We start from the raw sequence: 57,671 nt of genomic DNA on the forward strand, positions 1-57,671 counted from the left end.
CATTTCAATAGCATTGTCCACAAACTTCAGGTCTTCTTCAATATAAAGACCTCTTGTAGCTAGACATCTAGCTATATATTCCGTTAATCCGTATTTGCTAGCAAGCTTTTCACTTTCTAGTAGCAAATCCGTACCAGCTTCAACCTTTCCAATCCGAAAGTATATATTTGCCAAATTACACTTAGACTTTATTTGGACGATTACGTAATCACTGAGTAACTCAATTGAATCTTCAAGTAAAATGCTCGCTTCGTGAAAATGCTCTTGCCTAATCCGATGTAACGCTACCGCTCGTTTAATGAGTCCTTGAGTTTCGTTCGTTCTCTCTTCTCCAGCAACGAGTATTTTCTGGTAATAGTGTTCAGCCTTATCAAATAAATAGAGTTCGGAATAGATTGCTCCAGTAAATAACCAACTGAAGATCATTCGGTGTGACATGTTCTGCGATTCGTATAAAGTGAGTGCTTTATCAAAGTAAGCAAGTGCAACTGTAAATTGATTAATTCGATAGTAGGTTTCTCCAACCCGGTGATAGAACTCACCTTTCTCTTCAGTTCGAACCCCATCAAGGTGATTTCCGGCCATTTCAAAAAAATTAATCGCTTGTTTGTAGCGTCCATTGTGAAATTCATAGTGACCTTCCATATATGCATAAAGGTATTGAAGCACCTGATCAGTTTCACGAATAGAATCCTGAAATACCCCCGTTTGCTGGGAAGGGGCTTGTAGTGACGCTTCGGTCATGACCCGATACCGGAAGTCGATCAACCGGTAGTAGGTTTTCGTCTTTTCATCGGTGCTCATATGCTGCATGAGAAAGTCGGCTTCTTCTTTTTGCTTGTGTGCCAGCGGCATATCCAATTCAACCATTGCCATATACCAATTACTGAGAACTTTCTGAAAATCAACAATTGTGCTTGCCTCCACCATTCCTCCTCCTTCAAAATCGGCCTCAATTACCATTTCTAGACAAATTTCGAGATTCCTCCAACTTTTTTAAAATTTTTCGTTTATTCTGTCGTTATATCAAATAAAGTAGGATAGAACTATAAAAAATATCAAAATCTATTCGAATATAAAGACGATAAGACTATAAAAAGAAAGGGGTTGTGACTTTTGTTCTGTGAAAATTGTGGGTCAAGTTTAGAAACAGGTGTAAAGTTTTGTGCAGAATGTGGCACACGAATACATAACAATGTGTCGAAACCGTCTATTAAGTTTTCAAGGCCATCCAAGAAGCAGACCGTCATACTCGCTAGCGCGACCGTTGTCGTAGGCGTAGGTGCGGGCTCCGTCTATATTCTCAATGAGCTTCACTCTGTGGACCGTGCGGTCGCTGAATTTCAGGAGCTGTTGCACGAGCAAGATAGTGCCGCATTGGCATCAGCGGTCAAAAGTGAAGGGTTTGGCGAAGCGGAGGCAGAAGGGATGATTCAGCTGTTGGCTGCCGACCCGGACCTTGCTTTCATCACCGATACGGCATTGGAGGACTATGTTGAATTTTACGATGCGGACACGGCGTATGCAGAAAGTTCGACCGGTCTATTCACGATTGAACGAGAAGAGGGAATGTTGTTCACCACATACTCGTTTGACGTGCCGAAGCTTACCTTTGAAGTTTCGGGAGATGCCGGCACCTTTGCTGATGTAAAAATTGGAGAAACTGTGAGCGGGACGCTTGACGAAGATGGATTCTTCTTCACGGAAGTGTATCCGGGTCTCTATGACGTGAACCTCGTATATCCGTCCGAGTATACCGAACTCGCCGTCTCAGACGTCGCTCAAGTGAGCGAAAGTGGAGGTCAACTCGTTATGCACTTTGGTGCCTCTCACCTCGTCATCCACGACGATTGGTCAACAACGGTGCCAAGTCAGCTAATCATTAACGGTGAACAAACGCCGTACACCGTGTCGGATAGTTTCTCAGCAGGGATGTTTCCTTTGGATGGAAGTGTCACGGTAGCAGCAACCTATGATTTCCCGTGGGGCACTGCCGAAACAGAGAGCGTGTCCGTGACAGACATGCACGTCATAGATCTTCCACCGATCACGTCCGCCATTGACGACGCCCAGTTTGAAGAACTCGGCACCTTGCTTCATAACTTTCACTTAGAGTCGCGCGACGTCGTCGAATCGGAGGACCAACATTTGTTCACCGTCCCGATGCGCAACGAGCTCTTTAATGATCGGTATTTTCTCAATAAGTTCAGTGGATGGGCAGACGATGACCCATTGCCGTTCACCGTCACGTGGGTGTCTCCGGAGTCGGTTGACGTTTCACGGGTGAACGATGAGTTGACCGTGCGGGCGAGTGCCTTGTTCGGACAGGCTGAGACGGAGGACGCCGACTTGATTCCTGACGAGTATGCCGTGTTTGACGTCACATTTGTATATGACGACGACTGGACGATCCTGAACTTCTCGCTCGACCGTCACCGTTCCTACTTGTATGAAGAATCCGCCACATTTATTGAAGCCTAAGGAGATGATCCGATGAACTGTCCAGCTTGTAACCACAACGTCAATCCCGCCGCCAAATTCTGTACCCAATGCGGTCAGCCGCTCACCGACGCCGTGCCTGTCGCAGCCGCAGCGCCGCCAGTGACCGACGCCTTAAAGGCGCACACAAGCGGTTATATCCAATCCGTCCGTGACGCCATCATCCGCCCAAGTGCATTTGAACACGTGTCAGAAAGCAGATTCTACTTCGCTCTCATCAATATGCTACTATTCAGCTTGCTCGTACCCGTGGCCATGACGGTACTCATTAATCGAATCGCCTTTCTCCCCGTCGCCACGTTCCCGATCGTCAGCCGCATCTTTCTCGGGATTCTCATCATTCAGGCGCTGGCGCTCGGCGTCATTTGGATCGTCAACCGCGTGCAAGGTTCAACGGTCAACATTAAGACCATCGTGAGCGGCTACGGCATGTTTATTAGCATCAGTGTCGCCAGCGTCGTTGTCGCTCTTCTGATGAGCATAGTCGGAGTGCCAACGTTAACGTATTTGTTTATCGTGTTAGGCTTGCTCGTCGTCAATCTCGGCATCATCTTAACCGGCTACGCCTACCAAAAACAAATTGAACGCCCACGGTTTGATCCCTTGTACGGCGTCCTCGCCGTACAGATCAGCATCATCCTCGGCGTCTATTGGATCGTTGAGAGTGCAGTAGCGGATGTTGTGGGCACTTTTGGGATGTTCTTATGAGAAAACAGATGATGATTGTTGGTACGCTTCTACTCACCGTAGCTTGTAGTGACGCTGAACCCGAAATGACAGCTTCCCAAGAGATCGTAGAAGACAAACCCATTGAAATAGAAGAAGAACAAATAGAGAAAGAAGATGAAGAAGAACACGCGGATGAAATCGATATAGAAACTGAAGATAAAGCAGTTCAAAAGTTAGGGCAAGATGAGGTTCGTACGGCCATAGACGAGTATCACTTCGGTCAGAACCAGGAACGTGAATTGCACCTGTTATATGCAGAGGAGCTGGAGTTGGAAGGACTAAATCAACCTCATCTGCTCGTCTATTCATCTCCAGGACAAATGGATTCGTTAGATCTCTTCAACGTCGTTTATTCCGTAAATGAAGTGGAAGTGATTGCGTTCGAAGAAGACGAAGTGATTCAAATCTATTCATCGAATAACCAACGAGACGTATCCCCTTTAGATGATCATTTCATCGTCAACAACGATGTTTTACTATACACAGATGTCTTGCAAAGTGACGCGTATCACATTGTTGAAGTATACACAGCCTTCTCATCCACAGGTGCTATGAGTCACACAGCGTATCTTTATGGCATTCATGAGTATGATTCAAGTACTCAAACGTTCGTGTATCAACAATACGCACACACGTTTAACGACTGCCATGACACGTACACAACTGAGTGTGGACCAGACCGAGAGATGGAAGATGAATGGTCTGGAAATGAGCAGTATCAGTATTTAAACGATGTGTTTGTGAATGAAGGTGCTGAGCTCCACGAGAACTTACTAAAAGACGTCGATTCAGATAAAGAAGTCCTCAACCTTTCATACTATGTCGATGAGAACATTCAAACAGATTTTGGCGTAGGTTTCCCTATCGATTCCATCGATAATGTTGACCAATTAGATATGGACTATTTCACAGGCGGGGCCTTCCTGTATGGCGATCATTTGGATGCTAATTATTTTTATAATGAAGTGAGTGAAACAATTAATGGATATATGATCGCTGATCCGAGCATTTCAATATTTGGGGCGCATATTGGCATGAACCTAGATGAATTAAACGAACATTTTCCTCGAAATGCTCGTTCAGAAACATTCGATTCAGAGACTTCCGGATATATTTATGGATATAACCTGCCAGACTTGAAGGTGACTTTTTGGGCTGATGAATATGACGGTCCAGCGACGATGGCGACAATTATTTATCTCCCAGACCGATAAATTTTTATTTATCTATTAAACAACAAAGCCACACAGCCGATATAAAAAACAGGCACACAAGGACGTGGCCTGATACTTAAAACTCAAGGAGGAATTACACATGATTATCAACAACAACATGTCAGCAATGAACGCGCACCGTCAAATGGGTGTGAACCAGAACAGTATGCAATCTTCAATGGAGAAACTATCTTCAGGACAACGCATTAACCGTGCAGGCGACGATGCAGCGGGCCTTTCAATCTCAGAGAAAATGAGAGCACAAATCCGTGGATTGGATCAAGCAAGCCGTAACGCACAAGATGGAATCTCTCTCATTCAAACAGCTGAAGGTGCATTGGATGAGACGCATAGCATTCTTCAACGTATGCGCGAACTCGCAGTTCAAGCATCAAACGATACAAATGACGCACCAGACCGCGAGGCTATTGGAAATGAGCTCGCTGAGCTTGGTAAAGAATTAGAAAGAATTATGGAAAATACAGAGTTTAACGAGAAGTCACTACTTAACGGTGAAGCTGGAGAAATTAATTTCCAAGTAGGGGCAAACAATGGTCAGGTTATGACTGTTGACTTTGGTACAGAAGGCATTGACCTTACGAGCATCGTTGGTGCTGTTGGTGAACTAGGTGCAGAGAGCGTGGCAACTCACGAAGCAGCTACTGCATTAATTGAGACTCTTAATGATCAGATACAGCTAGTCTCTGACGGTCGTTCTATGCTAGGTGCATATCAAAACCGCCTTGAGCATACAATTAACAACTTGGACAACGCTTCTGAAAACCTACAAGCTGCAGAATCTCGTATCCGCGACGTAGACATGGCGCGTGAGATGATGGAGTTCACAAAGAACAATATCCTTTCTCAAGCTTCTCAATCTATGCTTGCGCAAGCGAACCAGTTGCCTCAAAGCGTACTTCAGTTATTACAATAATAGGTTCTTACAGCAACTCTTCATTTGAAGAGTTGCTGTGTTATGCATTATTAATGAGAAAAGGGAGTCAGTATTCACTGGCTCTTTTTTCTCATTGATGATTAGAACAAGGAGTGAGTAGTATGCAGCAACTTTCAGATAAAGTTATAACGCAAACGGTTAATATACTAGAAACAATTAATGAGTCTTTAAATATGTATCAACAAGCCTATCAAGATGAAGATATTCAGAAAATGATTGAATATTTAAATGTTACAGTTGAAGGCTGGAATGCGATTGAACCTAGTGTACGACAATTAAACACAATGGGTAAAGAGATAGAAAGGATACAATCAGACCTTCGAGGCATTGTTGAGTTTGCAGAAAATGGGAATATGATTAATGCATATCAAATTATCCAGTTTTCTCTTAATCATGAACTAGCTAATGTGAAAAATGGCCTCTATCAATACATAAGCTCAAATAAAGAAGAACTATTAGTAGGGGTGTACCTTCCTAACAACAATCCTCTTAAAGTTATGCCAGAGAATAGAATAAAAGCTCTCGTTGCAGAAGCCAAAAAAACGAATACAAAACTTATATTTTTTTCAGATGAAGACATTTTACTTGAACACAAGCAGGTCCATGCTTCTGTATGGAACATGGATTCAGAGCAAAAAGAAACGACACCGTTCCCAGACGTAATTGATAATATTGGGATGAGGGAATCACAAAGTGAAATTGAGAATGTGTTAAGGGATCAAGTCCCATTTATAAAGTTTGGCATAGGTAATAAATTGTTTTTGCCTATGGAATTAGTGAAAAGGAAATCTCCCTTTGCAAAGTATTTTATTCCATTTAAGTTAATAAATAATGAAGAAGTGGCGATAAACTTTATTTATGTGCAGAAAAAAGTAGTTATTAAGCCTATCGCAGGCAGACAAGGACAATCCATATATTTCGTCGATAAAATCAATAAACATTTTGTAGTTAAAGAACATAAGAAAAAGTATTCATTAATGGAAGAGCAGTTAAAAGATTTTATTGGGAAATTATTATTGGAAGGTAATTATATTGTACAAAAATATGTGAAAGCTCAAACAAAAAAGAAGTCCCCATTTGATATTCGCGCTCACGTACAGAAAAATGGTCACGGTAATTGGGTGTTAACAAAAATATATCCAAGAATAGGAAATAAAAAAAGCATACTTAGTAACATCAGTCGTGGTGGTCATACAGAGGAATTGTCGAATTTCCTTAGAAAAGAATTTATTAGCAATGCACATAATCTCGAGAATGAGTTAATAAATCTATCACTCAATCTGACGTCACATATTGATCAAATCTACCGATCAGCAATTGACGAGTTGGGGTTAGATTTAACAATAGATGCCAATAAAAGAATTTGGGTACACGAAGTTAACCTCGCTCCACAGACGACTTACCATGAAGAAGAGAGAGCAGTGAACACAATTGCTTACTCTCGATTTATTGCAAAGAATGGTATTGTTTTTAATTAAGTAATTTAGAATAAGTGGTCTGGTATGCTTATCAAAAATAGGAGTAGGGCATCCCCTACTCCTCCATCAACACCGGATACCAGCACACATTCAAATCCCCGTCGCCGAGATCAATCACGTAGAAATCTTCCTCCATCTGCCTCTCCTCCTTGCCCTCAGTGTTGCCAACATACCAGACTTTTAATCTATGAAACTTCATGTTTAGGAAAGAAAGAAGAAGGGTATACAGAAACACTCGGTTGTGGAGGGGATGACGAATTGACCCGTTCGTTCTATACGGTTTTCTTTTATTTTATAATGATTACAGGAGTGATGGTCGTTTCCGTGTTCCTCATGTACATCGTTCTTTTAGGGTATAACTACATCCGCTGAGTGGCTCCGGCCGCCGGCTTTTTTTGTCGAGCGAAAGCGCAAGGCCTGGCGTTCTTGCCCACCGGCAAGGCCTAACAACATGTCGTCCCCGCTGGGGCCGAAACGAAACCGGGCTGGGTTCGGCCCGGCCCGCGCCAATCTGCTCTCTATTTCAGGCTTTCTGCGCACAAGTTTGCCCTTTTAACGATATATCAGCCAAGTACAGAACTTACTATGGGAGAATCTTGCGCCTTTATGGCGCAATTTAATGTTTTAGAGCCGAAGTTTCACCTGTAATCGCACCATACAACGTTCTATGAGCTGATTTGATAATGTCAAGAAACTGCGCGCATGCAAGGTGAGTAGCCTCTGGCTCTATGGATAGATGATGGCGCCTAGTTGAAGGGGTGTCGCTCCAAGGCCAGTCCTGAATGTGCACGCAACCCCAACCCCTCTCTATACTGGAGAGAGTAGAAGAATTGCAATCATCTGCAAGGTCATCCAATACCTTAATGGACATGAACGCCTTACTTATGCCCACCACATCTCGGTCGGTTTCTCTTGGAAACGTATGCGTTTTAGAAATTCTAAGGCGCGAGCAAGCCCTTCCTCTATAGAAGCATATTGGTCTTCGTGTTCAATTGATAATACACCAGTATAATTTACCATTGAAAGGGCACTGAGCATATTTTTCCACATGCTCTCACTCATTCCATACCCTACGGTTCGAAAGGTCCACGCACGCTCCAGTCCTCTACGATAATCCTTTGTGTCCAGCACGCCATTCACATTAATATTTGAACGATCGAGGTACGTATCTTTTGCATGAAAATGAAAGATGGCTTGCTCTGAACCTAAGTATTTTATGGCTACTACGGGATCAATGCCTTGCCAGATTAAATGACTAGGGTCAAAATTGGCGCCGATGTTCGTGCTGCCTGTGCGTTTTCTTAGTTCCATAAGCGTCTCCGGATTGTAGACAGCAAAGCCGGGGTGCATTTCAAGCGCAATCTTTACTCCATAATCTTCAGCGAACTTGGCTTGTTTCTTCCAATATGGAACGATGGAGTGTTCCCATTGCCATTCACGAATTTCAGCATACTCTGCAGGCCAAGCGCACGTAATCCAATTTGGGTGACGCGCGTTTTCGTGATCACCGGGACATCCGGAGAAGCAGTTGACTACTGATATTCCTAACTTTTTAGCTAGTAGTATTGTCTTTTCCAAGATCTCGTGGTGGGTGCTGGCAATAGTGGAATCAGGATGAATAGGGTTGCCTTGGCAGCTGAGTCCACTGATCTCTATATTGGCATCACGCAACTTGTTAAGAAATTGTTCGCGTGCAGTCTCACTATTTAATAACTCATCTACTTGACAATGAGCATCTCCTGGGAAGTTGCCAGTCCCTAGTTCGATTGCTTCAATTCCAAGGTTGCTTACTTTCTCAATCATTTCAGGGGTTGTGAGATTTTGAAAAAGGACGGTAAACAGACCGATTTTCATTTACGTTCCTCCTCATCATTTACGCGAACCCATTGTTCTTCTTCATGACTTCGCTTTATAGCCTCAACAATTTTCATAACGTGATGACCTTGTTCAAAAGTGGCATATTCTTTTTTTACTGTTGTGTCGTTAACCGATGAGTAAAAATTATCGAATAAGTTCTTCAGAGCATCTGGCCAACCTTCTTGATGTCCGCCTGGATAGTGAGCGAGATGTTGTGCCGGAGTGTTCAACAAAGATGCATCCTTAAGTAGCTCTGCGTTGGTTTCATTACGTTTACCAATCCATAAGCGATTCGGTTTTTCTTGATTCCAGTAATACGAAGCGTCTGTTAAGGATAGCTCCATATCAAAATGATTCTTTCTTCCCGCAGTGACTTGAGAAATAACAAAGCTCGCTTTAAGTCCACTAGCAAATCGTAAAAGGATTAATCCAGCATCTTCGGTGGTGATTGGAATCATCTTTGAACCGTCGTAACGTTCTGGATGGACTGTGCTTAGGTCAGCGAATACACTGATAATTTGATCTCCTGTAATGTGTTGCACGGTGTCAATCCAGTGGGAACCAATATCTGCAACCGCCCGTGATGAACCGTTTATGGAGACGTCGGAACGCCAATTGTAGTCACCTTCATAAAGCATCCAGTCTTGCATATAGCTGCCCCGAATCAGATGAGGTGCACCGTGTTCTTGATGATGTACCATATCTTTCATCTGCATCGTTAAAGGGTAGAATCGGTAGTTAAAGCAAACTGCATTTGCGCATTTCATTTCTTGTGCAAGGTCGACAAGTTTCTGGGATTCGGATGTTGAAATTCCAAGCGGTTTTTCAGAGATTATAAATTTGCGCTGTTCTAAGGCATATTCATTAATAGGGTAATGCATATGATTAGATGTACAATTATGAATTGCATCAATTTTATCATGAGCAATTAATTCATATGGATCAGTAAAGGCATATACAATGTTATGTGTATTTGCAAAATGTTCAGCTCGGCTCAGCGTTTTAGACTGAACTGCTACTACTTCGACATAAGGCAAGCGTTTTAGCGCATCAACATGCGCGTTTGCCGAAAACCCCGTACCGATAATACCGACTCTCACTCGATCCACGCCCTTTCTGTAAACGTTTACAAAAAAGTGTATAATATTTATTTTTAATTTTCAACATTTTTAATTGAAACCGTTGACATTATTGAGTGTGTTCTTTTATACTGACTGCAACCAATAGTAAAAGTAGATATCATTTATGTAAACCATTACATCAATAAGGGGCAAGATGATGACCACAATACGAGAGGTTGCAAAAGAGGCGGGCGTGTCTGTTGCAACAGTATCAAGGGTTATGCGAGAAACAGACAAGGTTTCTAAAGAGAAGCGTGAGCGTGTACTGGAAGCCATCGACCGACTAAACTATCAGCCGAACATGATTGCCCGCTTTTTGCGTACGTCCAAAACGAGAACGGTTTTGGTAGTGGTTCCAGACATTACGAATCCTTTCTTCTCAAATGTTTTAACGGGCATTCAAAACTACGCGAATCAAACCGGGTATCATGTCTTGTTGTTTAATGCAGTAAATATTCGCAACCAGAACCATGAATTGATGGAGATGTTAGGCCAAAAGCAAGTTGATGGAATTATCATGTTAACGTCTCAAGTTGAAAAGAACCTACTGGAAAAAATGAACGAAGCCTACAACCTTGTGCTTGCCTGTGAATATATAGATGGAATTGACGTTCCAACTGTTGCAATTGATAACATTAGCAGCTCACGAAAAATGACGAATCATCTCATTCAAATTGGGTATAGAAAAATCGCTCACATTAGTGGCGAGTTGGATATCGTACTGAGTGTTGATCGCTTAAAAGGCTATAAGCAAGCGTTGTACGAAGCGAGCATGGACGTCCCGAATGCATACATACAAGAAGGGGATTTTTCTTACGAAGCAGGCTATAATTTAACCCTAAAGTTATTATCACTGGAAGAACCGCCAGATGCCATCTTTGCAGCTAGTGATGAAATGGCAATGGGTGCCGTTCAAGCAGCACAGTCAAAAGGTATACAAATACCAGAAGATATCGCTATTGTGGGGTTTGATGATATAAAAATGGCTTCTATTTTCTCACCGGCTCTAACCACAATTGCTCAGCCGACGTTAAACATTGGCTCAAAAGCAATGGAACTTGCTATTAAACGAATGGAGGGGGAGGTTATAACTAAAAGTCAGTACATTTTAAATGATCATTTGATTGTTCGTAAATCCTGTGGTTACCATGTGTGAATTAGCTTAGTTGGTTGTAATCGATTACAAGAAAAAATGAAAGCGCTTACTAATGTAAAGGGAGAATTTTCATGATGAAGAAGCCTATTGCCATTCAGCTATACACGTTAAGAAATGAGTTTAACAATGATCTTGAACGACAACTATCAGCAGTTGGAAAAATGGGGTTTGACGGTGTTGAATTTGCAGGAGGTTACTGGGGTCATGACGTTAACGAAACGAAGAGACAGCTCTCGGATTTTGGATTAAGGGTAGCGGGTAGCCATGTTCCTTTCGACAAACTTAAGAACGAGATTGATAAGGTCATCGAAGATCAGAACACTTTGGGAAGCGCTCATATTATATGTCCAATTTTGCCTGAACAATATCGCAATTCCGTTGATGGGTATAAAGAAGCTGCTTCATATCTAAGTCAATTTGGTGAGAAATGCTCTAGTCACGATATTCAATTTAGTTACCATAACCACGCATTCGAGCTTGAAGTGATTGATAATACGTACCCTTTGGAAATCTTATTTGATGAAACAAGTCCACGACACGTGAAAGCGGAACTCGATGTATATTGGCTGAAGAAAGCAGGCGAGGAGCCGCTGGAGTGGTTGAAGAAATATAACAATCGTACACCATTAATCCATCTAAAAGATATGACTGCAAGCGATGGGGCTTTTGCCCCTTTAGGGACTGGTGGGGTGAACTTGGAGTCAATTATTGAATATGGGGAGCATGAAATGAATGCATTATCTTGGTGGGTTTTTGAGCAAGATCACTCAGAGCAACCGATTGCGGATGTAGAAAAAAGTATTAATTACCTGAAAGGAGAACGAAAATGAACAAAAAATTGACGCTAGGTCTAGGGTTTTTGATCCTTTGCTCTGCATGTGCACCTTCAGCCATTGACGAAGCACCAAATGAAGATGTTGATACGGATGGAACATCTACTCCAGATTCCGATGGGAACGATGGTGGAGAAGTAGTTCTGAATTTTTGGCATATTGATCCCGGTGAAAAAGGGGCTGTTTATGAACGGGCGGTAGAACGGTTTGAGGAAAATCATCCGAATGCCCAAGTAAATGTACTGAGAATTCCGAATGATGATTACAAGCAACGGATGGTCGTTGCTATGTCTGGTGGGGATCCCTGATGTTTTTCATAGTTGGGGAGGAAGCTGGTTAAATGAGTTTGTTGAGGCAGGCAGTGTTATGTCCCTTGATCAAACGGATGTTGATTTTGACCAGTATTTGGATGTCGCTCTTGACAATGCCACATTCGAAGAAGAAATCTATGGTGTGCCTTTAGGCGTTTCCCTCACGTTATTTTTTTATAACACCGGAATTTTTGAAGAATTAGGGTTGGATACTCCAAAAGACTATGACGAGTTCATGACTGTCGTTGAAACGTTAAGAGATAATGATTATTATCCATTGGCTTTAGCAAATCAAACGGGGTGGACAGGCGCTTATTATCAGGAGTATCTTGTGAATCGCTTAGCAGGTGAGGGATTATATGATGATGCATTGCAGCGTGAGGGCGCAGGTTTTGATGACGAGAATTATGTAAGGGCCAATGAGAAAATCCAAGACCTCGTCGACATGGATGCTTTTAATCCAGGATTTAATGGCATTCCATATGATGCGGGCCAAGGCAGACAATTAATGTACTCAGAACAGGCAGCCATGATGTTAATTACCACATCTTTTCTGAATAACGTAAGAGATGAGGCACCGCAATATGAAGATGATCTCGGAGTATTTCCTTTTCCAACCATTGAGGGTGGGGAAGGTGACGGATCGAACCTCCTGGGATCCGGAGCTCCGGTTTGGTCAGTGTACGAAGATACAGAACACGAGGAGTTAGCCATCGAGCTTATTAAAGAATTGAGCAACGAAGAGACATCCATAGATTATATGGATTCCACAGCGAGTATGTCAGCTTATGAAGGACTACAGTCAGATGACGCATTTGTACAACAATTTATTGATCTTCTCCAAGATGCCAATTATTTAGGCATGCCTTATGATCAAACGATGCCGCCAAGTGTTGCTCAAGTACATTTAGATGCTGCGCAAGAAGTGTTGGGGAATACGTTAACACCTGAAGAAGCAGCTGATTTAGTCGAGGAAGCAGCTCAAAATAGTTTGGATTAGTAGGCCCAATATATCATAGAGAGCACCAAGCTCTCTATGATATATGGTTTGCGAATAGGAGGGAGAAACTTGATTAGTTCAAAGAAAAAGAGAATGAATGCATGGACCATACTCCTTTTTATCCTTCCGGCATTACTTGTCTATGTTGTGTACGTGGTCTACCCGATTATTACCACGTTTAACTACAGCCTCTTTGATTGGAGCGGTTTGAGTGCTGATACGACGTTTGTCGGTTTAGGAAATTATATATCACTGTATATGGACCGAATATTTTGGCTCGCCTTGCAAAATAATGTATTAATTGTGATGGCTTCCGTACTATTGCAAATTCCACTAGGGTTAATTATGGCACTCATCCTTTCAAGCTCAATAAAGGGACGACGTTTTTTCAATGTAATGTTCTTTTTGCCATATTTAATGTCCACCGTTGCCATTGGCCTCCTTTGGATTTACATGTTCGATCCAGTGAACGGACCAGTTAATCAAATTCTCATGTGGTTAGGATTTTCCCCAGTTTCGTGGCTCGCCGATCCTGCAATTGCCATCTATGCCGTTTTATTTGTGATCATATGGCAATTCTCGCCATTTTACATGATTTTGTTTCGCGCAGCCATTGTTGGGATTCCTGACGAATTGTACGAGGCAGCCGATATTGACGGTGCAAACTCAAAAAATAAATTCTTCTACGTTACGTTGCCTACATTAATTCCGACGATTGTCACATCATCCATCCTCGCCATCGTAGGTTCTTTAAAAGCTTTTGATATTTTCTACATTATGACAGGTGGAGGACCTGGTCATGCCACAGAAATACTCGGTACATATATGTACAAACAAGGCTTTATCAACTTTAGCATGGGGTATGCAAGTGCGATCGCCTTTACGATGTTCGTTATCGCTTTTGTCTGCGTAGTAATCATTCAAACGTTAGAGTACTTGCGCAGAAAGAGAGGGATCTTATCATGAAAAATAAACGTGGAAAACAAATTCTTGTTTATATCGTTGCCTGTATTTTCTTAGTATTTACTGCGTATCCATTTATTTATATGATCTCAACATCATTAAAAACGATGGATGACTTTTTTGCTAACCCTTTTCGAATGATACCTGGCGAATTTACGCTCGATCATTATTTCTCCGTTTTTGAGATGGGTTTGGCTCAATATTTCTTAAACTCAGTAATGATTACGGTAGCGGCTGTTTTCATTGTCGTCATCATCGCCTCGCTTGCTAGTTATCCTTTAAGTCGTATGTCTTTCAGACTCAATCGGCCGTTGTTTCTCTTCTTTATTGCAGGTATGATGCTTCCCATTCATGCGACGTTAATTCCGATATTTGTTCTGTCACAAGACTTAGGGATTTATGATACGTTACTTGCATTATTGGGGCCTTATGTGGCGTTTAGTTTACCGATTTCAATCTTTATTTTAACGCAATTCATGCAAGACATTCCTAAAGAATTGGAAGAAGCCGCAGTGATTGACGGAGCTAATCACTTCGCAACTTTTCGGAGAGTAATTTTTCCTGTCATCAAGCCAGCTGTATCCACCGTTGTCATTTACAATTTTGTGTTTCTTTGGACCGAGTTTATATTCGCGTTAATTCTCATCACATCGCCATCACAAATGACGTTACCTTTAGGTTTACAAAACTTTTATGGGGAGTTCTCCATTAATATTCCAGGATTAATGGCAGCATTGACTCTGGCAAGTCTACCTGTCATCCTCATGTTCTTATTTGCACAAGAACGTGTTGTCAAAGGGTTAACAGGTGGGGCATTAAAAGGATAATTAAAGAAAAGGAGAATCAAAATATGGAAAAATGCAAAGTTGGAATTGTCGGATGTGGAAACATCAGTGAAATATATTTAAAGAATCTAACGGTTAGTGAAGTGATTGAAGTTGTTGCAGTAGCTGACTTGCAAAATGAATTGGCTGAGAAGAGAGCCGCTCAATTTCAAATTCCAAATGTGCACACTTTAGACACTATTCTCCATGATGAAGAGATTGAGCTCATCGTAAATCTTACACCTCCGTCGGCCCATGCAGAGATTGGATTGAAGGCATTACATGCAGGAAAACATATCTATTCAGAGAAACCTCTCGGATTAACAGTAGAAGAAGGTGAATCATTGATCAGAACTGCAAAAGAACGCAACCTCCGGGTTGGATGTGCACCAGATACGTTCTTAGGAGAAGGAATTCAAACCGTTAAATCCTTGATAGATCAAGGAGTCATAGGCAACCCTGTAGCAGTCAATGCGTTTATGCTTGGAAAAGGCCCTGAAAAATGGCACCCAAACCCGGAATTTTTCTATCAGCCAGGTGGAGGGCCGCTTTTCGACATGGGGCCATATTATTTAACGACAATGATCTATCTGCTTGGAGACGTGGATCGAGTGAGCGCATCGGCGGGGATTTCCTTTAAAGAGCGGAAAATTGGCAGCGGTTCGTTAAAAGGACAGAAGATAATGGTCAATACACCAACGCATATTGCGGGAACATTGAATTTCAAAAGCGGTGCGATTGGTACTCTTGTTACTAGCTTTGACATTCAGGCTTCAACATTGCCCCGCATTGAAGTGTATGGTTCAGAAGGTACGATTGTTGTACCGGATCCGAATCGCTTCGCAGGCACAATTCGCTATAATCAAGGTGATGAATGGGAAGAGGTGCGTACGCAAGCTGAAGAAACGACCAATTTGCGTGGAGTTGGCGTAGAAGATCTGGTTCTTTCGATTATAGAAGGTGCACCTCACCAAGCTTCTGGTGAGATGGGGATGCAAGTGCTTCAAGTGATGGCAGGATTGTTAGAGGCTGCTAAAGAAGAGAAAACCGTTTCTATACGTAAGAGAATAAACAGCATAGTGTAGGATGTAACCGCAGCTGGAAAGGAGCTGCGGTTTTTGCGCAAAATTGTTTTGACAAAAAAAGAATCTTGCTTTATTCTGTGATATATCAGATATTATATTTCATAAAACCAACTGGGGATGATGACATGACAGAACGAAATGAAGCATTTTTCTCGGTCGATCCAAACTTGGTTAAATCTTTGCGAGAGCTTGTCGTGGAGAAGATTCGAGAGGGAATTGTAAGCGGATACTTTGAAGAGGGAGAACACTTAAAGGAGCGAGAGATTTCAAGCATGATGGGCATTAGTACGACGCCGGTAAAAGAAGCGTTTCGTATCCTTGAAAATGAAGGCATGCTCGTAACGGTTCCTCGAAAAGGCACGTTCGTCTCTGAGTACGCATCTACGTCGATTGAGGAAATCTTGCTGTTGCGAGCGTCGGTGGAGTCTCTTTGCGCACGTCTGGCTGCGCTGAAGATGACGGATGAGGAATTAAATGAGCTTGAGCAACAGATGCTCATTATTGAAGGCCTTCATAATAAAGGGGATTCAGAAGCGTTAATTGAGCAGAACTCTATCTTCCACCAACAAATTATTGATGGAGCTCGCAATGTGATGATGCACAATATATTGGGTAATCTGCGAAATATTGATAAAGCGTTTCGAAAACGAGCATTAAAGATTGAAGTCGAGCGTGAGGTTGGTTTCCAAGAACATTACGCTGTGTTTGAAGCGATTCGTGCGCGAGATCCGGAACGAGCAGAAGCCACCATGAAGGCGCATATTCTACGAACGAAAGATAACATTCTTGCTGCTGAGCAGCATCGGAGTGAAAAAGGATGAACGTACTTGTACCACAAACCATCCACCCTGATGGCATTGACTATTTAGAGCGTCATGGGCTAGAGGTGACTGTTCTTCCTCAGGATACTCCGGCACAAGTAGCCAAGCACATTGTCTCCGCGGATGGGGTGCTCATACGGACAACGCCATTGCCTAAAGACATTCTACAGAAGGCACCTCGTCTAAAGGTTATAGCAAGACATGGCATCGGGCTAGATGAAATTGACCAAGCGTACTGCGTTGAGAAGGCATCGGTGTTTACAATACGCCTCGTGCGAATGTGAATTCTGTCGCTGAACATGTTACCGCGTTTATTCTCTCGCTTGCACATCGAATTCCAGAAGCGGTTCATGCCTTGCGAAGAGATGACTATGCGAGCCGCAATCGCCTCATTGGGATGGAGGTGGCTGGGAAGACACTTGGATTAATTGGGTTTGGGAACATTGCGCAGGATGTGGCGAAGAAATGCGGTACGGGGCTTGGAATGAAGGTCGTCGCTTATGATCCTCAAAAAGAGACGTTTCCCGATGGTGTTGAACACGTTCATACGCTCGATGCGCTTGCGAGGCGGTCTGCTTTTGTATCGGTTCATGTCCCGTTACTTCCGACGACAAGAAACATGATTGACCGCACGTTCTTCGATGCGATGCAGCCGGCAAGCTATTTTATTAATGCAGCGAGAGGCGGAATTGTAGATGAAACGGCACTGATCGAAGCGATAACTTCTGGGAAGCTTGCAGCGCGGCACTCGATTGTTATGCCGAAGAGCCGATGCCGGTTTCTTTTCCACTAAAAGGTTTGGACAATGTTTTATTAACGCCTCACATGGCCGCTCACACGGAGGATAGTATGCGAGCGATGGCAGTAGGGGCAGCGGAGGCAATTGTCCGCGAATTAATTTCTGAAAAGGGTGAGGATTCATGACATTAGCGAGTAAGCTGGAGACGATTTCCGGCATTCCGATTACACCGTTTCGGCAGTCCGATGGGGGAATTGATTGGAATCATTATGAGGAGACGTTGAACCGTATTGTTGAACAGGGCATTGAAATTGTAGTTCCTTGTGGCAATACGAGCGAATTCTATGCGTTATCGCTTGACGAGGCGAAAGAAGAGATTCGACGTACGGTGGAAATTGTGAATGGTCGCGCGCTTGTAATGGCAGGTATTGGGTATGCGGTGCCGACAGCTATTGAACTTGGGAATTATGCGAAGGATGCAGGTGCCGATATGGTCATGATTCATATGCCGGTGCATCCGTATGTGACGTCTGGCGGTGTGAAAGCATATTTTCAAGATATTATTGAGGCCATTGATTTTCCGACTGTCGTGTATTTTAAAGACCCGGAAGTCTCTGATCAAGTACTCGTTGAGCTTGCACCATTGGAGCATTTTATCGGTGTGAAATATGCGGTGAACAATTTGCCTCGTTTTGCGAAAGTTGTTCGATCAGTACCGAAAGAGCACGGGGTGACATGGATCTGTGGGACTGCGGAGAAATGGGCGCCATTCTACTGGAATGCTGGAGCGAAAGGATTTACGTCAGGGCTAGTGAATATATTGCCAGGCAAGGCACTTGAGATGTTGGAGGCACTTCGACGTGGCGATGAGTCATTGACGTGGAAGTTGTGGGAAGAGATTCTTCCTTTTGAAGATTTACGTGCAAAGTACAACCAAGGAAACAATGTGGTTGTCATTAAAGAAGCGATGGAAATGATCGGTCAAAATGCCGGGGTAACAAGAGCACCGGTCGACCAGCTAAATGACGAGGACAAACGGCTCGTTGAAGAAATGCTTCAAAATTGGAACTTGTTACAACCAACGAAAGGGTGAGGACGATGACGGTAAAAACAGATGTTGTTTATGGAAACTATATTGCAGGCAAATGGCAAGAAGAGCAAGGAGAAGCAATTGCAAGCATCAACCCGTCCGACATGCATGAGGTCGTCGGGTATGTTCAGAACTCGAGCTCTGACACGGTCAATCAAGCTGTACGTGCAGCGGAGGCAGCTGCACGTGCGTGGCGAAAGCTCTCTGGTGCCGAACGAGGAAACTACTTATACCGTGTGGCAAATGTACTTGAAGAACGGTTGGAGGATATTGCTGAGACGTTGGCAAGAGAAATGGGGAAGACGCTGCCGGAGTCAAAAGGGGAGACGCTCGCGGAGTTGCCATTCTTCGATATTATGCTGGTGAGGGGATGCGGTCAGAGGGTGACGTGATTCCTTCTACAGATGCGGATGCACTTATGTTCTCAACACGCACGCCACTTGGCGTCGTGGGTGTGATTACGCCTTGGAATTTCCCGGTAGCGATTCCAGTATGGAAAATTGCTCCTGCGCTCATTTATGGGAATACGGTCGTGTTTAAACCAGCCACTGAAGCAGCGGTAACGGCTGCGAAAGTGATGGATTGTTTTGATGCGGCAGGACTGCAACGGGTGTCATCAATTTTGTGACCGGAGCAGGTCGGGTCATTGGCAATGCATCGTGGATCATGAAGCGGTACACGCTGTGACCTTTACTGGGTCTGAAGGGACGGGCCGTACGATTGGACGAGCAGCCGCCGCACGCGGTGCAAAATATCAACTAGAAATGGGTGGCAAAAATCCAGTCATTGTTGCTGAGGACGCCGATCTTGAACTGGCAGTGGAGGCGACAATTAGCGGTGCGTTTCGCTCCACGGGTCAAAAGTGTACCGCGACGAGCCGAGTAATTGTTGCAGAAGCCGTATATGAAGCGTTTCAACATCGTCTATTACAGAAAACCGAGGCAATTCAAATCGGCAATGCTGTAGAAGATGGGGTGTGGATGGGGCCATCGGCAAGTGAAGCACAGCTGAATACAGTGCTTGATTACATTCAAGTCGGAAAAGATGAAGGTGCCAGATTGCTGTTGGGCGGAAATCGCTTAACGGAAGGTGCATATGCGTCTGGATACTTTGTTGAACCGACCATTTTTACAGATGTACAGCCGGAGATGCGCATTGCTCAAGAGGAGATCTTTGGTCCAGTCATTACACTAATCAGAGCGAAAGACCTTTCTCATGCGCTAGAGGTTGCCAACGATAATCGGTACGGTCTCAGTGCATCAATCTTTACGACGAACATTCAGAAGATGCTCACGTTTATTGATGATATGGATGCAGGACTCGTCCGTGTAAATGCCGAGAGTGCAGGCGTTGAATTGCAAGCACCATTCGGAGGAATGAAGGCATCCAGCTCACATTCGAGGGAACAAGGGCAAGCAGCAAAAGAATTCTATACATCGATTAAAACTGTATTTGTAAAGGGGTCATGACGATGAGAATTACGGATGTAAAACTTACAGCGATTGGTATCCCTCGTTTAACAGGATTTGTGAACAAGCATGTGATCGTACAGATTTTTACAGATGAAGGGGTGGAGGGTATTGGTGAGATGTCCGATTTCTCCCATCTTCCAAAGTACTCCGTCGATATCGTGGATTTGGAACGGACGTTAAAACAGATCCTCATTGGAAGTAATCCCTTTGACATTTCTCCAATTAACGTTGAGTTAAATGGGAATTTCCCTGAAGCGATGTATTACTATGAAAAAGGCAGTTTCATCCGCAACGGCGTGGATACGGCTTTATATGATGTGTGTGCAAAAGCGATGAACGTATCGGTTTCTGATCTTTTAGGTGGGCGTATTCGAGAGAAGATGAAAGTTTGCTTTCCGATATTCAGACACCGCTTTATGGATGAGGTAGAGGAGAATATTGCGTTAGTTAGAAAGCAATACGAAAAAGGGTTTGATGTGTTCAGGCTTTACGTTGGTAAGAATGTCGATGCTGACGAGGCTTTTCTCGATCGCGTGTACAAAGAGTTTGATGGCAATGTACGTATTAAGTCATTTGATTTTAGCCATCTTCTTGATTGGAAAGATGCACTGCGAATTACTCGCAGGCTATCTAAATATCCAGTCGATCTTATTGAGAGTCCAGCGTTTCGTAACGATTTTGAAGGATTGCGTCATTTCCGGTTGCAATGCGAGCTTCCGGTGAGTGAACATGTATGGAGCTTACGTCAGCAATACGAAATGATTAAACAAGATTCTGTCGATATTTTTAACATTGCCCCTGTGTTTATTGGAGGAATGACATCTGCTAGAAAAGCAGCTGATGCAGCTGGTGTAGCGGGGAAAAGTGTACTCATCGGCACAACTCAAGAATTGTCAATTGGCACGACAGCGATGTCTTATTTCGGCTCAACGCTGGACAATTTAAACTACATTTCAGATCCGACAGGACCAGAGCTATACGTTGGTGATGTTGTAAAGACGAAAGTTCATTATGAAAACGGTTACCTTCATTTGCCGGATCGCTCTACAGTCGGTCTAGGGATGGAACTTGATTGGGATCAAATTGAGCAATATCGTGTGGAAACATTAAGTTGGGACGATGTTTCTGTACATCAACTCCAAGATCGTACCGGTCAAACACGTGTATAAACGGAGGAGGGATTGACGTCATGCCATCGTCTTCACGTAAGTTGGTTTTCATAACTTTAATGCTCATCACGCTCATTCTTACTGGATGCACCAGTGAGAATGAGGCGGCAGTATCTGAAGCAGCGATTGAAAGTTATCCAAGTCAAACCATTGAACTGTATGTACCGGCTTCACCAGGAGGACAATCTGATGCTGGAGCAAGAGTACTTGCCCGTCACATGGGAAAATACATGGACAGTGATTTCGTTATTGTTAATCAAGATGCTGCGGGTGGTGCACTCGCATTTGAAAATGTATTCCGTGCTCCTAGTGATGGCTACAAATTACTGTATTATCACCAAGCTCTTCATACGAGTTACGCGGTAGGCCAACTTGATTATCCTGCACTTGATATGCAACCAATTGGAACATTTGCCGGCATTAACCAAGTGTTTGTCACCCGAGCAGATGCGCCGTGGGATTCACTGAATGAACTTGTTGAAGTGGCGAGACAGGAACCGTATGGCGTGCTTTATGGCGGACAAATTGGAGGAACGACGCATTTTATGGGCGAGCAGCTCAGTCAAGTTACAGACGTTGATATTAAAGTGCTCGACGTTGGTGGAGAGTCCGATCGCATGACAGCACTACTCGGTGGACAGATTGATTTTGTATCGACGGGTATTGGGAATGCGATCAATTATGTGAACTCAGGAGACTTTAAAGCACTTGCCGTGCTCTCGGAAGAACGTGACCCTCTTGCACCTGACGTGCCGACAGCACTCGAGCAAGGGTACGACGTACAATTTCCGATCGTTCACACACTGTATGGTCCTTCTGGATTGCCAGATGAAATTGTCGAGCAATGGAACGAAGCTACCGCCCTACTTGCAGAAGATGAAGAGTACATCGAGGATCTTGCGACTACCTTCCAAAATCATGTGCTTATGGATCATGTTGAAGCGGCCACGTATAACGAAGAAGAGCTAAAAAAAGCAGAGGACATAGCAGAACAGTTATTTACCGATGACTAAGGTAAGGGGGATTGGAATGACAAAAAAAGACCGTTGGATTGGCCTTGGTGTACTCGGTGTTGGCATTTATATGATATTGGAAACGCTTACAATGAATTATATGAATCTTATGGATGACCCAGGTCCTGTCTTGCTGCCACGAGTCGTCGGAAGTGCTCTTGCACTTTGCGGGGCAGGACTAGTAATTGGAGGAATCAAAGCGACACCTAAAGAAGAGAAGACACCCGAAAAGAAAGCAATGGAAAGAAAGATGTTCACAGTTTTTGGTGCTTTAGTTGTTTATGCAGTCGCATTTCCCATTCTAGGCTACTTGCTTAGTACCTTTCTCTTTTTAGTCGGTACAATGCTTTATTTAGCGAACAAAAGAACAGGTGCACACACGATCAAAGTGGGTGTTGCATCAGCAGCACTTACTTTTGCATTATATTGGATATTCACGGAATACTTAGATGTTATTTTACCAAGTGGATGGTTCGTATAGGAGGTGTAGGGAATGGATGTATTATTGCAAAGTATGAGTAGTATGTTTACGCCGATGGTTATTGTTCTCATGATTCTGGGTGTGTTTATCGGTCTCATCTTCGGCACGGTTCCAGGATTAACATCAACGATGGGCATGGCCTTGTTTGTTCCATTTACGTTTACACTCGAACCGGTTCAAGGGATCAGTTTCCTAATTTGTCTTCATCTTGGTGGCGTTTCAGGTGGGCTTGTTGCCTCCACCTTGCTAGGTATTCCCGGTACACCATCGTCCATTGCGACAACATTTGACGCGTACCCAATGGCGAAAAACGGTCAGCCCGTTCGTGCACTTGGTATTGGTGTCATTGCATCTTTAGTTGGGGGAATTCTAAGCTTTATTGCTCTAGCGACGATTTCTCCTATTATTTCAAGGTTTGCCGTACAAATGGGTCCTTTTGAATTTTTCGCACTCATCTTCTTTGCTTTATCTTTACTCGCTGTGCTAGCGCAAGGCAGTATGCTAAAAGGCATCACTGCGGGATTTATTGGACTGGCGATTGGTATGGTCGGTTTTGCCCCTGTTGATGGCCTTGAAAGATATACATTTGGTGTTTTAGAGCTTAAAGGTGGCATCGCTTTACTGCCTCTTATTATGGGACTATTTGCGATTGCACAAATCCTATCAGAAATTCGCGCTGGAGATAAGAGACAGGAAATGAACTTTAAGGTAAAAGGCATCGGCATAAAGATGGCGGAATTTTTCGCGAATAAATGGAACCTGTTGCGCTCTTCGGTGATTGGAATTGCCTTTGGGATTTTACCTGGCCTTGGAAGTGGGACGAGTAACCTTGTTGCTTATGCTCAGACAAAACAAGCTGCGAAGGACAAAGAGAAATTTGGAAAAGGGGCTCCAGAAGGTATCTATGCCTCGGAGTCGGCGAACACAGCAGCGGTTGGTGGATCTTTGATTCCGATGCTTACCCTTGGTATCCCTGGAGACACTGTAACTGCAATATTACTCGGTGGATTTATGATCCACGGTATTCAGCCTGGACCTTTGTTTTTCGCTGAAAATCGAGATATTGTAAATGTTGTATTTATTGCATTCTTTGTAGCCATTTTCCTTGTGCTACTTTTCCAGTTATTCGCCATGAGGTTCTTCACCCGTGTTCTAATGGTTCCAAAAGAATATCTCTTTCCTGTCATTCTCGTCTTATGTTTTATCGGGGCGTTTGCAACGAATTCATCCTCATTTGATATTGGTGTGATGCTTTTCTTCGGAGTGATTGGGTACATACTGCTACGAAGTGGTTTCCCAATAGCTCCGCTCATATTAGGGTTTATTTTAGGTCCTTTGCTAGAGACTTATTTACGCAGGGCTCTCATGTCGACTGGGGAAGTGACAGAATTCTTTACACGTCCGTTCTCGGCAATATTTATTTTGATTGGCATTGCTTGTGCGGTGTACACACTCGTAAATGAAATTCGTTCCAAGAGAAGTAAGCAAGCATCTAGTGTTGGTATGTAAATAACAAGGCCATGAACATCTGATCATGGCCTTGTTAAATAATGGACCGTCATTCCTTCACAAAATCAACGGCAAAGGTTGCGCTTGCCCCCATGAAGCGATGCAGCCGATCGTTTCGGTGAGTGATAGCTGGTCGGTGTTAAAGTTGAACGTAATCACGCACGGTTCAAAGCCGTCATATTGGACGGTGTAGGTCAGCAGTATCGACACCTCGTTCGACGGTACCGCCATCGCTCGTACCGATTGCAGCCACGCCGCCCATTGACAGTACGGTTTCAAATTCAAACGATGTGTCAGTCACGTTCCAAATATTCATGTTCCCGAAATTGCTCACCCATGTCCCTTCAATTGTCGGAGGGGCGGCTTCAAACTGGTCTTCAACGGCTTCCTCTGCGCTAGTATCCGTATCAGAAAAAATGCTCGTCGGTATATCATGCATCACTGGCTCAGCGCCTTCTGTGTATCCATAAATTCCGCGCTCGGCACTTACGGCGACGAAAATTGTCTCGCCCGCGTCTTCGAACTCACCAAGCACTTCGGCATCGGATGGTTTTTAGCAATATAGTTTTCAAATTCTTCCAGACTCACTGAAATTGATCCCAAATCTTCCTCATAATTATACCCTGCAAATACCCACGCATCATCCTGAGCTTCGAACATGAGAATGGCCTTTCCTGGCGCAACGGGACCCGTGCCAAACGTATAGTAGGATACCGACAACTCTTCCTCATTTACATCATGCACGTCGGTCGCAATGAGCGCCTCAGCACGGTCCAACCCTTGGTGCCCGTGGGCGAACGCCTCCTCAAAGCGGCCAACTTCTACCCAATCCGTATACGTCTCATCCAAAAAGTAAGGCTGTATTTCCTCGTCCAAAACGTCGTAATCAATCGGCTCCAACGTGCCTTCTAAGTAAGGATCTATCCAATTGTGCTCTTCTGCGAGAGCGTACAGTTCGGTAACTAAACGATCATACACGTCGAGTGCATCATCCATATGTTCTTCCGGGGTACGTTCAACTGGCTCTTCTTCGACTTCTTCAACCTCGAGTTTTTCGACCGCACTTGCGGTATCTTCTTCGAGCTCAGCATCAACCGAACAACCGGCAAGCACGAGTGAAGCTGTGAAAATGGCGACGATTCCACAAGAGTTTCTTCGTAGTTGTTTTTTCATAGATGTTCTCCCTACATTTGAATAATATGTATCATGAATATGACATAATACCCACATATATGCAACAATACATAAAAAAGACACGCCGAAGCGTGCCTAATCTTTGAGTAATGCCCAAACCAATGAGCCTACCCAGCCAAGAAACGTCCATCCTGCTAATAGATTCAAAACAAGAATCGCAATCTTGTTCTGCTTGTTTCTTGCAAAAGCAATAATAGTCGGTACGAAATAGACCGCAACCCCTACGAGGGCACCGATCGCAAGTAATAGGAATAGAAAAATTTCCATCGTGTCACTCCTTCACTTATTATTTCGGCGGAAAGAAAAGGATTTCCAGCCCAAATCTCGAAATGAATAAATGAAGAACAGGTCGGAACGTTTTGTCGAAAAAGGAATCTTTTTGCAACCTTTTGTCAGGAGTCTTGAAAACTACGATAAATTTCTCATTCCATTTCCTAGTAATTTTCAGTATGATATTCCATAAGGAAACCATAGAAAAAGTTTAAAAGATTCCTTTGTGGTTTCTTTTGACAAATATGAACGATAAAAGGAGAGCTGATTGATGCTAATCGCAGCCGATCTAGGAAACTCAGAAACAAAGGTATACATGGATGACGTCTTTATGAAACAGCCGTCAGTTATTAAACGACTTTTCTCTAAACCAGAAAACCAAGAACAAGATGTTGAGAAATCGATGATGAACCTCGACGAAGAATTACTCGTCAACGTTTCTTCCACGTCGATTCGACATGACGGACTGTTCATGATCGGCAAGCGCGCAAGCCGCTCGTCTGATGTCGAGAACATGAACATTAAACTCGGCAACAAGTACAAGCATGACTTACCGATCGTCGTGCTGCTCGGCATGGTCGCAAGCCACGAAGTGACGAACCACTACAACGAGAAGAACGAATTGCCATCCTTCCTTGAGGTGAACGCCAAACTATCAACGGCAATCCCTGCAAGTGAGCATACGAACGAGAAAGCAGACAAGCTTCGCTCGAGATTGAGTGACCATAAGCATAACGTCACGCTTCACGTTGGCGAGCAACAAGTCAACCTCGTCGTATCTTTTGACGAAGTAAATGTGACGCAAGAAGGGATTCCAGCGCTGTATGCACTAAGAGGAGCAAATAGCGATATTTTAAGTGACTACGCGAGTCTGTATAGCTACAATGGTTCTCAAGAGAAACTAGACAAGTTCCCGAAAAAGCTTGCTGAGAAAAATATCGTCCACGTCGATATTGGGGATGGTACCACTGAATTTAATTATACAGAAAAACTAAATCCAGTCCTTGATTTGAGTGACGGTCAGCGTTTTGGTGTCGGTCATGCGACGCAAGAGGCGATTCGTCTTTTGAAGGCGGAAGTTGGCGGATATTTGGAGTTAAATCGTCAGCAGTTCATGGACATTCACCGCGACCGCAACAATACGCTCCATAAAGATGCGGTGCAGAAGCTCCGCGAAGCGAAGTATACGCAGTCTCGGTTGTTGCTTGAGGCGGTTCAGGAGAAAGTGTTGCAAACGGCGGGTCGTGTGAATTACATCATGGTATATGGTGGCGGCAGCATTCAGTTTAAGCAAGAGTTGTACGAAGATCTCGTTGATTTTGCTGAAGATGCGAAGCTTGAAGTCATTTGGGTGCCGGAGCAATTTGCGATTAACATGAACGTTGATGGTTTGAAGATTCTCAACGAAAAAGTACTCTATGTATAGGATGTGATTCCGGATGAGAAACAGTTATACATGGAAGCTGAACAAAGAAGAGAACGCTGAAAAGATCAATGAGTGGCTAGATTCCCAGAAGAACATCCGCGACTCGTTGTCCTTTGCCGTGCAGCTCATGCAGCAGCACCTCGGCAACGTTGACATTCGCAGCTTTGAGAACGCCAATGAATTGATGAGGCTCTTCCAAGAAGCCCAAAGTGCCCAACCGCAAGCCGAAAAAGAAACCGCCGCTGCGAGTGACTCCGCTCGTCCCGACCGCCGCCACATCCCGTCGCCATTCGAAGAAGAAGACGACGATTGGGCCGGCGTCATCGACAAAGGCGCCTTATTCGGAAGAAAATAATCATCAGACGCCCCGCACACGTTGCGGGGCGTTTTTGTGCGTGGCGGGGTGCGGTTGAATCTGCGCGCAAGTTTCGGGAAAAGAGCGCTAATACCGTTGAAACGCGCCAACTAGATCGCACAACGCGTCAACTGGAGCGCAGAATGGCCTGTGCGCGCGCCCTGGCGTCGCGCAACGCTCTCGGCTGAAGAATTGAGGGTTCTTGATGTATGCAAAGATCTTTGTAGCATTGAGAAGGAAACGTATAAAAGCAATTAAAGTTATGCTCGCGAAAAAATTATCATAGTTTCATAGATTTTAATGACCACTATAGGTCATTGGTTTTTTGCGATCTATATAATTTGAACTAAAGAATTTCTTCACAAACCAATGCTAGACCAACCGTTAAAGGCTAAAATTCATCGACTTTGAGGTCGATCTTTATTGTTTACAATAGACGTAGCAAGGATGGGGATCTACTGCTATTGACCTCCAAAGTGTACGGATCGAGTTGAAATGCCAATATTGAGAGACACCAGTTCAGTAACGTCGCTAATTCACTACTTTTGCTTGGAACGAAAGGCGGATGCTTACACTCCACAGTATAAGTGCAACATCGGCGGCCAGAATACGCCCGCCGTGTTTTCTATGCACTCCAGAGTATAAGTGCGACATCACGTTTCTGCCTCCTGGCTACGGTGTGTGGAAAGAAGTCCAAATGCTCCATATATCCATATTTGTGACATTTGAGAAAGAAAATCATGATTTTACACGTGAATGCGCACATAAACGTAGTCAACTGTCACAAATATCGCGATTTGTGACAGTTGACTACTGAAAGTGCCCTGTTTGAGGTTGGATTGTCACATACGTGACCGGCCATCACATGTTTGTGCCAGGCAGTGCGCCTTGGTTACAACTTTTTACCCTTCGGCAAACGTTGTTCTTGTTGCCCGCAACCCTTGCAGTGACGAGCAACAATCGGCAACGAGATGAATTTCAACAGACACTATGCAAGCACTCACCCGCAAAGACCCCTCTCGGTCATCCGATTCAGTGAATTTCTTTAGTTCAACTTATATAGGTGGTCTTTGGGTTTTGCAACTTATGCTTAGTTATTTTAAGTGCAGAGACAATGAAACGCCATGCATACGCATACGTTGTGTCTTACTAAAGAATTTATTTATCAATCAATTATAAATTGATCTTAAATTATAATTGTAATAAAATTTATAATGTGAGGGTATACTAAAAGGAAGAATTAGTATGGTTACGGCGGTGAATTTAGTGGAACGTAAAATTACAAATGTTGGTAAGTTGGATGGAGTAACATTGCCTCAAGAAGTATTAAAACACATGAATGCGAAACGTGGTGACCGTTTGTCGTTTCAATTAAATGATGATGGATCGATTACTCTTTCGAAAAAGGCATCATTAGAACACTTAGACTTTGTTGATGATGAAGACTTTGTGGAAGGTTTAAATAAGGCGTTAAATCAATACGAAGATGGTTACAAAGAGCTAGTGGATCGATAGGATGTCGACTAAGTATTTAACAGCCAAGGAAGTCATCTATTTGAACGCGGTGCAAGTAAAGAAGTTTTCAACAGGTGAATCAATCAAGGTTCTCTACCCGGATTTACTTGATTCAGCACTGAGTAGGCCAAAGCAATCTGTGTTGGGTGAGGATGATTATAAAAGTATCTATGCTAAGGCAGCGGCACTCTATCAGAGTATCGCTCAAAATCATTGTTTTGCCTCTGCAAACAAAAGGACTTCTCACTTGGCTACCTTCATGTTTCTGTACAAGAATGGGTATGAGTTAAAGACAAGTAATCAAGAAATGGTTGATTTCACATTGAAAATTGTACACCATGACGTGAATCTTGATGAGATTATTGATTGGATTAAAATGAACTCAATACGATTTATAAAATAACGATTGGTATGTCAGAATAAAAGGTAGTGAATGAAATGAATGAAGTTTTAGCCAAAGCAACGAATTTAAAAGAAGTGTTAGACCAAAAACGGCCAATGAATGTGAACACGTTACATTCGTTACAAAAAGATTATATCCTTCGCAGCACCTATCACAGCAATGCAATTGAAGGAAACACGTTAACGCTAAATGAGACGAAAGCGATATTAGAGGATGGCATCACCATTGGTGGGGGAAAATCCCTGAGAGAACACTTAGAGGTCATTAACCATCGAGATGCGATTCTGTATATGGAGAGTATCACAAACAATCAAATCTCGGAGCGAGACATTCGGAATCTTCATGCGATTATCTTGCGAGGCATTCATGAAAGTGCGGGTTCCTATCGGAGTGAAGAGGTTTTGATTCAAGGCGCTTCGCATAAAGTCACACCTTCTTATTTAATCAAAGAACACATAAGCGATTTATTAGATTGGTATGAAACATCGATCGCCCATTCTGAACACCCCATTGTAAGAGCAGCCAAGTTACACAGCAAGTTCGTAAATGTGCATCCCTTTTTGGATGGAAATGGACGCACAGGGCGTTTGATTATGAATTTAGAATTAGTGCGCTGCGGGTATTTGCCAATTATTATCGAAGTCGAAGCGCGACAAGATACTATGATGCGTTAGATGTAGCAGGTGCTAAAGCTGATTTCAGCAAAATTATTGACTATATTACGAAGCGAGAAGTTAGAGCTTTAGAAATTTACCTTAACTATACTAAGCAAAGGATGTAAGGAAACTGAGAGTGGCTTATTACTCCCACCAGTGGTTGCACACTGATAGGCAATATTAGAGGGAAAGGGTTTCACCAAAGACGGTGGTGTACTTATCCTCTATTTCTAGAACGAAATGTAGTTACCACAACTTTAGGCGGTGGGGTGACTACTTTTTTCTGTTTTCGTCATTATTTTGGTTTCTTGAGATCGTATATACTAAAGCTTCAACAGCTAGAGCTAAGAACAATGCTTCATACAGACCTGAAAAAGAAGATGTAAACCACCGCCCAAATGAAAATACTTCCTTGTGTTCTATTATAGTTCATGTATACAAGTCTCGATCGACCAGTTGGTCTTTTGGTTCGGCAACTGCAATCATTTTCGCAGTAATGTAACCCTCGACCATCTCTTCTTTATACAAAAATTGTAGGATCTGCTTGGTTACAACGGTATGTAGGCTCACGTCTTTGGTGAACCACCTCCCGCTGGCTTCCCCCCCCATCCCCGCCCAACAATTAACTCAAGTTTGACTCGATCAACTCAGATGTGAATTGCCAAGCGGAAGAACGGATGGATATCGTTGATGTTCTTGGCTTGGCATCTTTCTTGCACGTTCTTAATGTATGGAGGTGTCGATGTGAAGCGTTGCAGGTTGTGGCTATCAAAGGAAGAGGTTGATCGTGATCGACTGCGAGGGAAGATGGTGATCATTATTGATGCGTTGCTTGCGACGACGACGCTGATTACGATGATGGAGCGCGGGGCTAAACGTATGTACCCGGTTGATTCACTAGAGGAGGCCGATCAAGTCCGAACGTCGCTAGCTCCTTCGATTCACGCAATCCGTGGTGGGGAACAAGGTGGGTTTCGTGTGAACGGATTTGAGCTCGGTCATCTCCCGACAGAATATCCCGAAGATGTGGTCGCGGATGCACACATTATTTTTTTATCAACGAATGGTACGAAAGCAATTCGTAGGACGGACGCGGCATCCAAGCGGTTGCTGTGCAGTTTCCGGAATGTGCATAAGGTGGCGGAGTATGTGCAGGCGGTGAACCCGGAAGAGGTGGTGATCGTTTGTTCTGGTGCGAGCGGTCATTTCTCAATGGAGGATTATTTGTGTGCTGCCCGGTTTCTCGAGCTGTTAGACCTTGAAAATGTGAAGCTAGATGATGCGAGTATTCTTGCGACGCACACTCGTTATACCGATCGGGAGATTGCCGCACTCGTTTCGAAGAGTCGCATCGGTCGTTCGATGGTGAGAGGAAATCTTCAGGAGCTGCTCGATTTCGTGCTCGGCTTTCGGACGCAGTCGCTTCTCGTTGAAGTAACGAATGAGGGGACGTTATCTGTTTTAGAAGAGGGAGGAATTGTACATGAGTGCGCAGAATGAGACTATTGCGGTTCGCCCGGGAGAAGGGTTGGACGTGTCGGCGTTATCCAACTTTCTTACAGGTGCATTCGACAAATTTCCGGCGGATGAACCGCTCGTAGTGAAGCAGTTTCCGGCAGGGGCTTCAAACCTTACGTACTTGCTTGAGTGCGGTTCGTTTGAAGCAGTGCTCAGGCGACCGCCGTTCGGCCCATTGCCAGCAAAAGGTCACGATATGAAACGTGAATATCAATTCTTGAAAGCGCTATCACCAGTCTTTTCTTATGCACCTAAACCATTTGTTATAGGGGAAGACACAGAGGTGATGGATGCGACCTTTTATGTGATGGAACGAAAGCGCGGCGTTGTCGTCGACAAGAGAACATCAGGTGTCCAGCCAACGGCGGAACAAGCGCGGAACATATCGGAAATGTTTGTACGGCTGTTAGCGGATTTGCATCGGGTTGATCCAACTTCAGCTGGTTTGGATGCTTTCGGCCGTCCGGAAGGCTTTATGGAACGTCAAGTGAAGAGTTGGATCCAACGGTTTGAGCGAGTGAAAGCCGAGGATGAACCGGGATATGAGAGGCTGAAGGAATGGATGCTCGCAAACATCGTAACGAGCAGTGAAGCGACGGTCATTCACAATGATTTAAAGCTGAACAATTTGCTCTTTTCTACGGATTTGAGTGGCATCGAGGCTGTCGTTGATTGGGAAATGGCGACCGTGGGTGACCCGTTATTTGACCTTGGGGTAGCGCTTAGTTACTGGACAGAGGCGGGGGACTCGCCTCGGTTGCAAAATGGGTTTAAGTCGGTGACGACGAATGAAGGGTTTTTCACACGAAATCAATTCATTGAGCGATACGAGCAGTTAACAGGCAGAAATTGCGATGATATTTTATTTTATCAAGTGTTTGCGTACTTTAAGCTAGCAGTTATCGTTCAGCAAATCTACTATCGTTGGAAAGTGGGTCAAACCGAGGATGAGCGATTTAAGATGTACGGTCCGATGGCAGGTGAGCTGATCAAGCAAGCGGTCTACATGATGGAAGGGGAGAAGAAGCTTGAATTTTGAGTATAGTGACAACGTCCAACAGCTGCAAAGCGATGTGCGGACATTCATTGAACACTACGTGTTACCAAATGAAAAGGTGTATGCCAATCAGCTAAACGAGGCTTCGTCTCGGTGGTTGGTACCGCCGGTCATTGAAGAATTGAAGAAAGAAGCACAATCAGCACGGCTTTGGAATTTGTTTCTTCCTGAATCTGAATACGGTGCGGGCCTTACGAATGTTGAATATGCGCCGTTATGCGAAGAGATGGGCGAACGAGTATCGGGCCAGAAGTGTTTAATTGTTCGGCACCGGACACAGGCAACATGGAGACGCTTGTCCGTTATGGAAATGAAACGCAAAAGGAGCAGTGGCTCCAACCGCTCTTAGCGGGTGAGATTCGTTCAGCATTTGCGATGACTGAACCCGACGTGGCGTCCTCGGATGCGACGAACATTGAGACGCGTATGGAGCGCGTTGGTGAAGAGTATGTGATCAACGGGCGGAAATGGTGGACGTCTGGCATTATGGATCCGCGCTGTGATGTCCTTATCGTGATGGGGAAAACCGATCCGTTCGGTCCGACGTACACGTCACAGTCGATGATTTTAGTTCCGAGGAATACACCGGGCATTACCGTTCAGCGACATCTGCCGGTGTTTGGTTACGACGATGCTCCCCACGGACACGGGGAAGTGACGTTTGACAATGTGCGCGTGCCTAAAGAGAACATGCTTTGGGATGTGGGCAAAGGATTTGCGATTGCCCAAGGTCGTCTCGGACCCGGTCGAATTCATCATTGCATGCGTCTCATCGGTTTGGCGGAACGGTCGTTGGAATATATGTGCGATCGTGTGTATGCGAGGTCTCCGTTTGGAAAGCCACTCGCAGAGCAAGGTGTCGTACAAGAGTGGATTGCTGATTCACGAATAGAGATTGAACAGGCTCGATTGCTCACACTAAAAGCGGCGCACATGATGGATACGGTCGGAAACAAACAAGGGAAAAAAGAGATTAGCATGATCAAGGTCGTTGCACCGAACATGGCACTGCGTGTTATTGATCGGGCAATTCAAACGCACGGGGGTGCAGGTGTGAGCGATGACTTCCCGCTGGCAAAAGCGTGGGCAGGAGCAAGAACGCTTCGTTTAGCGGATGGTCCTGATGAAGTGCATCGACGTGCCATTGCCCGGCAAGAATTAAAGCCATATCGCGTGAAGGAGGAGGCAGCAAAATGAGTGTGATGAATTTGTTTGACCTTAAAGGAAAAGTGGCGATTATTACTGGTGGTGGTCGTGGACTTGGTGAAGGAATGGCAGAAGCATTATCTGAAGCTGGTGCAACGGTTGTACTTTGTTCTCGCAAGGTAGAAGCTTGCGAAGAAGTGAAAAAACGAATCGAAGAAAAGGGCGGGAAAGCAAAGGCGCACGCTTTAGACGTCACCGACGCGGAACAAGTGGAGCGTGTCGTCGCGGCTGTTCAGGAAGAGTACGGGCACATCGATATTCTCGTCAATAACAGCGGCACATCTTGGGTGGCTATCCCCCTGAAGAAATGCCGATTGATAAGTTCCAAAAGGTTGTAAACGTCAATTTAGTCGGTGCGTTCATCATGACACAAGCAGTTGGAAAACGAATGATCGCCGCTGGGACGAAAGGGCGAATTGTAAACATTGCCTCAATTGCAGGTTTTCGTGGCTCGAAGCCTGAAGTGATGCAGGCGATTGGGTATAACAGCAGCAAAGGCGGATTAATTACGATGACGAAAGACTTCGCTGTTAACTGGGGCAAATACGGCATTACCGTCAACGGCATCGCCCCTGGGTTTATTCCGACGAAGATGACGAAAGACGTGATCGCGCCAATTGAAGACAAAATGATTGCAAACGTACCGGTCGGCCGTCTCGGTCAAATCCAAGATATGCAAGGGGCTGTCTTATATTTGGCATCCGACGCCGCCTCATTCATGACGGGCCAGATGTTGATACTTGACGGTGGTGTCCTCTCACAATAAAGGGTTACCATGCAAAAAAAGGCGGCGTTGTTCACGACAACCGCCGCCTAAGCTCGATTTAACAAACCTCTTTCCTCCCCTCTGATTTCTAAAATGTGCAGGAATTCCATGTGTAAAGGGAGTAAAATACATAGACGGGGAGGCGATCAATGATGAAGACAAACCATTACATAGTCGTTATTTTGGCGATGATTTTGACAGGGTGCGGGATGGGTGGTGCGGAGAGTGGGCCAGCGGAGCCTGATGTGGAGATTACCGCTTCGGTTGAAGATCAGACGTATACGCTTGAAGACACGCTCGCGATCCACACCCGAGTAGAGAACGTTTCAGATGAGCCAATTGAATATACGAGCGGCAGTTGTGATCATCACCCGACGTTAGAGATGGGGGACCTGGGGTATTTTTTCGAAGGTGATTACGGGGAAGAAGGCATGCCGGTCTGTACGATGGAGCTCCGCTATCTCGAATTGGCGAGTGGGGAAGTACTGGAACATACATACACATTTAACGGCCGACGATTTTTAGATGATCCGCGGATTTATCAAGACGATGAGCTATCATTTACTGTTGCATTTAACGACGAATCGATTCGTGAACTGATTGACTTGGATATCAAACCGACCGATTTGGACCGGGTATCACTCACACGTACCTTTCAAATGATTGAAGAGCATGAAACCTTTCAAGCGTACCTTGGCGAACACGACCTATCTGCTCCCGCTGAGGAAAACTTGACGGTCGCAAACGAACAGTATGACCATACCCACGTTGTTTATGAGCTTCAGTTGGATGAACAGACTTCATTTATCATCCGTGTAAACGCTGACGAAAATGAGATTCACCACATTTCATATGAACATTCTGATGGGGAAACCGTTTCATTTGGCGACGTGTACACGACAACATTGACGAAAGAAATGGAGAACACGTATATGTCGAAAGGAGATGAACGCTTGACTGCGCTCGTAGAGCTTTACGAAGACGCACAAGACGAATGGGAAGAGTTCATTGATGAATACGATGCAAAAGCGGACCAAGGAATGGTGAGCGTATCCGCTGTGAATTACGTTAAGATGTCCCAAGATGAGCGCGTGCAACACATCCAGTCGATGGAGCACTCAGGCTTAGTCGTACCTTATACAGAGGGGGATGAATGAGGTGGAGCGTTGCTTTGCTCATGTTGTGACCGATATGAACGGTGAAATTGTCCAAGCGAACGACGTGTTCTATGAATGGTTCGACGTTGCTGAGCCTTCTGTGAGAGGCGAACTCCTGTTGCACTTATATGCTACCCGGTCGCGTGAACAACCTGTCCAGTTCGATGGCACACGCTATCGCACTTTGACGTTTCTTAAAGACGAGGACGGTCTGTTTTCTCACCTTATATTTCAAGATGATTTGTTCTTTGATTTGTACAATGTGGTGGAGCGGTCGTATGATGGCATTTCTATGACGGATGTGCACGGGGTGACGAAGCTGGTGAATGGTGCGGTGGAACGATATACCGGCATTCCGCGTGAGTATTTTCTCGGGAAAAGTGCGGATCGCTTGGTGACGCGAGGGTTCTTGCAGGAATCGGTCACGGCAAAAGTGCTGGCTGAGCGCAAGCCGGTTACGGTTTTTCAAGGTGGGACGAATGATCAACAAATTGTGATGACAGGCTCGCCGCTGTTTAATGACACGGGTGAGATTCAGCAGGTGGTCATTAATTTTCGCGATATTAGTGAGTTGGTGTATTTGTACCAGCAACATTTGCAAGAGAAGCAAGTGAATGATTATAGTGGCGAACGTGCGGAGCATCAAGATGTAGAAATGCAGCAAATTTCATCGATGGTGAAACGTGTCGCGAATGTGGATGCGACGGTGTTGTTTATGGGAGAGACTGGCGTTGGAAAAGATGTGTTTGCAACGGAACTTTATGAAAGAAGCCGCCGTTCTGAACATGGTGATTTCATTAAGGTGAATTGTGGAGCGATTCCGATGGACCTTTTGGAGTCTGAACTGTTTGGCTATGAAGATGGTGCATTTTCAGGGGCGAAGCGTAAAGGGAAGCCAGGCATGTTTGAGTTGGCAGACAAGGGCGTGTTATTTCTAGATGAAGTAGGGGAGTTGCCGAGCACGTTACAAGTGAAGTTGTTGCGTGTGTTGCAAGATGGAGAAATTCGTAGATTGGTGGTACGAAAACGAAGTTTGTAGATGTGCGCATTGTCTCGGCAACGAACCAGAATTTACGAGAGATGGTGAAAGACGGTACGTTTCGAGAAGATTTATATTACCGGCTAAATGTGTTGCCGATTAAGATTCCACCGCTTAGGGAGCGAAAGAATGATATTGATTGGTTCGCTCAACATTTTATGGATCAATACAGCCGGAAATATCGGGTAGAAAAAACGTATTCAGAAGACTTCAAGATATGGATGCGAGCGTACCATTGGCCGGGCAATATACGTGAATTGGCGAATCTGATTCAGCGCCTCGTCATTACGGTGCCAGACATGATGATCGATGTTCGTCATTTGCCAGCGGACTACGCTAAGCCTGTTCAAGATGGCGGGGATAACTTATTAAAGAGAGCGGCGGAAAATGCAGAGCGGGAGTTGCTAGAAAGGACGTTCGCGGAGCATAAGACGACGTATGAGGTCGCCCGCGCTTTAAATTCTAGTCAGGCTACGGTGGCGCGTAAAATGAAAAACTACGGGATTAACGTATAACAAGACGTACCTACACGACGATGGGTGCGTTTTTGTTTTGCACGCTTCATCATTCCCTGCAACTCATACTTGGATTCGCATAACTCATATTTGAATTGGTACGTTGGCGGGATGTCCGAACCGCGGGAGTTTCAGGTTGGCATGAGTGTTGCAATATAAAAAGTAAGCGCTTACAAATGATGATTGGAGGTTTTTGTATGGGAAATGAGTTTGTGTACGAAGACATCACGATTCCTGAGATGTCAATGCCTGAGCTTTTGCATGAAAGCGTGGCGAAGCATAATGGAAAACCGGCGATGACCTTTGCCGGAGTCGAGACGACGTATTCAGAGCTGCTGGACCGGGTCCAGCGTGTCGCAAAAGGGTTAAAAAATCGAGGTGTATCCCGCGGTGACCACGTCGCGCTCATGTTGCCGAACTGCCCACAATATCCAATCAGTTATTATGCGACGTTGTATCTCGGTGCTGTCGTTGTGCAAGTAAACCCGATGTATCAGCCCGATGAGTTGCAACACGTGCTTTCCGATGCGGACGTGAAATTGCTCATCGTTCTCGACGATTTACAGCCAGTGTATGAAGCGATTAAAAGTGAGACTGGAGTAAAAGAAGTAATTTCTGTGTCACTGACAACAGCTTCTTCCTTTGATGAGTTGACCCAAGAGGAACCGATAGAAGACGGCCCGGTCATAATTAACCCGAAACAGGATGCCGCGGTTATTCAATATACTGGTGGGACGACAGGGCGTTCAAAGGGTGCTGTCCTCACCCACTTCAACATCGTTGCCAATACGTTGCAATCTTCTGCCACTCAAACCGTTCAACAAAATGTAGGGAACGAAAAGGTTTTGACTGTGATCCCGCTCTTTCACGTCTACGGCATGACGAGTGCGATGAGTCTGACGTTCTATCGCGGCGCTAACATGCTCTTACTTCCGCGTTTCGATGTAGAGCAAGTCGTGGCCATGATCGAGACCGAGAAACCGACGAGTTTTCCAGGCGTGCCGACGATGTATATGGCATTGCTTCAGTATTATCAAAGGAAACCGTTTGATCTCTCTTCCTTATCGGTGTTTACGAGTGGCTCGGCGCCGCTGCCGGTTGAGGTGATCAAGAAAGTGAATGGATTAACGACATCGCCGGTGCTAGAAGGGTTTGGTTTATCAGAGGCGTCGCCAGTTACGCATCGAAATCCGCTGGACGGGATGCAAAAGACGGGGAGTATCGGGGTGCCGATTCCGAATACGAAATCGAAAATCGTTGACATCGCTACGGGTGCGGTTGACTTGCCGGCGGGTGAGGTCGGAGAGCTTGTTATTGCGGGTCCACAGATTATGAAGGAGTATTATAAACTGCCTGACGAGACGAGGAATGCGATTCGTGATGGCTGGTTGTATACCGGGGACTTAGCGAAGATGGACGAGGATGGCTATTTCTTCATTGTCGGTCGTAAGAAAGAGATGATTATTGCGAGTGGTTTTAATGTGTATCCGATTGAGGTGGAGGGTGTGATTTACAAGATTCCGGGTGTGCAGGAAGCGGCTGTGATTGGTGTGCTGATGCATACCGGGGCGAGACGGTGAAGGCTTTTGTTGTTAAGGATAAGGATGCGTTGCTTCGTGAGGAAGATATTGAATCGTATTGCAAAGAGAAGCTTGCGTCGTATAAAGTTCCAAAGGCGATTGAATTTCTAGAAGAGCTCCCGAAAACGGCCGTCGGCAAAATATTGAAGCGGGAATTGGTCCGCACAGAAAAGACGAAATAGTGAGGTGAGCGAATGGATGTTTTAGCTCAGCAACTGTTTAATGGACTAACGGTTGGAAGCGTTTACAGTTTGGTCGCACTTGGATTGACGCTTGTTTACGGCATTCTGCACATTCCAAACTTCGCTCACGGGGCATTGTATATGGTTGGCGGATACGTAACGCTCATGGCCATGGCGTTGTTAGGCATGCCGTATTTCGTCGCGATGGCGGTCTCGATCGTCGTCGTTGGAGCGATTGCGATGTTGATGGAGCGAATCGTCTTTCATCCACTCAGGCATTCCCCACCGATTCATGACAAGATTGCAGCCATCGGGATTTTATTATTTTTGGAGGCGCTCGTACAGTTCATATGGGGCGCTGAGTACCGGGCGATGTCGACGCCGTTTGCTGACACGGTTTCATTTTTAGGCATTACCGTGACGTGGCAGCGGGTGATGATTATCGTTGCGGCTGTCATTGCGATGCTATTGCTACAACTCTTCTTAAAGAAAACGATGGTCGGTTCAGCTATTGTTGCGATGTCGCAAAACCGTGAGGGCGCCTTTCTTGTTGGCATCAATGCAAATCGGGTAGCGATGCTTACGTTCTTCATTTCCGGAGCACTAGCTGCGATCGCTGCATCGATTGCTTCACCGATCAACCTCGTATATCCGGGGATGGGGCATCTCGTTATATTGAAAGCCTTTGTCATTATTATCATTGGTGGAATGGGGAGTGTGCCTGGGGCCATTGTTGACGGATATATTTTAGGCTTTTCAGAAAGTCTCGGGGCGACGTTCATATCGAGCGCATACAGTGATCTAATTGCCTTCTTGCTGCTCGTCATTATTTTGACGATCAGACCTCAAGGGTTATTTGTGAAAAAGGGGGCGCATTAAATGAAGACCGCACTGAAGAAACAGCGATTGCCTCTTTTCTTTCTAGGTGTTGCGTTGCTTTTCCCTTTATTTACAGATAATCAATATTTCATTTATGTGGTAGGGCTTTCGTTCATTTATGCAATTGCTGTGTTTGGGCTGAACTTAATTGGAGGTTATACTGGGCAACTGTCGCTTGCCCATGCTGGATTTTTCGCGATTGGGGCCTATTCACTCGGGTTGCTCACTGTTGATGGAGGCGTTCCGTATTGGCTCGCTTTTCTACTCGCTCTAATCATTACGACGGTTGCAGGTACCCTTGTCGCTCATCGCTCTGCGCACGAAAGAACATTTTTTCGCGATTTATACGCTCTGTGTTGGTTATATTATTTACCTCTTTATTTATGAATGGGATGCGCTCACGGGTGGGGTGCGTGGCTTAATCGGCATAGAAGGGTTTGCTCCGATTGGCATGCTCACCTTTAACAGCAGTACGTCGTCGTACTATCTCGTGCTCGTCTTTCTCGTTCTGACCGTCTTATTCATGAAGTTCTTAACCGAATCGATTGTCGGTCGGACGTATGTGGCGATCCGTAATTCTGAGGAATTGGCGCAAACGATTGGTATTAATACGATGAAGCAAAAGTTAATTTCCTTCGTGTTGTCTACATTTCTAGCGGGACTTGCCGGGGCGCTATATGCTTCATTCACACGTTTTATCGGACCCGATATTTCGTACACGATGATGATGTTTGACATGCTTACATTTGCGCTCGTAGGCGGGCTCGGTACGTTATTCGGTCCAGTCGTTGGTACGCTCTTAATCGTAATTTTGACGCAATCACTTCAATTTATGGAAGATTATCGGATGCTCATTTTCGGTCCGTTACTCGTTATGATTGTGATCTTCTATCCGCGTGGTCTTGTCGGTGGCTATCTCGTATGGAAGGCGAAGCGCGCGTATAAAAAGCGGCAACACGAGTTCGAGGAAAAAGGTTCCACATATGAGGGGGGAGATTAATGCTCATTGAAACGAGTGGACTGACAAAACAGTTTGGAGGGCTCACAGCTGTTAATGATGTGAACGTACGTATTGAAAAAGGGAAGATCACTGCCATCATCGGACCGAATGGCGCAGGGAAGTCAACATTATTCAACGTCATTAGCGGTTATCATGCAGCGACCGGAGGCACGATCCGATTCAACGGGGAGGACATTACGAAAAAGCGCCCGTACTCAATTGCCAAGCTCGGCGTCGCAAGAACGTTTCAAACGACCCATCTGTTTGAGACGGCATCGGTACTGGACAATGTCATTGTCGGTCACCGCCTGCGCACGAGTTCAACGGTATTTGATGCGATATTTCAGACACGAAGGCTCAAGCGTGAAGAAGAGAAGTGTCGCCAAACCGCTGAAGAAGTGTTGGACTTTGTTGAGCTGTCGGGGCAAGCCGACCGCCTCGTCCAAGATATTTCTCAAGAAGCCAAAAAGCGGGTTGCTGTTGCACTTGCACTTGCGACGGATCCAGAAATTGTGTTTCTGGATGAGCCAGCGGCTGGCATCAATCCTGATGAGACAGATGGTCTCGCGATGTTAATCCGAAAAATGGTCGATCGTGGGCTGACTGTCTGTCTAATTGAACATAAAATGCAGATGATTATGGGGCTTGCCGATCATATCGTTGTGCTAAACTACGGCAAAAAAATTGCGGAAGGGACGCCAGAAGAAATTCAGAATAATGAAACGGTCATTGAGGCGTACTTGGGAGGAGGTGCGTCTCATGCTGAAGCTACGTGATGTGTCGGTGCGTTACGGCATGTATGAAGCCCTCGCTGACGTTTCGCTTTCCGTAGCTAAAGGAGAGCTCGTTGTGTTGCTTGGCGCAAATGGGGCGGGAAAGAGTACGATTTTCAGAACCATTAGTGGTTTGAATAAGCCGACGCAAGGAGAGGTGACGCTTCACGAGAAATCGATTGGTGGTCGTTCGGCGAGTCGCCTCGTGAAGATGGGCATTGGGCACTGTCCAGAAGGAAGAAAGCTCTTTCCACAAATGAGTGTGTTTGAAAATCTAAAAATGGGTGCATACGCCGTTCGCAGAAACAAGAAAGCAACGAGCGATGTGCTCGCACAAGTGTATGAGCTCTTTCCAATCCTAAAAGAAAAACAAAAAGAGAACGCAGGATCTCTTAGCGGTGGACAGCAGCAAATGCTTGCGATTGGACGGTCACTCATGTCCCGGCCAAAAGTAGTGTTATTTGATGAACCGTCGATCGGACTTGCGCCATTAATTACAAAACAAGTGTTTGACGTGATTGAAGAGATCAACAAACAAGGAACGACGGTGTTGCTTGCTGAGCAGAATGCGAATGCCGCACTTCGGATTGCCGACCGTGGTTATGTCATTGAGAATGGTCGAATTGTGATTGAAGGCACTCGGGAACAGTTGCTGGAAAATGATGAAGTTCGAAAAGCCTATATTGGTGCGTAATTAAACGTTAAGGGGGCTGTTCAAAATGAAAAAAATCATGATGAGTGTAGGAGTGACAACGCTGTTGATTGCAAGTGCATGTGACGCTGACGAGACGATTGTATCTAATGGTGGTGAGGGTGATACGCCAGAAGCGGATGTAAACCCAGACGAGGAAGTGGAGCCTGAGGAAGTTATAGAAGCACAAGGAACCGAAGTGGTCAACATCGGCTACTCTGGACCTTTGTCAGGTGCGGCTGCTTTTTATGGAGATAACACATTGAGTGGGTTGTCGGTCGCTGTGAATGAGGTGAACAAAGCAGGAGGGTTTGAAGTAGGCGGGGAAATGTACTCGTTTAACCTCGTCAGCCTCGATGATCAATATTTACCGAACGAAGCGGGTGTGAATGCACGACGGTTATCGCAAGAGTACGACACACCAATTGTTTATATTCCACATAGTGGTGGGATTTACGCCTCACAAGTATTTAATGAAGATGAACAGTTCATGATTGGCGCTTACTCGAGTGAACCAGACCTTACTGACCAAGGAAATGATCTGACGTGGCGGATTCCCCCGACCTATGATCTCTACGCTCGACCCTTCTCTGAATATGCGATGGAGCGGTTTGGGAACCAGCTGGCAATGCTGCCCCCAAGTACCCAGTATGGAATGGACTGGGCAGAGGAGTTGGGACCGTTATGGGAAGAGATGGGCGGGGAAATCGTTTATGACGGTAGCATTGATTTCAGCCGCGAAACAGACTTCTTTACAACGATCACGAATGCGTTGAGTGATGATCCTGATGTGTTATTTGTTGGAGGATCTTCGGAGCCAACCGCTCAAGTAATGCAGCAAGCGAGAGAGCTCGGTTTTGAAGGTGGATTTATCGTCATGGACCAAGCAAAAATTGATGAAATTGAGCGAATTATTGGAGAGGGAAGTGAAGAAGTCATTGAAGGTGCAGTTGGCGTTCCTCCGCTCATCTACGACGTTCATGACGGCAATCAAATTTTCATCGACGATTATCAAGAGGAAATCGGAAGAGAGCCTGGTTCTGAGGCAGGTTATCATTATCTTTCGATCATGATTCTTAAAGAAGCGATGATTGCTGCAGGAACGGTTGAAGATGCCACCGAAATCATGGCTTCACTTAATGACGGGTTAAATAACGTACCGTCAGAACAGCTCGTTTATCGTGTAACCGACATTGACGAGCTCGGTGGAATGAATACAGAGTTACGTTTCTCATATGTAGAAGATGGAGAGATTCTTATTGTCGATCCTGAATAGTTACTTCAGAGGCTTTTAGATAGAAAAAGGGGAGATGAGTATGGAGAAACACAGTCCATTTTACGAACAGCTCGGTTTTCGTAGTGGGGTTTGTGATCCTGAAGGCGTCTATATGGAATTGACCATCAGTAATGAACATCTAAATAGAAATGGCTCACTACATGGAGCATACATGCCACGATGCTAGACAACGTTTTTGGCGCGACCATCCATCACTTAACGGGCTGCAAAAACGTGACGGTCACGTTGAACATTCACTATCTATCTCCGGTAAACAGCGGAACGATAACGGCTCGTTGTCAAGTGCTGCACATGGGTTACAAACTAGCAGCACTTGATGGCTTTATCCATGACGAAGATGGAAACCAAATTGCGAAGGGTAGCGGCACATTTAAGCTGCTAAGGGAGGGTGCAAATGTCTGAAGTTGTAATCGTTTCGGCCGGTCGCACGGCAATCGGTAAAAAAGGTGGTACGCTTTCCGAACTCGAACCTGCCGTGTACGGAGGCGCAGTCATTCAAGAAGCGCTCAATCGTGCAAGAGTAGAAGGGGAGGATGTTGATGACGTCATCTTTGGGAACTGTTTAAGCGGCGGTGGAAACCAAGCCCGTGTTTCAGCGCTAGAAGCGGGGCTTCCTTATACCGTTCCTGGATTAACGATTGATCGTCAATGCGGATCAGGCATTAACAGTGTGACACTCGCTGCGGAACGAATTGCTAGCGGGCACGGTGAGATCGTTGTAGCCGGTGGCACGGAAAGTATGTCATTGCGACCGCACTTGCTCAATGTTCACGGCCGTGAACCGACATTCTTTAAGCCGCGCCTCGCGCCAGAGGAAATCGGAAACCCACCGATGGGAATTACTGCAGAAAACTTAGCATTGAAGTATCGGATCAGCCGAGCAGAACAAGATGAGTTCGCGATCCGAAGCCAAGAGCGGATGGGTGAAGCACAGAAAAAAGGACGTTTCGACAGTCAAATCATAGCCATTGATGATTTCAGCGTTGATGAACATCCGCGACCAGACGTGACGCTAGCTAAGTTGTCGACGTTGCCTCCTGTCTTTAAAAAAGAGGGAACCGTGACGGCAGGCAACAGCTCAGGTGTGAATGACGGGGCGTCAGCACTCGTATTGATGAGCGGAAAGGAGGCTCGCCGTCGTGGCCTTAAGCCGATGGCTACCGTCAAAAATTGGGCGGTTGCTGGCGTTGATCCGAACATTATGGGCATCGGCCCAGTGCCCGCTGTCCAAAAAGTGTTGAAGCGTTCCGGAGAGACGCTCGTCAACATAGATCTCATAGAATGCAATGAAGCTTTCGCAGCCCAGACACTTGCTGTTGACCGCGAACTGGAGTTTGATCACGCCAAGCTGAACGTGAACGGCGGAGCGATTGCTCATGGACACCCAATTGCCGCAACGGAGGAATGCTTATCACGAAAATGGTCTATGAGTTGGAACGAAGAGAAGCGCGTCAAGGCTGATTACGGCATGCATTGGCGGCGGTCAAGGTATTGCTTTGCTCGTCGAAAGACAATAAAAATAAGGAGTGGGTACAGATGGATTTACGCCTGACGGAAGAACAGCGGATGGTGCAGTCAACGATTCGTAGGTTTGTGGAGAAAGAGCTCATGCCGCTAGAGAATGACGTTTTGAGAAACGAATTAGAAGGAAAACCAAGCCTTTCTGTTGAAAAGGTTAACGAGCTGCAGAAAAAAGCGAAAGATGCAGGATTTTGGGGAATTAATACGCCAGCCGAGTACGGCGGGGCAGACCTCGGGCAAATGATGCTCGCAATCGTCTTAATGGAAGTATCAAAGACGTTTGTGCCGTTTAGTTTCGGTGGATCAGCAGATATCATTTTGTATCGCGCCAACGATGCGCAAAAGGAGAAGTACTTACTCCCAACAATCGCAGGGGACAAAAAATCGTGTTTTGCTATAACCGAACCTGGTGCAGGATCTGATACTCAAAACATTAAGATGACGGCGTTCAAAGACGGAGATGAGTGGGTACTAAACGGTGAAAAGACGTTCATTACCGGCGGAAACGAGGCAGACTTCGTCATGGTAATTGCTATCACCGATCGCGAGTTGCACGAGCGTACCGGTCGCGAAGGGGTGACGTGCTTTATTGCAGATCGCTCGATGGGTTGGACGTCCGAATACATCCACACGATGGGTGAATGGGGGCCGGCCTCTCTTTTCTTTGATGATGTGCGTGTACCTGAGGAGAATATTCTTGGTGATATTCATAAAGGGTACGACCTTGGGCTCGAGTGGATTGGTTTTGCCCGCTGGATCGTAGGAGCAAGAGCCGTCGGTTCGGCGGAGCGATTGCTGAACATGGCCATTGATTACGCGAAAGAACGAGAAACTTTTGGCCGACCGATCGCTGATCGCCAAGCCATTCAATGGCAAATCGCTGATTCTGCAGTTGAACTAGAAGCAGCGCGCTGGCTCGTTCTGAACGCCGCATTTAGCTTGGATAACGGTGAAGATAACCGACACCTTGCGTCAATGGCGAAGCTATACGGTGCAACGAAAGGTAACGACATTATCGACCGTGTCTTACAAATTCACGGTGGAATGGGGTATACGAAAGAGCTGCCGATTGAACGTTGGTACCGAGAAGCAAGGCTATGGAGAATTTATGACGGGACAGACGAGATTCAGCGGCTCATTATCAGTAGAAACTTGCTCAAAGGTCACGTGAAACTCGGACAATTTATTTAATTCATTCATGTATCAAACAATTCAAATATGCATCGATGACCCGCTCAGCTTGCCCCACGACGAGACATACAAACTGGCACTATTCTTGCATTATGTAACGGTGAAACGGAGGAATTGACATGGGAAACTTAACGGGAAGAACCGCACTCATCACGGGTGGCAGCCACGGCATCGGACTCGCCATCGCCAAGCGCTTTGCCGATGACGGGGCTAATGTGGCCATTATCGACATTAACGAAGACCATCTGTCCACCGCGAGCGCCTACTTTGCTGACAAAGGCCAAGCAGCGAAGACACTGCAAGCCGATGTGACCGATAAACAACAAGTGGAAGCGGCAGTGAAAGAAATCGTTGAAAGCTATGGCCAATTGGACATCCTGGTGAACAATGCCGGGGTAATCCGCGATAACATGTTCTTTAAGATGTCGGAAGATGACTGGGATATGGTGATGAACGTTCATTTGAAAGGGGCGTTTCTTGCGACAAAAGCGGCCCAGAAATACATGGTCGAACAGAAGTATGGCCGAATCGTCAACATTTCGTCCACATCCGCACTCGGAAATCGTGGTCAAGCGAACTATTCTACCGCGAAGGCTGGTTTACAAGGGTTCACGAAGACGTTGGCGATTGAGCTAGGCAAATTCAACATTACGGCAAATGCAATTGCCCCAAACTTTATCGAAACGAACATGACGCGGGCGACGGCAGAGCGAATTGGCGTTGATTTTGACGACTTCGTGCAAGCGAGAGCGAAAGAGATCCCGGTTGCCCGTAGCGGCAAGCCTGAAGACATTGCGAACACAGCAGCGTTCTTTGCCGATGAAAGGTCATCGTTTGTGAGCGGGCAAGTGATCTATGTGGCAGGCGGACCGAAGGCGTAAAGGAGGGATCGAATGTTTGAACAGTCGATTGGAAAACGATCTGAACAGGTGAAGAACACGGTCGAGCGCGGAGCAGTGAAGAAGTTTGCAGAGGCGATTGGTGACTTGCACCCGCTCTACATCGACGAGGCATATGGTCAGCGTTCTCGCTTCGGTGAAAACATCGCACCGCCAACGTTTCCCCGCGTATTCGCGTATGGCGCGATCGAAGGGCTGGTGCTCCCGCCAAAGGGCTTAATTCACGGTGAACAAAGGTATCACTATACACGCCCTCTTCTTGTAGGAGAAGACGTCTACTGTTTTCTCGAAGTGAAGAATTATGAAGAAAAAGCGGCAAAAGTGGCAGATGGGCATTCTTACGCTCGGTGGCCATGGGCTTGATGATGCGGGTGAAGCGATTTTTACTTCCGAGCAAGTGATTATTATTTCGGCGGCGGTCAGGAGGATGATGCGTGTATGACGATGCGCACAATGCAGCCGGGCGAGGAGCTGAAATCGGTGACGCTTCCGCCGGTATCGCGACTGGATTTAATTAAGTATGCGGGTGCTTCAGGTGATTTTAATCCGATTCATACGATTGATGAGGAGGCGGAGAATGCGGGATTGCCAGGCATTATCGCCCACGGGATGTGGACGATGGGCAACTTGACGCAGTTGTTTACCCCGTATCTTGAGGACGGTCTCGTCACTGACTACCACATCCGGTTTCGCGGCATGGTATTTCTAGACGACGTACTAACGCTCACTGCCACGTTGACTGAGCGAGACGGGACGCATTTGACGTTTGATATTGGCACAGTAAAAACGAATGGAGACACCGTTCTTGCTGGGCAGGCGGTCTATGAACTTTATGAATGAGGGTAAGGGTCCGGTTCGGTGAACCGGGCTTTTTTTGTGCGGAAAAAAGGAGATCTTCTTTACTTCTCGAATGTTCCAGCAACTGGAGGTGAGGATATGGGAGACATGACGCTTTTGCTCGTTTTTTGCCTAGTGCCTGTCATGCTATCTTTTGTGCTTGGCGGCTATTGGCTCAAGCATGAACGTTTTCCGTGGGAAAAAAGTAGGAGGTGAATGCGTTGATCTATGTAGGAGTAGCGATTGTGTTCGTGATCATGATTGTTACAGGTGTGAACTCGTACTTGCAGTCTAAAGGTCTCACGTCATTTTATGTTGCCGCTCGGAGTGGACGCTGGTATTTGCTAACGGGATCGTTATTTGCCTCAGGGGTGAGCGGGGCGACGTTTCTTGCATGATGGCCTGGTTTTATGATTTTGGGGCAGGAACGATGTGGATTCCAGCAGGTATTGCGTGGAGTTATTTCGTTCTTTGCTTCTTAGTCGGTCCGAAATTACGACGTTTCGGTGAGTTAACGATTTCTGATTACCTCGCGGCACGGTTTGATAGCCCGTTGCTCCGTCCGGTATTTTCCATCATCGTCTCGGTCTGGATGGTCATCCTGCTCGGGTCCTTATACGTGCAAGGCGGCCTGTTGTTCGGAGAGATGTTTGGCTTTACGTATGCACAAAGCACGCTTATGACCGCAGCGATTGTCGTCATCTTTACCGTGTTTGGCGGGATGGTCATCATCTTAAAGACCGACTTTATTGGAACGTTTATTATCATCGGTTCCCTCCTCGTGACGATGCCGTTTCTCATCTCCGCAAGTGACGGCTGGTCGTCGGTCGTCACGACCATTCAAAGTGAATCCCCCGACTATTTCACTTCCAGCGGTGAACTGTCCGCAATGATGGCTTTTTCATGGTTTTTTATTTGGTTGTTCGGATACTTAGGCAATCCTGGGTATTTGACCCGATTCTACTCAGCTGTGAATGAACGAGAAATCATTAAAGCGGGGATTGCCGTTGCTGTCATCTATTTGCCTGCCCTCACCCTATTTTTCATTTCGGCAATGTATGCGCGCACACTATTTCCTAACATTGCCGACCCAGAAATGCTCTGGATTGCATACACGTATGAGTATGCGCCACCGATCATCATCGGCATCGCGATGGCCGGTATGTTCATGGCCGTCCTCACCTCCGCCACCTCTTGGCTGCTCGCCGGTGCGTCTAGTTTAGGTCGAGACATTTACCAAAAAATGATTCATCGGCACGTTTCTGAAGCTCGGATGCTCGTCGTGACGAAGCTGATCGTTCTAGGCTTAGCGGCGTTATCTGTACCCATTGGAATTGCTCGTCCCGGATATATCATGGAAATGATGAATCTCGCCTATTTGATTGCCGGAAGCGCCGGTGGGCTCGTCATTTTACTCAGCATGTTCTACCGGAATATGACGCGAGCGGGCGCTTGGGCAGGCATTCTCTCTGGTGGGGTCATCGCCATCGGTGCCACGGCTTTGCAATATGTTGGTGTTTGGCCGGAAGAGGTCGATCCGATGATTCCGACGGTTGCAACTGCATTTCTCATTATTCTGTTCGTTAGCCGATTTACGCGTCCAAACGATAAAATGCTCGAGGTATATGACCGGATGAATCAGCGTTCAAGTGCAGGGATTTCGAATGATATGTCGAATAAGCAAGACGAGGTGATATGAGATGAAGAGCTTTCATGATATTGAATATGTCGGAATTGATGTTGAGCACGTGAATGTGCGCACGAAAGAAATTACAGACGCTTTTAATGACGCGGAATCTTTTGAGCGACAAGTAGAGCTATTTGACAAGATGACTGTATTGAAAAGCGATGTGTATACACAAGGAACCTTGGCGATGATTCGTCATTCGATGGATACGACAGATGTTTTCTATAAAAAGGAAAAAGCGATTCTAGATGAGCAGATGCCGCAATTGGGCGAGGCGTTTAATCTGTTTTCACGGGCGCTCGTAGATGCGAAGTTCCGTCCGCAGCTGGAAGAGAAGTATGGCCCGCAATTGTTCCGGTTAAAGGATTTGGAGTTGCGTACGTTCTCCCCGGAGATTGTCGGGGAGTTGCAAGAAGAAAATCGGTTAACGACGGCATATTCGCAGCTAATTGCGTCTGCTAAGATTCGTTTTGATGGAAAGGAATATACGCTGGCGCAGCTGCAACCGTTCGAGCAGGATCCAGACCGAAGTGTGCGCGAACGGGCGGTGAAGGCGCGCACGTCTTTCATGCATGAAAATGAAGCGGAACTAGATCGTATTTACGATGAGTTGGTGGCGGTGCGGACAAAGATAGCTAAGCAACTTGGGTTTGATAATTTTACCTCGCTTGCGTATGCACGAATGAGTCGAACAGATTATGGTCCGGATGAAGTAATTCAGTTTAGGAAACAGGTGAGAGATCATATTGTGCCGCTTGCATCGAAGTTATGGGAAGAGCAGCGACAGCGCATCGGTGTGGATTCGCTCATGTATTATGACGAAGGGTTTCAGTTTACTGACGGTAATCCGAAGCCAAAGGGCGATGATGATTGGGTGCTCGAGCAAGGGCGCGACATGTATGATGAATTGTCCGCCGAAACGAAAGATTTCTACCGGCTAATGCTAGACCAAAATCTGATGGACGTGCAGAGCCGCGATGGGAAGGAAAGCGGCGGGTACTGCACATTTTTGCCGAATGAAAACGTGCCGTTCGTCTTTGCTAATTTTAACGGAACGGCAGGAGATGTTGGCGTGCTAACCCATGAAATTGGACATGCTCTCCAAAACTATGAAAGCCGCGACCTCGGCGTCATGGAATACTTAGTGCCAACGATGGAAGCCGCTGAAATTCATTCGATGAGCATGGAGTATTTCACGTACCCTTGGATGAACAACATCTTCAAGGAAGACACAGACAAATATTTATACAGCCATATTGCTGGAGAAGTGCAGGCATTGCCGTACATCGTTGCTGTCGATGAATTCCAGCACATCGTGTACGCCAATCCAGAAATGACCCCCGCTGAGCGAAAACTCGCGTGGAAGAGCCTAGAAGAAACGTACTTGCCGCACAAGAATTATGGCGGCAACGAATACTTGGGTGGTGGCGCCCTTTGGCAGCGACAGCTCCACATCTACGGTGCCCCGTTCTATTACATCGACTACAGCCTTGCGCAAATTTGTGCCATGCAGTTTTGGAAGCGCATGAACGAAGACCGAGATGCCGCCTGGAACGATTATCTTGCTCTCTGCAAATTAGGCGGTTCAAAGTCTTTCACTGAACTCGTCAAGAGCGCCGGCCTCACCCTTCCATTCGAAGACGGTTGCGTCAAAGAAGTCGTCGAGGAAGTCGAGAGCTGGCTCGAGACGAATCGTATGTAGTGAGGTTTCGGGGGAGATGAAATCCCACTGCTCCTCACCCTGAGCCCAAGTGCAAAATGCTGTCGGCGCGAGCCGCGCCGAGGGGGGCGGGTTTTGGTTCGGCCCCCGGCGGGGGCCGATGTGTCTTAGGGTGTTTGGATTAGGTTCGATCTGCGCTCCAGTTGGGACAAACTGCGCTCAAGTTTTGGAAAAAGAGCGTTAAAATCGATAAAAAGCGCAAACTTGATCGCAGAACGCGTGAACTAGAGCGCAGATCTACAGGGTCCCACGCCTCGAGTCGAAGTGCCAAAATGCTGTCGGCGCGAACCGCGCCGAACCGAGACCGGTTTTGGTTCGCCCCCCCTGGTGGGGGCGACGTGTCATAAGTTGTTGGGATTAGGTTGAATCTGCGCTCCGGTTGGGAGAAGCTGCGCGCAAGTTTCGGAAAAAGAGCGTTAAAATCGCTATAAAGCGTAAACTCGATCGCAGAATGGAAGCCCCCACCCAAAAAATACTGGATGCTGCATCCACAAATCATAAACCCCGACCGCACTTTATGCCAAATGATGTCAAAGAACGGGAATTCGGCATTGTTCTACACGAATCGACAAGAACTGGGATGGTTTCTTTCGGAATCGACAGGTTTTGTCATGACAATGGGCGGGCGGGAGGCTCTATCGTTATGCCTAGATCCAGATGTATGTTCGACGATTTTGGCTAGGTTAGATACAACGTTCGACCTAAGACTGGAAAAATAGGAAAGTGGTTTATTCTCATTTTTTTAAATATTAAATCTAGTAATATGATAGGACACCACAGACTTAAGGCTCTGGAACATACTGCTCACGAGGAGGTGACGTTCGGTTCTGTTCCCTTGTACATAGGGGTTGAAAGACCGAGAAAAATTTTAAGGAGGAAACAGATGGGAAAAAAGGTAACGTATCGTCGGAATGTCGCTGTCATGATGATCGGTGCTCTTGTGATGTCTCCGTACGCTGGAGTGTTTGGGTCGGGTACGGCTCAAGCTTCTGAGCGTTCGAATGTGACGGACTTGCAGCGTGAGAATGCGGAAAGAGCGAACGAGAAAATTGATGATGAGGTCGCACAGGCATTCCGGAACAATGACCATGTTTCTGTACTCATCGAGATGTCTGATCAAGTCGATACGTCGGCAGCTGCCCAGCAAGGGTTGCAAACGGTCGGCAGTGACGCCACGCCGCACCAACAGCGTCGCGCGATGAGTAACAGTGTATACAATGAACTTCGCAGTACGGCCATCGACACGCAAGCGACACCGCTTGCGATGTTGGAGCAAGCAGAAGCGGATGGCAAAGTGCTCGAGTATGAGAGTCTTTATATTATGAACGTCATTGCGGCAGAGGTGGACCGTGATACAGCACGGGCGCTATCCTTCCGTCCGGAAATTAGCCGCATCAAGATGGATGAATTTATTGAACTCGATCTGCCGGAAATGTCGCCAGAGAATATGGAATTGGCTGATGACAGTGTCGAGTGGAACATCGACCGTGTGAACGCTCCCGATGTATGGGATGATCTTGGCATTACGGGCGAAGGGGTAACGGTCGGGATTATTGACTCGGGCACAGACTGGACGCACGAAGCGCTACAACAAAATTGGCGTGGTTACAATCCTGATGATCCAGAAAATTCCGACTCATACGGCAACTGGTTTGATGCCGTTGAAGGGCAAGATATGCCTTATGACTTAGCTTCTCAGCCTCATGGTACACACGTCATGGGAACGATTCTAGGACAAGACCCTGACGGCGATAACAAGATTGGGGTTGCACCGGATACCGAATGGATCTCAGCCCGTGCATTCTCGGCACTTGGGGGTACAGAATCTGACCTGCTTGCCTCTGGGCAATACATGTTAGCACCTGAAGATGATCCTAGCTTAGCACCGGACATTGTGAACAACTCTTGGGGCGGGCAACCAGGCGTGGATGATTGGTACCGACCGATGGTTCAAGCATGGCAAGACTCCGGGATTGTTGGCGTCTTCTCTGCGGGGAACTCAGGTCCTGGATCGGAGACGGTAACGCCGCCGGCGAACTATCCAGAAAGCTATGCCGTTGCAGCGGTAGATATTAACGATGCGGTCGCAAGCTTCTCAAGCCGCGGGCCTTCACAATACGAAGACGATCTGAAGCCAAACATCTCCGCGCCAGGCGTGAACATTCGCTCATCTGTGCCTGGTGGTTATGAAGCGGGATGGAACGGAACGTCGATGGCCGCACCACATATCGCAGGGGCAGCCGCATTGCTGCTATCTGTAGACAGTGGACTGTCGCCAAACGAAGTGTATGACATCTTAGACGAGACGGCTGAGCCATTAACCGACAGCCAATACACAACCGTTCCAAATGATGCGTACGGACTTGGGATGTTGAACGCATACGAAGCCGTCGCCTCAATTTCAGGAGACCTTGGAACGTTAGAAGGTCAAGTATTACAAGAAGGCAGTGACGATCTTCCACCGGAAATCGAGCACTCGCCAGTCGATTCCGTTTTTGCTGGGTATGACGTACCGGTAACAGCGACGATTAGTGACGATGTGTCAGTCATTGATGCAGAAGTGTGGATGACAAACGACAACATTAACCACTATTATGTGTTCTCGATGGAGCAAGTCGCAGGGGACCATGAAGAAGGAACGTATCGTGCGCTTCTTCCAGCGAATCTCATCGATGAAGATGGGTTTGAATACTACATTCAAGCACGTGACTACGGTCGAAATGTCGCGCAAACCGACACGTACAATGTGGATGTCGACTTTGGTGTCGTGCCAGGCGAATATAGCGAGGACTTCAGTTCTGAGCCTGTCGGCTGGACATTTGAAGGCGACTGGGCGTGGGGTGAACCTGAATCAGGTCCTGAGCCTGTGAGTGGTGACAACCTCGTCGGTACAAACCTTTCTGGCAATTATTCTGACGATACACACGTATTGTATAGCGTGCCACTAGACCTTCGCGACAGTGATACCGCTTCCCTTCGTACGAACCATTGGTATGACGTCGTTGGTGGTGTTGACTATGCGAATGTGCTCGTATCCGATGATTATGGTGACAGTTGGGACATCGTACAAGAGTTCACAGGCACAAGTGATGGTTGGGACTCACTCTATGTCGATTTAGATGAATATGCAGGTTCAAGCGAACCGGTACTCGTTTCCTTCGTCCTAGAGTCAAATAGCTCAACGACAGCTGAAGGCTGGTACTTGGACAATGTGAACCTTATGGGTGAAGATACAACCGCACCGAACGCACCGGAAAACTTAGACGTGCAATCTAGCACGGCAGGACTTCAGCTTAGCTGGGACGCACCGGCGGATGAAGATCTTGATTTGAACAACTACTCGGTATACCGTTCAGTTGGTGACGGGTTTGATGAAATTGGCAACGCGACGTCCACAACATTCCAAGACATGGACGTTGAAGGCGGTACGGAATATACGTACGCCGTAACAGCGAACGATTATGATGGCAACGAAAGTGAAACATCCAATGAAGCGACAGCCATCGCACCGAACATTTCGGTATTCTACCATAGCAACTTCCAAGATGATGACGGTGAATTTGAAAGTGGTGGAACGAACAGCTCATGGGAATGGGGAGAGCCAACCTCAGGCCCGAACGGGGCACTCACTGGCGACAATGTGTGGGCCACAAGCCTGTCAGGGAACTACAACAATGCGGAAGACAGCTATATCGGCAGCCCGGTTTTAGACTTGTCAGACGTTGAGTTAGCGGAGTTGCACTTCAACTACTGGCAAGATATCGAAAACAACTGGGATTACGGCTTGGTTCAAGTGTCTTCAGATGGTGGCGATACGTGGGATGAAATTGCAGAGTTCACGGGTCGTGACCAAGAATGGGCACAAGCTGAAATTTCGCTAAATGATTATTTAGGTGAATCGATTCAACTCCGCTTCGCTTTTGATTCTGACAGCATCATTACGTATGCTGGCTGGTACATCGACGATGTAACCGTCGTTGGAACAAGTGAATCGGTCGATCATGTTGCTGAAAACGAAGACGTAGCATCGAGCGTCCAGATGTGGAACGCGTTGAACGTGATCTCGATGCGGTCACGAGCATTCCAGCACCAGATGGAACGTCTGACTATGAAGAATCTGACGTTCGTGAAGAAACGAACGCCCAGCGTCCAACCGTCACCGGTCTCCCGGTTGATGCGGACGTAACGATTCTAGAAACAAACCGTTCGACGAGCACGAATCCTGCAACAGGCGCGTACAGTTTAAACCATAGCGAAGGTACATTCACTGCGGTTGCTGAAGCGTATGGATTCTATGCAGAAGAACAAGAAGTCACCATTACGTCAGGTGAAAGAACGACAGCGAATTTCATGCTCAATGAAATTCCTACCGGAGAAATTAGCGGTACGGTCGTCAATGAACGTAACGATGAGCCAATTGAAGATGCAACCGTACGTGTGCTAGAAGATCCTTCTATCGTTGACGGTGTGACCGATGAAGACGGTACATTCCTCATTGAAGATGTGCTTGAAGGAAGCTACACACTGGCTGTTTCTGCACCGAGCTATCACAGCACGCAAGTGAGTGGTATTGAAGTCGTTGGTGGCGAAGTGACCGAAGTATCGGTTGAATTGCGCCCATTCATCGGCTTCGATGATGAAATCGCTTATGACAATGGAAACCCAGAAAATGCACTCGTATTGAATGCCGCGAACAACGGGATGGCCGTTCAATTTACACCAGCGGAAGCTGCCATTGTCAACGGGGTGAACGTGTATGTGTGGGGAGATGACTTCCCAGTACCAGGCGGTACAGAAACGCAGTTTGCCGTCTATGATACCGACGGAAACGGCAACCCGACAGACCGACTCGTTGAACCATTTGTCGTGGACGTCGAACGGGATGCATGGAACTATATCGACCTTTCAGAACATGGCATTGTAACCGATCGTGATTTCTTCATCACTTCCATTCAGACAGAAATCGGTGACTTTTCACCAGCGATTGGTACGGACATGGCAACAGGTGATGCTCAAGCTGAAAGATCGTACTTGTACGTCGGTGGAAGCTTCCAGCAAGAACTTGCTTACGGAAACTTTATGATCCGTGCAGACGTTTCTTATGAACTCGAAGCACCAGTCATTGAAACGCCTGAAGATATGACGTATACGAACGAAGATACGATTTTAGTTGAAGGTACGTTGAATGAAAATGCAGACGCAGAAGTGATCATTTATAACAATGAAGAAGAAGCTGCGGTAACAGAAGCGGATGCGGGATCATTCAGTGTTGAAGTACCTCTTAATGAAGGGGAGAACGAACTTGTTGCCCGTGCAGAAGTTGAAGATGGTCTGAGTGACCCGTCAGCACCTGTAACGGTCATTCAAGATACTGTTGCACCGAACGTAACGATTGAATCACCAGAAGACGGTGACATCACGAACCGTGAAACCGTCACCGTAACGGGCTCAGTCGAAGAAGAGAATCTTGATGAGCTCACCGTAAATGGTACTGTAGTTGAAGTGGACGAAGACGGTAACTTTAGCACCGTGTGCTCCTTGACCTTGGTGAAAATGAAATTGTCGTCGAAGCGACAGACCTTGCAGGAAACACGACAACGGAGAGTGTAACGATCCGTGCAGGTTTTGAAGCGCCAACGATTGAAAATGTTCAACCTAGTGAAGACCGTCACCTTGATGCAGGAGAAACGGTAACGATTTCTTTCGATTCAGTGTCTGGACTGGACGCGTACTTCTCGATTCGCATGCCACTCATCAATGACCCGAGCAATGTCGTTGAGTTGCCGATGAGAGAGACGTCTGACGGTCATTACGTCGGTTACTGGACGGCGATCTCAAACGCTGTTGCTGAAGGCGCACAAATTGAAATTCGTGCGACAGATGAATTCGGCAATGAAGTCCGCGAAACGGCGGATGGCAAGCTGTACATCAACACGCCTAGTGATGATGAGCCAGCACCAAGTGAGCCAAGAGCGGTCATCGACATGCCGGCATCGATTGATTCTGGCAAGAGCTTTG

At 46.0% G+C, this 57,671-nt stretch carries 51 protein-coding genes and 10 pseudogenes (2 of these 61 cut by a window edge); 54 read left to right on the forward strand and 7 right to left on the reverse strand.

The annotated features are described in order from the left end of the window. On the reverse strand, positions 1-927 hold the 5' portion of the coding sequence (locus JCM19037_RS05675; RefSeq protein ID WP_238544564.1) for a hypothetical protein. The gene continues 153 nt to the left of window position 1, outside the view; the window shows 927 of its 1,080 coding nt (coding positions 1-927); it begins with the start codon at positions 925-927; the stop codon falls past the left edge of the window. A gap of 189 nt (positions 928-1,116) precedes the next feature. Here JCM19037_RS05675 and JCM19037_RS29900 point away from each other — a divergent pair. The 6 genes and pseudogenes from JCM19037_RS29900 to JCM19037_RS05700 all read left to right on the forward strand — a co-directional run. Further along, positions 1,117-1,179: pseudogene (locus tag JCM19037_RS29900) on the forward strand (zinc-ribbon domain-containing protein); the annotation flags it as partial. A gap of 18 nt (positions 1,180-1,197) precedes the next feature. Continuing rightward, entirely contained in the window at positions 1,198-2,481 is a 1,284-nt protein-coding gene (locus tag JCM19037_RS05680; protein WP_238544565.1) for a hypothetical protein, read from the forward strand. Positions 2,482-2,574: 93 nt separating this feature from the next. After that, positions 2,575-3,207, forward strand: a complete 633-nt coding sequence (locus JCM19037_RS05685; RefSeq protein ID WP_152548960.1) for a hypothetical protein — start codon at positions 2,575-2,577, stop codon at positions 3,205-3,207. Then, a complete protein-coding gene (locus JCM19037_RS05690) occupies positions 3,204-4,442 on the forward strand; it encodes a hypothetical protein (protein WP_042398785.1) in 1,239 nt (412 codons plus the stop codon). The genes JCM19037_RS05685 and JCM19037_RS05690 overlap by 4 nt, the downstream gene beginning before the upstream one ends. A 100-nt stretch (positions 4,443-4,542) precedes the next feature. Continuing rightward, the gene (locus JCM19037_RS05695) at positions 4,543-5,376 is read left to right on the forward strand and encodes a flagellin (RefSeq protein ID WP_042398788.1); all 834 of its coding nucleotides are present in this window, start codon (positions 4,543-4,545) and stop codon (positions 5,374-5,376) included. A gap of 122 nt (positions 5,377-5,498) precedes the next feature. After that, positions 5,499-6,875 carry a YheC/YheD family protein gene (locus JCM19037_RS05700; RefSeq protein WP_042398792.1) on the forward strand — a complete coding sequence of 459 codons (1,377 nt, stop codon included), beginning with the start codon at positions 5,499-5,501 and terminating at the stop codon, positions 6,873-6,875. Between the two features lie 882 nt (positions 6,876-7,757). On the opposite strand, the gene JCM19037_RS05705 is transcribed toward JCM19037_RS05700, so the two are convergent. Continuing rightward, positions 7,758-8,729, reverse strand: a complete 972-nt coding sequence (locus JCM19037_RS05705) for a sugar phosphate isomerase/epimerase (protein ID WP_042398795.1) — start codon at positions 8,727-8,729, stop codon at positions 7,758-7,760. Continuing rightward, positions 8,726-9,832, reverse strand: coding sequence for a Gfo/Idh/MocA family protein (locus JCM19037_RS05710; RefSeq protein WP_052363583.1), 1,107 nt, complete (start codon positions 9,830-9,832; stop codon positions 8,726-8,728). The genes JCM19037_RS05705 and JCM19037_RS05710 overlap by 4 nt, the downstream gene beginning before the upstream one ends. Positions 9,833-10,010: 178 nt before the next feature. On the opposite strand from JCM19037_RS05710, the gene JCM19037_RS05715 reads away from it, so the two are divergent. The 16 genes and pseudogenes from JCM19037_RS05715 (at position 10,011) to JCM19037_RS05780 (ending at position 24,319) form a co-directional block, all read left to right on the forward strand. Continuing rightward, positions 10,011-11,009: a LacI family DNA-binding transcriptional regulator gene (locus JCM19037_RS05715; protein ID WP_042398801.1), complete on the forward strand. Its 999-nt coding sequence runs from the start codon at positions 10,011-10,013 to the stop codon at positions 11,007-11,009. Positions 11,010-11,080: 71 nt separating this feature from the next. Then, on the forward strand, positions 11,081-11,839 hold the full coding sequence (locus tag JCM19037_RS05720; protein WP_042398804.1) for a sugar phosphate isomerase/epimerase: 759 nt from the start codon (positions 11,081-11,083) through the stop codon (positions 11,837-11,839). Beyond that, complete coding sequence (locus JCM19037_RS28285) at positions 11,836-12,150, forward strand: extracellular solute-binding protein (RefSeq protein ID WP_052363584.1); 315 nt, start codon at positions 11,836-11,838, stop codon at positions 12,148-12,150. The genes JCM19037_RS05720 and JCM19037_RS28285 overlap by 4 nt, the downstream gene beginning before the upstream one ends. Next, on the forward strand, positions 12,101-13,153 hold the full coding sequence (locus JCM19037_RS05725) for an extracellular solute-binding protein (RefSeq protein ID WP_255357861.1): 1,053 nt from the start codon (positions 12,101-12,103) through the stop codon (positions 13,151-13,153). Before JCM19037_RS28285 ends, JCM19037_RS05725 begins: the two co-directional genes overlap by 50 nt. 69 nt (positions 13,154-13,222) lie before the next feature. Then, entirely contained in the window at positions 13,223-14,119 is an 897-nt protein-coding gene (locus tag JCM19037_RS05730; RefSeq protein WP_238544566.1) for a carbohydrate ABC transporter permease, read from the forward strand. Beyond that, positions 14,116-14,943 (forward strand): carbohydrate ABC transporter permease, encoded by an 828-nt coding sequence (locus JCM19037_RS05735; protein ID WP_042398810.1) that lies wholly within the window; start codon positions 14,116-14,118, stop codon positions 14,941-14,943. The genes JCM19037_RS05730 and JCM19037_RS05735 overlap by 4 nt, the downstream gene beginning before the upstream one ends. A 23-nt stretch (positions 14,944-14,966) precedes the next feature. Further along, positions 14,967-16,025: a Gfo/Idh/MocA family protein gene (locus JCM19037_RS05740; protein WP_042398812.1), complete on the forward strand. Its 1,059-nt coding sequence runs from the start codon at positions 14,967-14,969 to the stop codon at positions 16,023-16,025. A gap of 125 nt (positions 16,026-16,150) precedes the next feature. After that, positions 16,151-16,846 (forward strand): GntR family transcriptional regulator, encoded by a 696-nt coding sequence (locus tag JCM19037_RS05745; RefSeq protein ID WP_042398813.1) that lies wholly within the window; start codon positions 16,151-16,153, stop codon positions 16,844-16,846. After that, positions 16,843-17,130, forward strand: coding sequence for a hypothetical protein (locus tag JCM19037_RS22160; protein WP_052363586.1), 288 nt, complete (start codon positions 16,843-16,845; stop codon positions 17,128-17,130). Before JCM19037_RS05745 ends, JCM19037_RS22160 begins: the two co-directional genes overlap by 4 nt. Beyond that, a complete protein-coding gene (locus JCM19037_RS22165; RefSeq protein ID WP_052363587.1) occupies positions 17,127-17,639 on the forward strand; it encodes an NAD(P)-dependent oxidoreductase in 513 nt (170 codons plus the stop codon). Before JCM19037_RS22160 ends, JCM19037_RS22165 begins: the two co-directional genes overlap by 4 nt. A 127-nt stretch (positions 17,640-17,766) precedes the next feature. Beyond that, positions 17,767-18,678: a dihydrodipicolinate synthase family protein gene (locus JCM19037_RS05755; RefSeq protein ID WP_042398816.1), complete on the forward strand. Its 912-nt coding sequence runs from the start codon at positions 17,767-17,769 to the stop codon at positions 18,676-18,678. A gap of 5 nt (positions 18,679-18,683) precedes the next feature. Continuing rightward, positions 18,684-20,144: pseudogene (gucD, locus tag JCM19037_RS05760) on the forward strand (alpha-ketoglutaric semialdehyde dehydrogenase GucD). A 2-nt stretch (positions 20,145-20,146) separates the two neighbouring features. Continuing rightward, the gene (locus tag JCM19037_RS05765) at positions 20,147-21,316 is read left to right on the forward strand and encodes a mandelate racemase/muconate lactonizing enzyme family protein (RefSeq protein WP_042398818.1); all 1,170 of its coding nucleotides are present in this window, start codon (positions 20,147-20,149) and stop codon (positions 21,314-21,316) included. A gap of 20 nt (positions 21,317-21,336) precedes the next feature. Continuing rightward, the gene (locus JCM19037_RS05770) at positions 21,337-22,329 is read left to right on the forward strand and encodes a tripartite tricarboxylate transporter substrate binding protein (protein WP_042398821.1); all 993 of its coding nucleotides are present in this window, start codon (positions 21,337-21,339) and stop codon (positions 22,327-22,329) included. A gap of 16 nt (positions 22,330-22,345) precedes the next feature. Beyond that, the gene (locus JCM19037_RS05775) at positions 22,346-22,810 is read left to right on the forward strand and encodes a tripartite tricarboxylate transporter TctB family protein (protein WP_042398823.1); all 465 of its coding nucleotides are present in this window, start codon (positions 22,346-22,348) and stop codon (positions 22,808-22,810) included. A gap of 12 nt (positions 22,811-22,822) precedes the next feature. Continuing rightward, positions 22,823-24,319: a tripartite tricarboxylate transporter permease gene (locus tag JCM19037_RS05780; RefSeq protein ID WP_042398825.1), complete on the forward strand. Its 1,497-nt coding sequence runs from the start codon at positions 22,823-22,825 to the stop codon at positions 24,317-24,319. Between the two features lie 175 nt (positions 24,320-24,494). Here the strand turns inward: JCM19037_RS05780 and JCM19037_RS05785 are convergent, their stop codons facing one another. The 3 genes from JCM19037_RS05785 to JCM19037_RS05795 form a co-directional block, all read right to left on the reverse strand. Then, a complete protein-coding gene (locus tag JCM19037_RS05785) occupies positions 24,495-24,854 on the reverse strand; it encodes a hypothetical protein (RefSeq protein WP_152548962.1) in 360 nt (119 codons plus the stop codon). Continuing rightward, positions 24,806-25,492, reverse strand: a complete 687-nt coding sequence (locus JCM19037_RS05790; RefSeq protein ID WP_042398829.1) for a hypothetical protein — start codon at positions 25,490-25,492, stop codon at positions 24,806-24,808. Before JCM19037_RS05790 ends, JCM19037_RS05785 begins: the two co-directional genes overlap by 49 nt. Positions 25,493-25,588: 96 nt before the next feature. Beyond that, positions 25,589-25,780 carry a superinfection immunity protein gene (locus JCM19037_RS05795; protein WP_042398832.1) on the reverse strand — a complete coding sequence of 64 codons (192 nt, stop codon included), beginning with the start codon at positions 25,778-25,780 and terminating at the stop codon, positions 25,589-25,591. A 274-nt stretch (positions 25,781-26,054) separates the two neighbouring features. Here JCM19037_RS05795 and JCM19037_RS05805 point away from each other — a divergent pair, with 274 nt between their 5' ends. The 5 genes from JCM19037_RS05805 to JCM19037_RS05825 all read left to right on the forward strand — a co-directional run bounded on the left by JCM19037_RS05805 (position 26,055) and on the right by JCM19037_RS05825 (position 30,156). Then, complete coding sequence (locus JCM19037_RS05805) at positions 26,055-27,209, forward strand: ParM/StbA family protein (protein WP_042398838.1); 1,155 nt, start codon at positions 26,055-26,057, stop codon at positions 27,207-27,209. A 13-nt stretch (positions 27,210-27,222) separates the two neighbouring features. Beyond that, entirely contained in the window at positions 27,223-27,564 is a 342-nt protein-coding gene (locus JCM19037_RS05810) for a hypothetical protein (RefSeq protein ID WP_042398841.1), read from the forward strand. A gap of 1,245 nt (positions 27,565-28,809) precedes the next feature. Beyond that, entirely contained in the window at positions 28,810-29,079 is a 270-nt protein-coding gene (locus tag JCM19037_RS05815; protein WP_042398843.1) for an AbrB/MazE/SpoVT family DNA-binding domain-containing protein, read from the forward strand. Position 29,080: 1 nt separating this feature from the next. Further along, positions 29,081-29,482 carry a type II toxin-antitoxin system death-on-curing family toxin gene (locus tag JCM19037_RS05820; RefSeq protein ID WP_042398846.1) on the forward strand — a complete coding sequence of 134 codons (402 nt, stop codon included), beginning with the start codon at positions 29,081-29,083 and terminating at the stop codon, positions 29,480-29,482. 35 nt (positions 29,483-29,517) lie between these two features. Beyond that, entirely contained in the window at positions 29,518-30,156 is a 639-nt protein-coding gene (locus JCM19037_RS05825; protein WP_052363588.1) for a Fic family protein, read from the forward strand. A gap of 411 nt (positions 30,157-30,567) precedes the next feature. Here JCM19037_RS05825 and JCM19037_RS25550 read toward each other — a convergent pair whose 3' ends face one another. After that, positions 30,568-30,708, reverse strand: a complete 141-nt coding sequence (locus JCM19037_RS25550) for a hypothetical protein (protein ID WP_193744671.1) — start codon at positions 30,706-30,708, stop codon at positions 30,568-30,570. A 174-nt stretch (positions 30,709-30,882) separates the two neighbouring features. On the opposite strand from JCM19037_RS25550, the gene JCM19037_RS05835 reads away from it, so the two are divergent. From JCM19037_RS05835 to JCM19037_RS29910, 27 genes and pseudogenes are all read left to right on the forward strand, one after another. Further along, on the forward strand, positions 30,883-31,638 hold the full coding sequence (locus tag JCM19037_RS05835; RefSeq protein WP_042398852.1) for a 2-phosphosulfolactate phosphatase: 756 nt from the start codon (positions 30,883-30,885) through the stop codon (positions 31,636-31,638). After that, positions 31,622-32,695: a phosphotransferase family protein gene (locus JCM19037_RS05840; RefSeq protein WP_042398855.1), complete on the forward strand. Its 1,074-nt coding sequence runs from the start codon at positions 31,622-31,624 to the stop codon at positions 32,693-32,695. Before JCM19037_RS05835 ends, JCM19037_RS05840 begins: the two co-directional genes overlap by 17 nt. Beyond that, positions 32,685-33,910: pseudogene (locus JCM19037_RS05845) on the forward strand (acyl-CoA dehydrogenase family protein). The gene JCM19037_RS05840 and the pseudogene JCM19037_RS05845 overlap by 11 nt, the downstream one beginning before the upstream one ends. Continuing rightward, positions 33,907-34,685, forward strand: a pseudogene (locus JCM19037_RS05850) (glucose 1-dehydrogenase). The pseudogenes JCM19037_RS05845 and JCM19037_RS05850 overlap by 4 nt, the downstream one beginning before the upstream one ends. Positions 34,686-34,834: 149 nt before the next feature. Beyond that, complete coding sequence (locus JCM19037_RS05855) at positions 34,835-35,842, forward strand: hypothetical protein (RefSeq protein WP_042398861.1); 1,008 nt, start codon at positions 34,835-34,837, stop codon at positions 35,840-35,842. A 34-nt stretch (positions 35,843-35,876) separates the two neighbouring features. After that, positions 35,877-36,922, forward strand: a pseudogene (locus tag JCM19037_RS22170) (sigma 54-interacting transcriptional regulator); the annotation flags it as partial. Positions 36,923-37,183: 261 nt separating this feature from the next. Then, a complete protein-coding gene (locus JCM19037_RS26805) occupies positions 37,184-37,396 on the forward strand; it encodes a hypothetical protein (RefSeq protein WP_238544574.1) in 213 nt (70 codons plus the stop codon). A gap of 197 nt (positions 37,397-37,593) precedes the next feature. Continuing rightward, positions 37,594-38,976: an AMP-binding protein gene (locus JCM19037_RS05865; protein ID WP_307189733.1), complete on the forward strand. Its 1,383-nt coding sequence runs from the start codon at positions 37,594-37,596 to the stop codon at positions 38,974-38,976. Then, positions 38,973-39,158 carry a hypothetical protein gene (locus JCM19037_RS29155; protein ID WP_307189734.1) on the forward strand — a complete coding sequence of 62 codons (186 nt, stop codon included), beginning with the start codon at positions 38,973-38,975 and terminating at the stop codon, positions 39,156-39,158. The genes JCM19037_RS05865 and JCM19037_RS29155 overlap by 4 nt, the downstream gene beginning before the upstream one ends. A 12-nt stretch (positions 39,159-39,170) precedes the next feature. Then, positions 39,171-40,037 (forward strand): branched-chain amino acid ABC transporter permease, encoded by an 867-nt coding sequence (locus tag JCM19037_RS05870; RefSeq protein WP_042398864.1) that lies wholly within the window; start codon positions 39,171-39,173, stop codon positions 40,035-40,037. Continuing rightward, positions 40,038-41,037: pseudogene (locus JCM19037_RS05875) on the forward strand (branched-chain amino acid ABC transporter permease). After that, positions 41,037-41,813, forward strand: a complete 777-nt coding sequence (locus tag JCM19037_RS05880) for an ABC transporter ATP-binding protein (RefSeq protein ID WP_042398867.1) — start codon at positions 41,037-41,039, stop codon at positions 41,811-41,813. The pseudogene JCM19037_RS05875 and the gene JCM19037_RS05880 overlap by 1 nt, the downstream one beginning before the upstream one ends. Then, the gene (locus tag JCM19037_RS05885; protein ID WP_042398869.1) at positions 41,797-42,504 is read left to right on the forward strand and encodes an ABC transporter ATP-binding protein; all 708 of its coding nucleotides are present in this window, start codon (positions 41,797-41,799) and stop codon (positions 42,502-42,504) included. The genes JCM19037_RS05880 and JCM19037_RS05885 overlap by 17 nt, the downstream gene beginning before the upstream one ends. A 25-nt stretch (positions 42,505-42,529) precedes the next feature. After that, positions 42,530-43,777 (forward strand): ABC transporter substrate-binding protein, encoded by a 1,248-nt coding sequence (locus JCM19037_RS05890; RefSeq protein WP_042398871.1) that lies wholly within the window; start codon positions 42,530-42,532, stop codon positions 43,775-43,777. A gap of 40 nt (positions 43,778-43,817) precedes the next feature. After that, a complete protein-coding gene (locus JCM19037_RS25555) occupies positions 43,818-43,964 on the forward strand; it encodes a hypothetical protein (protein ID WP_193744152.1) in 147 nt (48 codons plus the stop codon). Continuing rightward, complete coding sequence (locus tag JCM19037_RS22180) at positions 43,958-44,200, forward strand: PaaI family thioesterase (RefSeq protein WP_052363591.1); 243 nt, start codon at positions 43,958-43,960, stop codon at positions 44,198-44,200. The genes JCM19037_RS25555 and JCM19037_RS22180 overlap by 7 nt, the downstream gene beginning before the upstream one ends. After that, positions 44,193-45,315: pseudogene (locus tag JCM19037_RS05900) on the forward strand (acetyl-CoA C-acyltransferase). Before JCM19037_RS22180 ends, JCM19037_RS05900 begins: the two are co-directional and overlap by 8 nt. Before the next feature lie 19 nt (positions 45,316-45,334). Then, entirely contained in the window at positions 45,335-46,510 is a 1,176-nt protein-coding gene (locus tag JCM19037_RS05905; protein ID WP_042398873.1) for an acyl-CoA dehydrogenase family protein, read from the forward strand. A 119-nt stretch (positions 46,511-46,629) separates the two neighbouring features. Continuing rightward, the gene (locus JCM19037_RS05910) at positions 46,630-47,391 is read left to right on the forward strand and encodes an SDR family NAD(P)-dependent oxidoreductase (protein WP_042398876.1); all 762 of its coding nucleotides are present in this window, start codon (positions 46,630-46,632) and stop codon (positions 47,389-47,391) included. A gap of 12 nt (positions 47,392-47,403) precedes the next feature. Beyond that, positions 47,404-47,851 (forward strand): annotated as a pseudogene (locus JCM19037_RS05915) (MaoC family dehydratase N-terminal domain-containing protein). Further along, a complete protein-coding gene (locus tag JCM19037_RS05920; protein WP_042398879.1) occupies positions 47,848-48,249 on the forward strand; it encodes a MaoC/PaaZ C-terminal domain-containing protein in 402 nt (133 codons plus the stop codon). Before JCM19037_RS05915 ends, JCM19037_RS05920 begins: the two are co-directional and overlap by 4 nt. A gap of 218 nt (positions 48,250-48,467) precedes the next feature. After that, complete coding sequence (locus JCM19037_RS25560; protein WP_193744153.1) at positions 48,468-48,644, forward strand: hypothetical protein; 177 nt, start codon at positions 48,468-48,470, stop codon at positions 48,642-48,644. Next, positions 48,641-49,945: a sodium:solute symporter gene (locus JCM19037_RS05935; protein WP_081829095.1), complete on the forward strand. Its 1,305-nt coding sequence runs from the start codon at positions 48,641-48,643 to the stop codon at positions 49,943-49,945. Before JCM19037_RS25560 ends, JCM19037_RS05935 begins: the two co-directional genes overlap by 4 nt. Before the next feature lies 1 nt (position 49,946). After that, positions 49,947-51,635 carry a M3 family oligoendopeptidase gene (locus JCM19037_RS05940; protein ID WP_042398888.1) on the forward strand — a complete coding sequence of 563 codons (1,689 nt, stop codon included), beginning with the start codon at positions 49,947-49,949 and terminating at the stop codon, positions 51,633-51,635. Between the two features lie 901 nt (positions 51,636-52,536). Further along, positions 52,537-55,839, forward strand: a complete 3,303-nt coding sequence (locus JCM19037_RS22185) for a S8 family serine peptidase (RefSeq protein ID WP_052363592.1) — start codon at positions 52,537-52,539, stop codon at positions 55,837-55,839. Positions 55,840-56,003: 164 nt separating this feature from the next. After that, positions 56,004-56,255: pseudogene (locus JCM19037_RS29905) on the forward strand (carboxypeptidase-like regulatory domain-containing protein); the annotation flags it as partial. A gap of 284 nt (positions 56,256-56,539) precedes the next feature. Further along, a pseudogene (locus tag JCM19037_RS29910) lies at positions 56,540-57,671 on the forward strand (hypothetical protein) (its annotated part continues 260 nt past the right edge of the window); the annotation flags it as partial.

Source organism: Geomicrobium sp. JCM 19037, from assembly GCF_000698105.1.
GTDB lineage: Bacteria > Bacillota > Bacilli > Bacillales > Marinococcaceae > Geomicrobium_A.

Excerpts from the sequence above, each read along its gene's own strand:
- JCM19037_RS05690 (WP_042398785.1), top strand. The coding sequence starts at position 3,204 with ATGAGAAAACAGATGATGATTGTTGGTACGCTTCTACTCACCGTAGCT.
- JCM19037_RS05695 (WP_042398788.1), top strand. The coding sequence starts at position 4,543 with ATGATTATCAACAACAACATGTCAGCAATGAACGCGCACCGTCAAATG.
- JCM19037_RS05700 (WP_042398792.1), top strand. The coding sequence starts at position 5,499 with ATGCAGCAACTTTCAGATAAAGTTATAACGCAAACGGTTAATATACTA.
- JCM19037_RS05705 (WP_042398795.1), bottom strand. The coding sequence starts at position 8,729 with ATGAAAATCGGTCTGTTTACCGTCCTTTTTCAAAATCTCACAACCCCT.
- JCM19037_RS05715 (WP_042398801.1), top strand. The coding sequence starts at position 10,011 with ATGACCACAATACGAGAGGTTGCAAAAGAGGCGGGCGTGTCTGTTGCA.
- JCM19037_RS05720 (WP_042398804.1), top strand. The coding sequence starts at position 11,081 with ATGATGAAGAAGCCTATTGCCATTCAGCTATACACGTTAAGAAATGAG.
- JCM19037_RS28285 (WP_052363584.1), top strand. The coding sequence starts at position 11,836 with ATGAACAAAAAATTGACGCTAGGTCTAGGGTTTTTGATCCTTTGCTCT.
- JCM19037_RS05725 (WP_255357861.1), top strand. The coding sequence starts at position 12,101 with ATGATTACAAGCAACGGATGGTCGTTGCTATGTCTGGTGGGGATCCCT.
- JCM19037_RS05735 (WP_042398810.1), top strand. The coding sequence starts at position 14,116 with ATGAAAAATAAACGTGGAAAACAAATTCTTGTTTATATCGTTGCCTGT.
- JCM19037_RS05740 (WP_042398812.1), top strand. The coding sequence starts at position 14,967 with ATGGAAAAATGCAAAGTTGGAATTGTCGGATGTGGAAACATCAGTGAA.
- JCM19037_RS05745 (WP_042398813.1), top strand. The coding sequence starts at position 16,151 with ATGACAGAACGAAATGAAGCATTTTTCTCGGTCGATCCAAACTTGGTT.
- JCM19037_RS22160 (WP_052363586.1), top strand. The coding sequence starts at position 16,843 with ATGAACGTACTTGTACCACAAACCATCCACCCTGATGGCATTGACTAT.
- JCM19037_RS05755 (WP_042398816.1), top strand. The coding sequence starts at position 17,767 with ATGACATTAGCGAGTAAGCTGGAGACGATTTCCGGCATTCCGATTACA.
- JCM19037_RS05765 (WP_042398818.1), top strand. The coding sequence starts at position 20,147 with ATGAGAATTACGGATGTAAAACTTACAGCGATTGGTATCCCTCGTTTA.
- JCM19037_RS05770 (WP_042398821.1), top strand. The coding sequence starts at position 21,337 with ATGCCATCGTCTTCACGTAAGTTGGTTTTCATAACTTTAATGCTCATC.
- JCM19037_RS05775 (WP_042398823.1), top strand. The coding sequence starts at position 22,346 with ATGACAAAAAAAGACCGTTGGATTGGCCTTGGTGTACTCGGTGTTGGC.
- JCM19037_RS05780 (WP_042398825.1), top strand. The coding sequence starts at position 22,823 with ATGGATGTATTATTGCAAAGTATGAGTAGTATGTTTACGCCGATGGTT.
- JCM19037_RS05790 (WP_042398829.1), bottom strand. The coding sequence starts at position 25,492 with ATGAAAAAACAACTACGAAGAAACTCTTGTGGAATCGTCGCCATTTTC.
- JCM19037_RS05795 (WP_042398832.1), bottom strand. The coding sequence starts at position 25,780 with ATGGAAATTTTTCTATTCCTATTACTTGCGATCGGTGCCCTCGTAGGG.
- JCM19037_RS05805 (WP_042398838.1), top strand. The coding sequence starts at position 26,055 with ATGCTAATCGCAGCCGATCTAGGAAACTCAGAAACAAAGGTATACATG.
- JCM19037_RS05810 (WP_042398841.1), top strand. The coding sequence starts at position 27,223 with ATGAGAAACAGTTATACATGGAAGCTGAACAAAGAAGAGAACGCTGAA.
- JCM19037_RS05815 (WP_042398843.1), top strand. The coding sequence starts at position 28,810 with ATGGTTACGGCGGTGAATTTAGTGGAACGTAAAATTACAAATGTTGGT.
- JCM19037_RS05820 (WP_042398846.1), top strand. The coding sequence starts at position 29,081 with ATGTCGACTAAGTATTTAACAGCCAAGGAAGTCATCTATTTGAACGCG.
- JCM19037_RS05825 (WP_052363588.1), top strand. The coding sequence starts at position 29,518 with ATGAATGAAGTTTTAGCCAAAGCAACGAATTTAAAAGAAGTGTTAGAC.
- JCM19037_RS05840 (WP_042398855.1), top strand. The coding sequence starts at position 31,622 with ATGAGTGCGCAGAATGAGACTATTGCGGTTCGCCCGGGAGAAGGGTTG.
- JCM19037_RS05855 (WP_042398861.1), top strand. The coding sequence starts at position 34,835 with ATGATGAAGACAAACCATTACATAGTCGTTATTTTGGCGATGATTTTG.
- JCM19037_RS26805 (WP_238544574.1), top strand. The coding sequence starts at position 37,184 with ATGATCGATGTTCGTCATTTGCCAGCGGACTACGCTAAGCCTGTTCAA.
- JCM19037_RS05865 (WP_307189733.1), top strand. The coding sequence starts at position 37,594 with ATGGGAAATGAGTTTGTGTACGAAGACATCACGATTCCTGAGATGTCA.
- JCM19037_RS05870 (WP_042398864.1), top strand. The coding sequence starts at position 39,171 with ATGGATGTTTTAGCTCAGCAACTGTTTAATGGACTAACGGTTGGAAGC.
- JCM19037_RS05880 (WP_042398867.1), top strand. The coding sequence starts at position 41,037 with ATGCTCATTGAAACGAGTGGACTGACAAAACAGTTTGGAGGGCTCACA.
- JCM19037_RS05885 (WP_042398869.1), top strand. The coding sequence starts at position 41,797 with ATGCTGAAGCTACGTGATGTGTCGGTGCGTTACGGCATGTATGAAGCC.
- JCM19037_RS05890 (WP_042398871.1), top strand. The coding sequence starts at position 42,530 with ATGAAAAAAATCATGATGAGTGTAGGAGTGACAACGCTGTTGATTGCA.
- JCM19037_RS25555 (WP_193744152.1), top strand. The coding sequence starts at position 43,818 with ATGGAGAAACACAGTCCATTTTACGAACAGCTCGGTTTTCGTAGTGGG.
- JCM19037_RS22180 (WP_052363591.1), top strand. The coding sequence starts at position 43,958 with ATGCTAGACAACGTTTTTGGCGCGACCATCCATCACTTAACGGGCTGC.
- JCM19037_RS05905 (WP_042398873.1), top strand. The coding sequence starts at position 45,335 with ATGGATTTACGCCTGACGGAAGAACAGCGGATGGTGCAGTCAACGATT.
- JCM19037_RS05910 (WP_042398876.1), top strand. The coding sequence starts at position 46,630 with ATGGGAAACTTAACGGGAAGAACCGCACTCATCACGGGTGGCAGCCAC.
- JCM19037_RS05920 (WP_042398879.1), top strand. The coding sequence starts at position 47,848 with ATGACGATGCGCACAATGCAGCCGGGCGAGGAGCTGAAATCGGTGACG.
- JCM19037_RS05935 (WP_081829095.1), top strand. The coding sequence starts at position 48,641 with ATGATGGCCTGGTTTTATGATTTTGGGGCAGGAACGATGTGGATTCCA.
- JCM19037_RS05940 (WP_042398888.1), top strand. The coding sequence starts at position 49,947 with ATGAAGAGCTTTCATGATATTGAATATGTCGGAATTGATGTTGAGCAC.
- JCM19037_RS22185 (WP_052363592.1), top strand. The coding sequence starts at position 52,537 with ATGGGAAAAAAGGTAACGTATCGTCGGAATGTCGCTGTCATGATGATC.